General features: G+C 73.3%; 49 protein-coding genes and 1 riboswitch (1 of these 50 cut by a window edge). Of the genes, 16 read left to right on the top strand and 33 right to left on the bottom strand.

The features are described from left to right. The 6 genes from CCN29_RS02225 to CCN29_RS02205 form a co-directional block, all read right to left on the bottom strand. Positions 1-1,028, bottom strand: the 5' portion of a protein-coding gene (locus CCN29_RS02225) for a hypothetical protein (protein WP_086679833.1). Its footprint begins 46 nt before the window's first position; only the first 1,028 of its 1,074 coding nucleotides appear in the window; the start codon lies at positions 1,026-1,028; its stop codon lies off the left edge, out of view. A 141-nt stretch (positions 1,029-1,169) separates the two neighbouring features. Continuing rightward, entirely contained in the window at positions 1,170-1,610 is a 441-nt protein-coding gene (locus CCN29_RS35520) for a phytoene desaturase family protein (RefSeq protein ID WP_442538214.1), read from the bottom strand. A gap of 23 nt (positions 1,611-1,633) precedes the next feature. Further along, a complete protein-coding gene (locus CCN29_RS02220; RefSeq protein ID WP_442538213.1) occupies positions 1,634-2,620 on the bottom strand; it encodes a phytoene desaturase family protein in 987 nt (328 codons plus the stop codon). A gap of 16 nt (positions 2,621-2,636) precedes the next feature. Next, the gene (locus CCN29_RS02215; protein ID WP_031022200.1) at positions 2,637-2,843 is read right to left on the bottom strand and encodes a hypothetical protein; all 207 of its coding nucleotides are present in this window, start codon (positions 2,841-2,843) and stop codon (positions 2,637-2,639) included. Between the two features lie 37 nt (positions 2,844-2,880). After that, the gene (locus CCN29_RS34720) at positions 2,881-3,273 is read right to left on the bottom strand and encodes a hypothetical protein (protein WP_442538211.1); all 393 of its coding nucleotides are present in this window, start codon (positions 3,271-3,273) and stop codon (positions 2,881-2,883) included. Positions 3,274-3,309: 36 nt separating this feature from the next. Next, a complete protein-coding gene (locus tag CCN29_RS02205; protein WP_189404841.1) occupies positions 3,310-3,759 on the bottom strand; it encodes an HTTM domain-containing protein in 450 nt (149 codons plus the stop codon). A 296-nt stretch (positions 3,760-4,055) separates the two neighbouring features. Here CCN29_RS02205 and CCN29_RS02200 point away from each other — a divergent pair, with 296 nt between their 5' ends. Next, positions 4,056-4,502 (top strand): ATP-binding protein, encoded by a 447-nt coding sequence (locus tag CCN29_RS02200; RefSeq protein WP_086679822.1) that lies wholly within the window; start codon positions 4,056-4,058, stop codon positions 4,500-4,502. Between the two features lie 53 nt (positions 4,503-4,555). On the opposite strand, the gene CCN29_RS02195 is transcribed toward CCN29_RS02200, so the two are convergent. The 5 genes from CCN29_RS02195 to CCN29_RS02175 form a co-directional block, all read right to left on the bottom strand. Continuing rightward, positions 4,556-5,716 carry a restriction endonuclease gene (locus CCN29_RS02195; protein ID WP_143661265.1) on the bottom strand — a complete coding sequence of 387 codons (1,161 nt, stop codon included), beginning with the start codon at positions 5,714-5,716 and terminating at the stop codon, positions 4,556-4,558. A 27-nt stretch (positions 5,717-5,743) separates the two neighbouring features. Continuing rightward, entirely contained in the window at positions 5,744-7,066 is a 1,323-nt protein-coding gene (locus tag CCN29_RS02190) for a hypothetical protein (protein WP_086679818.1), read from the bottom strand. Between the two features lie 132 nt (positions 7,067-7,198). Continuing rightward, the gene (locus tag CCN29_RS02185; RefSeq protein ID WP_143661264.1) at positions 7,199-7,843 is read right to left on the bottom strand and encodes a competence protein CoiA family protein; all 645 of its coding nucleotides are present in this window, start codon (positions 7,841-7,843) and stop codon (positions 7,199-7,201) included. 237 nt (positions 7,844-8,080) lie between these two features. Next, positions 8,081-8,635, bottom strand: a complete 555-nt coding sequence (locus CCN29_RS02180; protein WP_228731383.1) for a PIN domain-containing protein — start codon at positions 8,633-8,635, stop codon at positions 8,081-8,083. 8 nt (positions 8,636-8,643) lie between these two features. After that, positions 8,644-9,834, bottom strand: a complete 1,191-nt coding sequence (locus tag CCN29_RS02175) for a helix-turn-helix domain-containing protein (RefSeq protein WP_086679814.1) — start codon at positions 9,832-9,834, stop codon at positions 8,644-8,646. A 159-nt stretch (positions 9,835-9,993) separates the two neighbouring features. Here CCN29_RS02175 and CCN29_RS02170 point away from each other — a divergent pair, with 159 nt between their 5' ends. Genes CCN29_RS02170 through CCN29_RS02160 form a run of 3 tightly spaced genes read left to right on the top strand, consistent with a single transcriptional unit; the run spans position 9,994 to position 15,253 of the window. Continuing rightward, a complete protein-coding gene (locus CCN29_RS02170; RefSeq protein ID WP_086679812.1) occupies positions 9,994-11,808 on the top strand; it encodes a DUF4357 domain-containing protein in 1,815 nt (604 codons plus the stop codon). Further along, positions 11,805-13,058: an McrC family protein gene (locus tag CCN29_RS02165; protein ID WP_086679810.1), complete on the top strand. Its 1,254-nt coding sequence runs from the start codon at positions 11,805-11,807 to the stop codon at positions 13,056-13,058. Before CCN29_RS02170 ends, CCN29_RS02165 begins: the two co-directional genes overlap by 4 nt. 59 nt (positions 13,059-13,117) lie before the next feature. Then, the gene (locus CCN29_RS02160; RefSeq protein WP_086679808.1) at positions 13,118-15,253 is read left to right on the top strand and encodes a UvrD-helicase domain-containing protein; all 2,136 of its coding nucleotides are present in this window, start codon (positions 13,118-13,120) and stop codon (positions 15,251-15,253) included. Positions 15,254-15,274: 21 nt separating this feature from the next. Here CCN29_RS02160 and CCN29_RS02155 read toward each other — a convergent pair whose 3' ends face one another. Further along, on the bottom strand, positions 15,275-16,930 hold the full coding sequence (locus tag CCN29_RS02155) for an N-6 DNA methylase (RefSeq protein ID WP_031022172.1): 1,656 nt from the start codon (positions 16,928-16,930) through the stop codon (positions 15,275-15,277). 192 nt (positions 16,931-17,122) lie between these two features. On the opposite strand from CCN29_RS02155, the gene CCN29_RS02150 reads away from it, so the two are divergent. Then, positions 17,123-19,090, top strand: coding sequence for an SMI1/KNR4 family protein (locus CCN29_RS02150; RefSeq protein WP_086679806.1), 1,968 nt, complete (start codon positions 17,123-17,125; stop codon positions 19,088-19,090). A gap of 29 nt (positions 19,091-19,119) precedes the next feature. Here CCN29_RS02150 and CCN29_RS02145 read toward each other — a convergent pair whose 3' ends face one another. Beyond that, positions 19,120-19,629, bottom strand: a complete 510-nt coding sequence (locus CCN29_RS02145) for a hypothetical protein (protein WP_006135909.1) — start codon at positions 19,627-19,629, stop codon at positions 19,120-19,122. Between the two features lie 199 nt (positions 19,630-19,828). Here CCN29_RS02145 and CCN29_RS02140 point away from each other — a divergent pair, with 199 nt between their 5' ends. Further along, positions 19,829-20,908, top strand: a complete 1,080-nt coding sequence (locus CCN29_RS02140; RefSeq protein WP_086679829.1) for a hypothetical protein — start codon at positions 19,829-19,831, stop codon at positions 20,906-20,908. A 39-nt stretch (positions 20,909-20,947) separates the two neighbouring features. Here CCN29_RS02140 and CCN29_RS02135 read toward each other — a convergent pair whose 3' ends face one another. Then, entirely contained in the window at positions 20,948-21,607 is a 660-nt protein-coding gene (locus tag CCN29_RS02135; protein WP_086679804.1) for an ABC transporter ATP-binding protein, read from the bottom strand. Further along, positions 21,600-22,619, bottom strand: a complete 1,020-nt coding sequence (locus CCN29_RS02130) for an ABC transporter ATP-binding protein (RefSeq protein WP_086679827.1) — start codon at positions 22,617-22,619, stop codon at positions 21,600-21,602. Before CCN29_RS02130 ends, CCN29_RS02135 begins: the two co-directional genes overlap by 8 nt. On the opposite strand from CCN29_RS02130, the gene CCN29_RS35515 reads away from it, so the two are divergent. Next, on the top strand, positions 22,618-22,890 hold the full coding sequence (locus CCN29_RS35515; protein ID WP_369153465.1) for a hypothetical protein: 273 nt from the start codon (positions 22,618-22,620) through the stop codon (positions 22,888-22,890). The genes CCN29_RS02130 and CCN29_RS35515 overlap by 2 nt on opposite strands. A gap of 85 nt (positions 22,891-22,975) precedes the next feature. Here CCN29_RS35515 and CCN29_RS02125 read toward each other — a convergent pair whose 3' ends face one another. Genes CCN29_RS02125 through CCN29_RS02115 form a run of 3 tightly spaced genes read right to left on the bottom strand, consistent with a single transcriptional unit; the run spans position 22,976 to position 26,453 of the window. Continuing rightward, complete coding sequence (locus tag CCN29_RS02125) at positions 22,976-23,875, bottom strand: ABC transporter permease (RefSeq protein ID WP_086679802.1); 900 nt, start codon at positions 23,873-23,875, stop codon at positions 22,976-22,978. Further along, entirely contained in the window at positions 23,872-24,864 is a 993-nt protein-coding gene (locus CCN29_RS02120; protein ID WP_374193709.1) for an ABC transporter permease, read from the bottom strand. The genes CCN29_RS02125 and CCN29_RS02120 overlap by 4 nt, the downstream gene beginning before the upstream one ends. Beyond that, a complete protein-coding gene (locus CCN29_RS02115; protein WP_086679798.1) occupies positions 24,861-26,453 on the bottom strand; it encodes an ABC transporter substrate-binding protein in 1,593 nt (530 codons plus the stop codon). Before CCN29_RS02115 ends, CCN29_RS02120 begins: the two co-directional genes overlap by 4 nt. Positions 26,454-26,655: 202 nt before the next feature. Continuing rightward, a riboswitch (cobalamin riboswitch) is annotated at positions 26,656-26,838 on the top strand. A 30-nt stretch (positions 26,839-26,868) separates the two neighbouring features. On the opposite strand from CCN29_RS02115, the gene CCN29_RS02110 reads away from it, so the two are divergent. Genes CCN29_RS02110 through CCN29_RS02095 form a run of 4 tightly spaced genes read left to right on the top strand, consistent with a single transcriptional unit; the run spans position 26,869 to position 29,606 of the window. Then, on the top strand, positions 26,869-27,588 hold the full coding sequence (locus CCN29_RS02110; protein ID WP_006136286.1) for an energy-coupling factor ABC transporter permease: 720 nt from the start codon (positions 26,869-26,871) through the stop codon (positions 27,586-27,588). Further along, positions 27,585-28,001 carry an energy-coupling factor ABC transporter substrate-binding protein gene (locus CCN29_RS02105; protein ID WP_086679797.1) on the top strand — a complete coding sequence of 139 codons (417 nt, stop codon included), beginning with the start codon at positions 27,585-27,587 and terminating at the stop codon, positions 27,999-28,001. Before CCN29_RS02110 ends, CCN29_RS02105 begins: the two co-directional genes overlap by 4 nt. Before the next feature lie 7 nt (positions 28,002-28,008). After that, positions 28,009-28,758: a cobalt ECF transporter T component CbiQ gene (gene cbiQ / locus CCN29_RS02100; protein ID WP_086679795.1), complete on the top strand. Its 750-nt coding sequence runs from the start codon at positions 28,009-28,011 to the stop codon at positions 28,756-28,758. After that, positions 28,755-29,606, top strand: a complete 852-nt coding sequence (locus CCN29_RS02095; RefSeq protein ID WP_086679793.1) for an energy-coupling factor ABC transporter ATP-binding protein — start codon at positions 28,755-28,757, stop codon at positions 29,604-29,606. The genes cbiQ and CCN29_RS02095 overlap by 4 nt, the downstream gene beginning before the upstream one ends. On the opposite strand, the gene CCN29_RS02090 is transcribed toward CCN29_RS02095, so the two are convergent. From CCN29_RS02090 to CCN29_RS35510, 4 genes are all read right to left on the bottom strand, one after another. Continuing rightward, the gene (locus CCN29_RS02090) at positions 29,585-30,100 is read right to left on the bottom strand and encodes a hypothetical protein (RefSeq protein WP_086679791.1); all 516 of its coding nucleotides are present in this window, start codon (positions 30,098-30,100) and stop codon (positions 29,585-29,587) included. The two genes, CCN29_RS02095 and CCN29_RS02090, sit on opposite strands and share 22 nt — an antisense overlap. 138 nt (positions 30,101-30,238) lie before the next feature. Continuing rightward, positions 30,239-35,212 carry a DNA repair ATPase gene (locus CCN29_RS02085; protein WP_107481663.1) on the bottom strand — a complete coding sequence of 1,658 codons (4,974 nt, stop codon included), beginning with the start codon at positions 35,210-35,212 and terminating at the stop codon, positions 30,239-30,241. A gap of 70 nt (positions 35,213-35,282) precedes the next feature. Then, positions 35,283-37,328 carry an SPFH domain-containing protein gene (locus CCN29_RS02080; protein WP_031022145.1) on the bottom strand — a complete coding sequence of 682 codons (2,046 nt, stop codon included), beginning with the start codon at positions 37,326-37,328 and terminating at the stop codon, positions 35,283-35,285. Between the two features lie 179 nt (positions 37,329-37,507). Then, entirely contained in the window at positions 37,508-37,657 is a 150-nt protein-coding gene (locus CCN29_RS35510) for a hypothetical protein (protein ID WP_442538210.1), read from the bottom strand. A gap of 208 nt (positions 37,658-37,865) precedes the next feature. Here CCN29_RS35510 and CCN29_RS02075 point away from each other — a divergent pair, with 208 nt between their 5' ends. Continuing rightward, positions 37,866-38,930 carry a PucR family transcriptional regulator gene (locus CCN29_RS02075; RefSeq protein ID WP_031022143.1) on the top strand — a complete coding sequence of 355 codons (1,065 nt, stop codon included), beginning with the start codon at positions 37,866-37,868 and terminating at the stop codon, positions 38,928-38,930. Positions 38,931-38,935: 5 nt separating this feature from the next. Here the strand turns inward: CCN29_RS02075 and CCN29_RS02070 are convergent, their stop codons facing one another. From CCN29_RS02070 to CCN29_RS02055, 4 genes are all read right to left on the bottom strand, one after another. Next, positions 38,936-39,373: a DUF6299 family protein gene (locus CCN29_RS02070; protein WP_031064740.1), complete on the bottom strand. Its 438-nt coding sequence runs from the start codon at positions 39,371-39,373 to the stop codon at positions 38,936-38,938. A 139-nt stretch (positions 39,374-39,512) separates the two neighbouring features. Beyond that, positions 39,513-40,337 carry an alpha/beta fold hydrolase gene (locus tag CCN29_RS02065; RefSeq protein ID WP_031022139.1) on the bottom strand — a complete coding sequence of 275 codons (825 nt, stop codon included), beginning with the start codon at positions 40,335-40,337 and terminating at the stop codon, positions 39,513-39,515. A gap of 41 nt (positions 40,338-40,378) precedes the next feature. After that, positions 40,379-40,777 carry a RidA family protein gene (locus CCN29_RS02060; protein WP_031022138.1) on the bottom strand — a complete coding sequence of 133 codons (399 nt, stop codon included), beginning with the start codon at positions 40,775-40,777 and terminating at the stop codon, positions 40,379-40,381. Beyond that, the gene (locus CCN29_RS02055; protein ID WP_086679789.1) at positions 40,774-41,901 is read right to left on the bottom strand and encodes an acyl-CoA dehydrogenase family protein; all 1,128 of its coding nucleotides are present in this window, start codon (positions 41,899-41,901) and stop codon (positions 40,774-40,776) included. The genes CCN29_RS02060 and CCN29_RS02055 overlap by 4 nt, the downstream gene beginning before the upstream one ends. Before the next feature lie 117 nt (positions 41,902-42,018). Between CCN29_RS02055 and CCN29_RS02050 the strand changes: the two genes are divergently transcribed. Continuing rightward, entirely contained in the window at positions 42,019-43,635 is a 1,617-nt protein-coding gene (locus tag CCN29_RS02050) for an AMP-binding protein (protein WP_086679787.1), read from the top strand. Positions 43,636-43,669: 34 nt separating this feature from the next. Next, positions 43,670-44,503, top strand: coding sequence for a PaaX family transcriptional regulator (locus CCN29_RS02045; RefSeq protein WP_031022131.1), 834 nt, complete (start codon positions 43,670-43,672; stop codon positions 44,501-44,503). Positions 44,504-44,518: 15 nt separating this feature from the next. On the opposite strand, the gene CCN29_RS02040 is transcribed toward CCN29_RS02045, so the two are convergent. Then, a complete protein-coding gene (locus CCN29_RS02040) occupies positions 44,519-46,867 on the bottom strand; it encodes a bifunctional salicylyl-CoA 5-hydroxylase/oxidoreductase (RefSeq protein WP_086679785.1) in 2,349 nt (782 codons plus the stop codon). After that, positions 46,864-47,691: an enoyl-CoA hydratase family protein gene (locus CCN29_RS02035; RefSeq protein ID WP_031022127.1), complete on the bottom strand. Its 828-nt coding sequence runs from the start codon at positions 47,689-47,691 to the stop codon at positions 46,864-46,866. Before CCN29_RS02035 ends, CCN29_RS02040 begins: the two co-directional genes overlap by 4 nt. Before the next feature lie 358 nt (positions 47,692-48,049). On the opposite strand from CCN29_RS02035, the gene CCN29_RS02030 reads away from it, so the two are divergent. Next, positions 48,050-48,493, top strand: coding sequence for an ATP-binding protein (locus CCN29_RS02030; RefSeq protein WP_031022125.1), 444 nt, complete (start codon positions 48,050-48,052; stop codon positions 48,491-48,493). 32 nt (positions 48,494-48,525) lie between these two features. Here the strand turns inward: CCN29_RS02030 and argF are convergent, their stop codons facing one another. The 5 genes from argF to CCN29_RS02005 all read right to left on the bottom strand — a co-directional run bounded on the left by argF (position 48,526) and on the right by CCN29_RS02005 (position 56,148). Further along, positions 48,526-49,533, bottom strand: coding sequence for an ornithine carbamoyltransferase (gene argF / locus CCN29_RS02025; RefSeq protein WP_086679783.1), 1,008 nt, complete (start codon positions 49,531-49,533; stop codon positions 48,526-48,528). A gap of 87 nt (positions 49,534-49,620) precedes the next feature. Then, positions 49,621-50,844, bottom strand: coding sequence for an arginine deiminase (locus CCN29_RS02020; RefSeq protein WP_031064724.1), 1,224 nt, complete (start codon positions 50,842-50,844; stop codon positions 49,621-49,623). Between the two features lie 152 nt (positions 50,845-50,996). Beyond that, positions 50,997-53,555 (bottom strand): polynucleotide kinase-phosphatase, encoded by a 2,559-nt coding sequence (locus tag CCN29_RS02015; RefSeq protein ID WP_086679781.1) that lies wholly within the window; start codon positions 53,553-53,555, stop codon positions 50,997-50,999. Beyond that, complete coding sequence (locus tag CCN29_RS02010) at positions 53,552-55,060, bottom strand: 3' terminal RNA ribose 2'-O-methyltransferase Hen1 (protein ID WP_086679780.1); 1,509 nt, start codon at positions 55,058-55,060, stop codon at positions 53,552-53,554. Before CCN29_RS02010 ends, CCN29_RS02015 begins: the two co-directional genes overlap by 4 nt. 164 nt (positions 55,061-55,224) lie before the next feature. Continuing rightward, entirely contained in the window at positions 55,225-56,148 is a 924-nt protein-coding gene (locus CCN29_RS02005) for an LLM class F420-dependent oxidoreductase (protein WP_031064714.1), read from the bottom strand. 211 nt (positions 56,149-56,359) lie between these two features. On the opposite strand from CCN29_RS02005, the gene CCN29_RS34715 reads away from it, so the two are divergent. Next, a partial coding sequence (locus CCN29_RS34715) for a hypothetical protein (protein ID WP_143661263.1) occupies positions 56,360-56,551 on the top strand: 192 nt, incomplete at its 3' end.

The following is a 56,551-nucleotide window of genomic DNA, read 5'->3' as shown; positions in this document are numbered from 1 at the left end:
ACGTAGAGCTGCATGTTGTCGGCGCTGCCCACTACCACCCGCGTCGGCTGTGCGGGGTTCAGGCCGGCGAGGTGACCGTGGGCGTAGGCGGCGGCCCGCTCCTCCTGCGGCGCCCAACCGTACGTTTCGCCGTCCCACTCGAAGGAGGCGATGGTCAGCAGCGGGACCATCCGGGCCTTGCAGACGGCGCAGTACCGGGGGTTCGGGTCGGTGCGGCCCCAGGGCGGCCAGCCGCCGACTTTCCAGCCGGGAGCGTCGGCCAGGTGGGCGTCGTAGTACTCCGCCGGGTACTCCTCGTACGAGCCGTGCACCACCGCACGAGCCGCCTGCCATCGGCTCCAGTCCTGCACCACCTGCCTCACCTCGGGGCTCAGATCGAGGCTGCAGGGATACTCGGTGATCGCTTCCGGGGCCAGCACACACGGCTCCGGCACATAGCCGTCGTAGTTGGCCTCGTACGGTTCCGGTGGCGTGGCCAGGACGTCGGTGACCGAGGCGGCCGAGCGCCAGAACACCCTGGTCGCGGGCTTCCAGTCCGGCTCGTGGTCGTAGGGGCACCAGAGGATCTGGAGCAGATCGGCCTCTCCGGGCGGCCGCAGCAAGGGCACGTCGCGCAGATACAGCTGGGCCACGGGCAGCAGCGGGACCGGGCAGTCCGCGGGCAACGGAGGGCCCGCGTCGAGCCGCTCCTCGAGCCTCGCGGCCTTCTGCTCCAGGGCCGCCACCTCCTCGGGCGTGAACGACGGGCCATAGGGGTCGTCATGCCGCTGGGCCCGCCGGTACCTGTCGAGCCGTATCGCTGCCGGTGACTCGCGGAAGCCGCTGTCACCGTGCAGGTGCGCGTCCTCGCAGTGCGGCCAGGGTTCGTCGGCCGGCCACAGCAACGGTCCCCCGACGGAACTGTCCCTGACCGACGGCGATCCCGGGCGGGGGTGCAGCCGGATCGCGGGACGCGCCAGTGGGGCCAGTTCAGGGAACAGCTCGGTCACCTCGACCGGCCGCGGTGGAGTCGTACGTACGAGAACCATGCCGGTGATGCTGTCACCCGCCACCGACAGTCCCCCGCCTCCGCGAAGGCTCCGGGACATCGGGGACTCCGTTCCGGCTTCCTCGCGTTGCTTACGGCCCGGCCGCCGGGCGCCTCCGGTGTCCGGGCGTCGCGGACGGCGTCAGCCTTCGAGCAGGTGCGCGCTCGCTGGCCGGTCCGCCTTCGGCCACGTTTCCAGTGCCGCCCGCGCCGCGTAGTACCCGCACATCCCGTGGACCGAGGGACCCGGCGGGGTCGCCGAGGAGCACAGCCATGTGCCGGGCAGGGGCGTCCGGTAGGGGTTCCGGCGCGGGACGGGGCGGGCCAGCGTCTGCCACAGGGTCATCGCTCCGGAGGCGATGTCGCCGCCGACGTAGTTCGCGTTGTATGCGCCCAACTGGGCGGCCGACATGCCGCGTTCGGCGATCACCGTGTCGGTGAAGCCCGGCGCGTGGGCTTCCAGGGCCGCGCGGATCGTCGGCAGGGGGTCTCGGGGATCGCCGTGGGGGACGTGCGCGTAGGCCCAGACCGGTCGTCGGCCCCGGACGGCCCGTGCCGGGTCCGCGGCGGCCGGGTCGACCACGATGATGTACGGGTGCCGGACGCTCAGGCCCCGGGCCGTGGCGGTCTCGGCGTGGGCCAGTTCTGGGCCGTGCCGCGGGTACCGCCCGGGTGGATCGTGGCGGCGTGGGAGAGGCAGGGGTCGGTCCAGGGGATCGCGCCCTCGACGAGGAAGTCGGCCTTGGCCGCGCCCGGTCCGTACCGGTAGCGGGACAGCGCGCGGAGGTATCCGGCGGGCAGCGGGGCGATGGGGGCCAGTTCGCGGGGCGAGACGTCGAGGAGGGTGAGCCTGCGGGTGGGCAGGTCGTTCAGGCTGTTCACCCGGACGCCGGTGTGGATCCGGCCGCCGAGCCGTTCGATCTGCCGGTCCACGACGGCGGCGACGGCCCCCGAACCGCCCCGGGGAACGGGCCAGCCGGTGGTGTGGGCGAGGTGCCCGAGCAGCAGGGCGACAGCGGCGGACGCCGGTGAGGGGAGCCGGCCGATGCCGTGCGCGGCCACACCGGTGAGGAGCGCCCGCGCCACCTCCGTGCGCAGGTCCCCGCCGGCGCGCAGGGCGTGGGCCGGCAGGCGGGTGGCGAGGAGGGCCAGGGCCGTCGGGTTCGGCGGGGTGCGCTGGGTGGAGAGCATCAGGTCCACCACGTCCGCGGAACGCTGCATCAGCGGGAGCATCAGCCGCCGCCATCGCCGCCCGTCCGGGCCGAGTTCGGCGCAGGTGGCGTCGAGGTCACGCCAGGCCAGGGCGGCCGGGCGGCCCTGGAGGGGGTGGCCGTAGGCGGCCGGGGAGTGCAGCAGGGCGACGCCGTGCGCCTCCAGGCCGAGTGACCGCATGAACGGGGACACCGGGGTCATGGGGTGGACGGCCGCGCAGATGTCGTGGAGCACCTCCGAGTCCAACAGGGCCTCCGTGCGCAGCCCTCCGCCGACGCGCTCGTGTGCTTCGAACACCTCGACCCGGAGTCCGGCGCGGGCCAGGGTGAGCGCGGCGGCGAGCCCGTTCGGCCCGGACCCGACGACGACGGCGTCCGTCATGGGTGTCGTCGTCCTCTCAGTGGAAGGCCAGCCAGGCGATGCCCAGGGCGCAGGTGAGGCTCGCGGCGGCGATGGCGGCGGGCCGGTTGCGGTGCAGGGCGAGCCCGAGCAGCGCCGCGGTGAGCAGCACGGCGCCCGTGCCGATCGAGGCGCGCAACGGCCCGTCGTCGTAGCCGAATTCGTCAACATGCTGGACCAGCCAGGCGAACCAGGCGATTCTCACGACGCTTCCCGTGACCCTCTCGGTGTGGTGGTGGTGTTCACGCCCCGCCGCGCGGCGCGGGTGCCGCGAGCAGGGTCTTCGTGGCGAGATCGTCGGTGGCGTCCCCGGCGCCCAGGCGGTGCAGGACGATCCAGCGGCCGTCGTCGTGCGCGGCGGCGATGACGGACGAGCCGCGTGTGGCGCCGTTGTGCCAGGTGATCGAGGAGCCGCGCTGCCAGGTGGGCGCGGGCGGGCCAAGCCGGCGGTCGACCAGCAGTCCCGTTACAACCTGGGACAGCGTCCGGCAAGTGGACCACAGGCCGCCGGCCGGCAGGATCGGCCCGGTCAGCGTCCACAGGGGGCGGGGCCGGCCGGACAGGTTCCGTGGCACGAGACGCCGTTCCCGCGGCGGCAGCGCGGTCACCGCGCCCGCCTCCAGTCCCAGCGGCATCAGGACGTGGTCGTCGACGAGTTGCTGGTACGAGCGTCACGCGGTGCCGTCCTGCCACTCCTCACCCATGACCTTGTAGAGGCCGGAGACGACGTAGACCAGGCAGATCTGCGCCGCCACCATGAGGACGCCCAGGTTGTGGAACGGCACGGACACCGCCCGCAGGTGGCCGGGAACGTGCCGGGCGAGGCGGCTCGCGAGGCCGGTGGGCAGGGCGAACCGGTCGTAGCAGTGGGTCAGCAGCAGGAACGGGATGACGACGTACGCGAGGTTGTCGCCGCCGTCCAGGAGACCCGGCTGCCGCTGGTAGACCGACCACAACAGGGCCCAGTGCAGGGCCAGTCCGGGCCGGCCGCCGACTCCGAGCATCACCGCGAGCGCGGCGGCGATGCCCAGGTGGTAGACGAGCTCGAAGTACCAGGGCGACGCCGACAGCGTGAAATCTCCCCCTGCGAACGTACCCCTGGCGAGCCGAAAACGGCACAACAGGTAAAACGGTCACGCATGGCAACAGCGGTGGTCAATCGCCGCGCCGACGCGTCACCCGGATCATTTCTTTACCCGCAGTTTAGTAGCGGAACGGGAGCAGAAAGCTACACAGGTGACTTGAATCACAGGCAAGTTCCGTCAAGTTCCGTCTAGGGCACGGAAGGGCTGGTATTGGTACAGACCTGTCGTCCGCGCGGCTGTGGCGTACCGCCCGACTCCCCCGTCCGTACGCGTGCCCCGCGTACGAGGCGTGGCGCTCCCCTCCGCCCGCGCGCAGCCGCCACTCTGACGCCATGAACCACGCAACACCTGGCGTCGGGACGCCCGTTCACACCTACACGCAGTTGTTGTCGTCCACGCGGCGCGGCGCCCGTCTCGCCCGGCTGCTCGCGGTGACCGAGCTGCGCTCGCGGGGCGTCTCGCAAGACCTCACCGAGCGCGCAGAACTCGTCGTCGCCGAGCTGGCCGCCAACGCCGTCCTGCACGGCCGCGTGCCCGGCCGCTGCTTCCGGCTCACCCTCGTCCTCGACCCGGCCGCCGGCCGCCTCCGCGTCGAGGTCAGCGACGCCCGCGGAGACCTCCGCCCGCTCCCCTGCCTCACGGACCCCGCGTGCGACCCGCTCGCCACCACGGGACGCGGCCTGACCCTCGTCACCGCCCTCGCCGACCAGTGGGACTGCGTCCCCTACCCGCCGAGCGGCAAGACGGTGCGGGCGGAACTGCTCGACGCGGGGGCGTGAGAGCGTCGGGCCGCCGGGGCCGTCGGCGGCGGGGGCCACACCGTGCCGGGGCGTCAGACACGCAACGCCAGCTTGAGGGCCGCTTCTCGGGCCTTCTCGTCGGCCAGGGCGATGAGTTGCTTCCGCCCGCCGTGCGTCTGGAAGTCCGCCCGCGACGTGGCCAGCAGGGACTCCGCCCGCTCGGTCATTTTGTGGGCCGCCTTCAGCGCCTTGATGCGGTCCTTGGTGTACCGGTTGGACGGCAGGGCGTGGACCTCGCTCGTGTGCGCGCGGACACGGGCGATCAGACGGAGCACGGTCTGCCGCTGCGCGTCCAGCTCGGCGGCACGCCGGCTCGCACGCTCGGCCGCCGCCCCTCTCCCCCACGCGGACGCCTGGGTCCAGCCCGAGGCCGGGGCCGGGGCGGAGCGGGCGGACAGACGGGTCGCCGTCTCGTTCAGCGGAGTGACGTGGCCGGACTCCGCGAGGGAGTACAGCGCGACCTCTCTCTCGTCGGCGAACTGGCGCGCGGCGGCCGTGTAGCCGCCGGACGCGTAGAACAGCAGATGCTGGTGCGCATCGGCCACTCCCCGCAGTTCACGGACGGGACCGACGCCGATCGGCTGGCTGTGGTGCTTCACCTGCGCCACGGCGTCCCGCGCGAACACGTCGATGCCCCCGTCCGCACCGGCGCCCGTCACGCGCGCGTCGGCGAATCCGAGACCGCGCATGTGGTCGACGGCGGCCAGCTCGGCGTCCTGCCACGTACGGATGACTCTCGGGTGGTACGACCCGGCCGCGCCGGGGCTTCCCTCCGCGCGCGGGGTCCCTGACACGCGGCCGGCCGCCGCCGCGTGGTGGGCGGTCGGGGTGGCGGCGACCGATCGGCCGGCGGCGGCCAAGGCACTCGCCACGCGCCGGGTGAGCAGCTTCAGCTCCATGGCGCCTTCAGGCGCGTCCAGCACGAGGATCTCACCGAAAGCCGACCGGCTCCCACTGCCCGACAAGGGCAACGGACGGCGGAGTTCGGTGCACCGCACCCGGAAGATGCCGCGCCACAGAAGCAGACGCCGAGCCGTCAGCGCGCCCTGGTAACCGGGGGTCACGAACAGCAGCTCGACCCGCTCACCGGCTCCCAGACGCGACAACAGCTGTTCGGCCTGGGGTGAGCCGCTGGTCCAGCCGCTGCCGCGGACGGCGTCGGAGGTGCGCGGGTCGCTGCGAAGATTCGACACGGTCACTCGCTATCGGCGTCCGCGTGCCTACGCGTGGGCGGGCAGGGCGGGGAACACGACGAGCGAGCCGTCCCGCTCACGGGCCATCTCGATCGCCACGTCCGCCGGGCGGCCGTTCAGCGCCACGCCGTCGCCCAGGCTGCGAATCTGGTACGTCGCGCGCAGCAGCCGGTCGACCTCACCGTTCGTCAGGACGGGCCGCTTGCTGCTCGGCCGCGCCAGCTCCAGCGTCGACAGGCGCACCAGCACCTGGGCCATGCCCGACTCCAGCTCGTCGAGACGCCGCTCGTCGTCCTTGAGCGCGCGGGCGAAGTTCTCGAACAGGTTGTCCGGCTCGCTCTGGGCCCGCTCCACCGCCTGGAGCACGTTGACGCGCCGCTTCAACGCGATGGCCAGCGCGGCCATTTCGATGTGCGTGCGGAACGTACCGCCCTGCTCGTCCACGCCCGGGAACGCCTCGGTCAGCGTGGCGATCTCGACGGGCTCGCCGGCGGGCAGCTTGTCGAGTGCGCTGCGCCAGCGCGCCAGCCGGATGTCGGCCTTGCTCAGCGCCGTGTCGATGGTGTGCACCGCCGAGTCGAGGCCCAGCGAGACACCGAGCTTGCCCTGGTCGAGCAGGATCGCCGTGGCCTTGTCGATGGCGGGACGGCAGCCGTTGAGCGCACTGTGCTCGTCGTCCAGCTTGTCGGCCTGAAGCTGCTCCAGCAGGTCCGTGATGTGGGCGATGGCCTCCTGCCGCTTGCGGTCGGCGTGCGCGCTGACCCCCACGGCCACGGCCATGAGCACGAGCGGAGCGGCCACGGTGAGCACCGCACCCCCCGCGGCGGCGGCCCCGGCGGTCGCGCCCGCACCACCGACGGTGCCGGCGGCCGCGGCTCCGCTGACCGGCACCAGTGTCGCCTTGCCGACGGCCTGGCGCGTCACCGAGTGCACGAGGTCGCCGTAGAACGCGCCCTTCGCCCCCTTCGGCTCCATCCAGGTGACCAGGCCCTGCCCGAACTCGGCGGCGACCTTCGCCGGGACGACCACGCGGCACAGCATCTCGCCGGAGGCCGTCGCCGTGGCGGCCGCGGTGGACGTCTTCGCCGACTCGGTGATGAGCTGCGACAGGTGCTGCGCCAGAGGGCTGGCGGCGCCGAGCGCGATGCCCTTGCTGCGGTCCACCCTCTCGGGCAGCGGGTGCGCCTCGAGCGTGGCGATCGGCTGGTCGGCCAACGCGGCCAGTACACCCCGCAGCTCGTCCAGCCGCTCGGCCGTCATCGGCCCGTCCCCGAACACCTTCGGCACCTGGACATCCCGCGTCGCCAGCGTCCAGACCGGAACGTTCGCCGGCTTGCGATAGTCGATCATCGTCCCCCCACATCAATCCATGCCAGCCTACGGCTGACACCCAACGAAAAGCGCCGGCTCCACTTGGAGCCGCATCTCACTGCCCGGACACCACTCGCCCCACACGTCGGCCTGTGTCGGTGCGTGCCCCTGTCACCGTCGTACCACTCCGCCGGCGCGAAGCGTCCCAAGCGTGGGGGTGACCAAACCCTTGTCGGTCATCCGGCACTGGTCCACCAGAGGTTCCCAGGCCGTTTCTCTCCCGTCGGTCAACGTGCCGATGTACACACGGCGGTCGTTGCCCTCGGTCTCGCACCGCACCAGCAGCGCGTAGCCCCTCCGAGCCAGCATGTCGCGCGCGAGATGGTCGCCCTGCCCACATACCCACTCGATCCGGCCTTCCTTCGCACCCAGGCTGTCGGCCGCTTTACGCCAGGTCCTGTAGTCCTCGGAGTGGAGCTCGAAGCGGAGAAACATGTCCGTCCGAGGCAGCCGGAAGTCCACGGCGTCACCGTGGCAGTGTCCGAGGGTGCGCAGTTCTCCGCGCACCTCATGTCCATGGGCGGCCAGCCAGCGAGTGGCGTGCGCCTTGATGAACAAGTGGTCGGCGCTGTCCGCGCTGTGGGTAGTCCGGTGGCATTCGTCACGGCCAGGGTTTGCCTCGTGCGCGAAGTGGCAGACCCGCGTCACGTACCGCTTGGGTCGCAGTGGCCGGCCGCAGCCGCCGAGCAGGGTTCCGCACCAGAAGTCGTCCCACCCGAATTGCCGCAAGAATAGGCGGGTGTCGATCTGTCCCACTCCTTGCCCCCCCCGGCGCACCCTTGCGACAACCCCCGCGACAACGCCCATCCGTTGACACCGCTAACAACCTTATTCGGGGTGGCTGTCGTTACGCAAGAGGCGCAAGTAGGGCGCAGCCGACGGCGACAGCAACCGCTCGGCGGGGGGAGCCTTGTCATCACACAGCCGACGCGCGGAACTTTGACGCATCCTTCCGCTCCACGCCGCCGCGCTTCTCACGCGCGCCTCCCGGGCTCAGTCGAGCAACCGCTCCGCGCGCTCCGGGACGTCGCGGAGGTGTCGGCCCTGAGCGACCATGTCAACGAGGAGACGATGCCCTTCGACGTGGTGGACAAGCCCGGACACGGCGGCCTCGCGCATGAGGGCGACGGTGTTCTTGACCGGGATGCCGCGCGCGGAGGCGTACTCGCCGGCGTCGCGGTCGTCCGTGATCCAGACAGCCCCGGTGAACTCCCTTCGCGTCTGGATGAGCGCGAGGGTTTCGGCTTCACCGAGGTGGCGTAAAGGTTCGGTCGGCAGGCCACCGAAGACCGCGCGGCGCAACCGGTCCGCGAGAGCGATCTCGGCGTCGGTGCAAAGCTCGATCGGCTCGCCCAGCCAGCCTTCCGCTTCGAGCCGGGCAAGGTCGCGCACGTAGGCGGCCGATCGTCGGGCCTCCTCCGCCACCGCCTCGGTCCAGCGGCCGCATCCGTCGAGCACCTTGCGGAGCAGGTCCAGACGGCCCACGGTGCCGAAGTTGCACAGGACGGTGTTGTCGGGGAACAGGCTGACGCGGCCCCTGGAGTGCAAGAGATCTGTCATGGCTGGAATACGGGATCGCCCTTCTCGTCCTCCGGCAAGGGGCGTGGGGGGCGCGCGGGCTCGAGTATGGCCCTCAGGTCGTCGACGTCGCGGTCCAGGTAGGCGGCCAGCGGGCGGAGAGTCGTCTCACCGGCCTCGTACGCGGCGAGCAGCTCCGCCATCGGGGCGAGCGGCGGGCGGGCCACCGCAGACTCCGCGCGGTGACGGTAGTGGTCGTCGAGCCGCCCCGCCAGAACGTGGCAGATCTCCGTGGTGAAACCGCGGAACCTGTCCCGACGACTACTGTCGAGGAGTCCCAGCCGGTTGAGCCTGGCCGCCAGGGCGCTGGGTGAGACCTTGAACGTGACGACGAGTTCGCTGAGTTCGGCGTCGGTGGGCGCCTTCGGGTCGGCGACCGTGCGCTCCCAGGCTGCTCGCACCTCTGCCGCCGGCATCAGGAAATGGGCAGCGAAGACGTTGGCCCTGACCTCTGTGTAGTCCTTCTGCTTGCCGGGCTGGGGTGTCGCGTCGGCGCGCAGGTCCTGGGCGTCACGGGCGAGGAGGTGTCCGACCTCGTGAGCAAGGGTGAAGCGTGCTCGGGTCCACTCCTGGGTGGTGGCGAGCAGCACGATCCGGAATCCTTCGGACTGCCATGTCGCCCCGGACAGCGCCGCGCGGGAGGGAAACTCGACGAGTGCCACGTCGATTCCGCAGTGGTCCGCGAGAAGCCGCGTGAGGGAGGGAAGGTCCATGCCCGCGGGGGACCCCGCGCCTCGCCCGGCAAGATGTTCCGCGAGGTCGGAGGCGAGACGCTCCCCTTGGTCGACGTACCGTTCCAGATCCGCGCGAGGCGCGGGCAGATCGGGGACGAAGCGAGGTCGGTCGAGCAGCCTCAGGACCTCGTAGGCGTTCTGGAAGCGGGAGGCGATCGCCTCGATCTCGGCCCATCCGGCTCCTTCCGCGACCGCTCCAGTGGAGCGGGCGGCAGCACGGGGACGTACCGGCTCGCGTCCGCTGATCAGATAGTCCACCGTCGTGCCGGTGGCCTCCGCGATACGGGCCAGGTCGAGCGAGCTGAAACGGCGTACGCCGCCGAGCGACTTGGAGAGCTTGTCCGGGGACAGGCCGATTCGATCGGCGAACGCGGCCTGGGAAAGGGAGGCTGCGTCCATGACCTTGCGTACACGCTCGATCACAGTCTCAGTCATTCCAGCACCGTACCGGCGAGTTGCGAAAATCGCAATCCACCTTCTGACGTGTCACCCGTGGATGTAATCTCTCTCTACCAGGGGGGACGGGTCAATTGACAGTGTCAACACTTAGGGTGTGCAGTGTTCATGTCGACCTCGTCTCCCGGAAGGTCACCCATGCCCCAGCCCGACCGTCTCCCCGGCACGCCCGAGTTCCGCATCAGGCTGCCGCAGGACGGGGCCGAGGCGCGGGGGTGGCTGTTGACGCGGTTCGGGGGCAACGGGACGAACCGGTTCCTGCTGCGCGAGGGGTCCCTCGTGACCGCCGAGGAGTGGCCCGGGCTCGGCCGTCATGCCCGCCGGTCGCGGGCGGAACTCCGCGCGGAGGGCGCCCTCGTGGACGCCCCGTCCGTTCCCGGCCGGCCCGAGGGCGCGCCCGCGCGGTGGGTGGCGACCCGGGACATCGAGTGCAACTCCTCGTCCGCCGCCGCAGCGCTGGTGTGCGGCTACGACGCCTCCGGCCCCGAGTCCTGGCGCACCGACGAGGGGCACCCGCTCTCCGACTACCTGTCCACCGGCTGGCGTCCCCCGCACAAGGCGTGGCTGGTGCGCGGGTCGAACGTCTCGGGGCACAACCTGGTGCGGCAGCTGTGGCTGGCGGAAGGGTTCGTGTCGCTGTCGGGCGCGCACCTGCCGCCGCTGGAGGAGTCCGACCCGACGAAGAGCGCGCTGCGGCGCTTCGTCGAGGAGGGCTACGAAGGAGCGGCCTCGTACCACCAGAAGCAGGGCCTCGTCGACGAGTTGCACGCGTTCCTGACGCAGATGCGGGTCGGCGACACCGTGGCGACCTACGACGACGACCGGATGTACCTCGGCCGGATCACCGGAGACGCCGTGCAGACCACGTCGCCGGGAGGGCTGTCCAACCTGCGCCGGTCGGTCACCTGGCGGGCCGACGGTCACCCGTACGACGAACTGCCCGGCGAGCTGCGGCAGAAGCTGTCCGTGCAGCACGACGTGGTCGATCTGACCGGCGTCCTCGACGCCCTGGACGGGCTCGCCGGCGAGGCGGACGGGACCGACCGGGCGGAGGCCGCGGACACCCTGGAGCGCGCGGCGCCCAAGGAGCTGACGCTGCCCGGGATCAGCGAGGCCCTCGCCGAGGAGCTGCTCGTCCACGACCGGGCGTGGCTGGAGGAGCTGCGCGAGCTGCTGCTCGACGAGAAGCAGCTGGTGTTCTACGGCCCGCCGGGCACCGGCAAGACGTACCTCGCCATGAAGCTCGCCGAGCACTTCGGCGGCGGCCCGGAGCAGGTCAAGATCGTGCAGTTCCACCCGTCGTACGCCTACGAGGACTTCTTCGAGGGCTTCCGTCCGGTGGAGGACCCCGAGACGCGGGAGGTGGCGTTCCGGCTCACCGCCGGCCCGCTGCGGGAGCTCGCCGACCTCGCCTCCCGCGACGGCAACCGGCACGTCCCGCACTTCCTGATCATCGACGAGATCAACCGCGCCAACCTGGCCAAGGTCTTCGGGGAGCTGTACTTCCTGCTGGAGTACCGGGACCGGTCCGTGCGGCTCACCTACTCCGGGGACGACTTCCCGCTGCCGCCCAACCTCTTCGTGATCGGCACGATGAACACCGCCGACCGCTCCATCGCGCTGGTCGACGCGGCGATGCGGCGCCGTTTCGCGTTCGTGGAGCTGTCCCCGCGCACCGAGCCGACCGCCGGCCTGCTCGCCCGCTGGCTAGCGCGCGAAGGGCGCGACGCGGAGCCGGCCCGCCTCCTCGACGCCCTCAACTCCCGCGTCGACGACGCCGACTTCGCCATCGGCCCCTCGTACCTGATGAAGCCGGGCGTGTACCGCGACGGCGGCCTCGAACGGACCTGGCGCACGAAGATCCTGCCGCTGCTGGAGGAGCACCACTACGGCGAGGGCGTCGACATCGCCGCCCGCTACGGCCTCGACGCGCTGCGCGAGCGGCCGGCATGACCGAGCCCGTGCCGGACGTGGTGCTGCGCGAGTACGGACCCGCCGTCTCCGTGCCGCTCGGCGCCGCGGCCGGCCGGGCCCTCGCCGCCTCAGGGATACTCCGGAGCGTCACGCCGGACCCGGCCCGTGACGGGCACTGGCTGCTGCGGGCGGGCAGCCGGGTCGGCGCGCTGCGCACGCCCGGCGGGCCGATCGTGCGGATCATGCCCAAGACCCCGGTGAGCCGGATCTTCTTCCTTCTCGGGTTCAGCCTCGCCCCGGAACGGGCCTGGCACGACGACCGGGAGGGCACCGTCGACACCGGCGCGTACGACGACGTGGTGCCCGCGCTCGCCCACGCCGTGGAGCGGCGGATCGACGCGGCGCTGCGCCAAGGGGTCCTCCAGGGCTACCGGGAGGTGGAGGAGTCCTCGCTGGTGGTGCGCGGGCGCATCCTCGAGGCCGAGCAGATCAGACGGCACTTCGGCCGCACGCCGCCCGTGGAGATCGCGTACGACGACTACACCGCGGACACCGCCGAGAACCGCATCCTGCGGGCCGCCGTCGAGCGGCTGCTGCGCCTGCCCGGCGTTCCCGGCCCCGTGCGGCGGCGCCTGGCCCACCAGCGGGTCCGGCTCGCCGACGCGCTGCCCCTGGTCCGGGGGCAGGAACTGCCGCGCTGGCAGCCCTCCCGGCTCAACTCCCGCTACCAGCCAACCCTGCGGCTCTGTGAGGCCGTCCTGCGCGGCTCCTCGCCCGAGCACACGCCGCCGGGCGCCGATCCGCTCGCCGTGGACGGCTTCCTGATCGACATGAACCAGCTGTTCGAGGACTTCGTCACCGTCGCCCTGAGCGAGGCGCTGAAGGAGCACGGCCTGACCGCCCGGCTCCAGGACACGCACCACCTCGACACCGCGGGACTCGTACGGATCCGTCCCGACCTCGTGGTGCGCACCCGTGACGGCCGGACGCCGGTCGCCGTCGTCGACGCCAAGTACAAGGTGGAGAAGGGCGACGGCCGCCTCAACGCCGACCTGTACCAGGCGCTGGCGTACGCCACGGTGCTCGGCCTGCGCGAGGCGCACCTGGTGTACGCGGCGGGGCGGCTGCCCACGCGCTTCCACGAGGTGCGCGGGACGGCGGCGGGCGCGGACGGGCGCGGCGTGCTGCTGCACCAGCACAGCGTCGACCTGTCCCGAGAGCCGGGGCAACTGCTGTCGGCGCTGCGCGACATCGCCGTACGCCTGGCCCGCGCCCGCACCCCCGCGTGACCCACGCCCATCAAGCCGACGGAAGCCCGACTGAAGTCCGACGGAAAGGAACACACCGTATGCCCCGGCTCGCCTTCGCCCAGAGTTTCTGGGACGGCTACGACACCCTGGAAAAGCCCGTCCGGGCCGGAGTGCGCAAGGCCATGGCGAAGTTCCAGGCCATGAGCGCCGCCGAGCTCAACGCCGACAAGGGACTGCATCTGGAGTCCGTCGAGAACGCCCGTGACAAGCGCATGCGCACCATCCGCGTCACGGACTTCTGGCGCGGTGTCGTCCTGGCGCCCGACGACGGCAGCGACGTCTTCCTGCTCGTCAACGTGCTGCCGCACGACGACGCCTACACCTGGGCCGCGAAACGCCTCTACAGCGCCAACTCCGCGACCCGGGCCCTGGAGGTGCGCGACGCCGTCGCCCTGGACGAGCTGACACCGCTGTACGAGAACGCGGCCCGCTCCGCCCCCCGGCTGCTCTTCGAGCACGTCTCCGACGGCGCGCTGCGCGAACTCGGCATCGACGACCAGGTGCTGCGCGCCGCCCGCTCCCTGGCGGACAAGGCCCAGCTGGAGGCGTTCTCCACGCTCCTGCCGGAGGACCAGCTGGAGGTGCTCCAGTACCTCGCCGAGGGGTTCGGCCCGGAAGAGGTGTACCGGGACGTCGTGGCCGTCCGCCGGCCCGCCGACGCGCCCGCCGAGCCGGTCGAGGACCTGGCCACGGTGATCGCCAACACGCCCGCGCGCATCCGTCTGGTCACCGGCCCGCGGGAGCTGGAGGAGGCGCTGGAGAAGCCGTTCGCCGCGTGGCGGATCTTCCTCCACCCCTCCCAGCGACGCGTGGCCTACCGCACCTCGTACGGGGGCCCCGTGCAGGTCACCGGCGGCCCCGGTACGGGCAAGACGGTGGCGGCCCTGCACCGCGTCAAGCATCTGCTGGGCCGCTCCGACGACAGCCGCGTCCTGCTCACCACGTACACGAACGCGCTCGCCGCCGGCCTGCGCGACATGCTCGGCCTGCTCCTCGACGAGGACGAGACGCTGCTGGCCCGGGTCGACGTGACCACGGTGGACGCGTACGCCAACGGTGTGGTGCGGGCCGCGTCCGCGACCGCGCCCAAGCCGGTCGGGGACCGGGAGCAGCGGCAGTTGTGGGAGAAGGTCGTCAAGCAGCTGGATCTGCCGTTCACCGCCCGGTTCCTGGCGCAGGAGTACCGGCACGTCGTCCTCGCCCAGGACCTCCGCGACCTCGACGCCTACCTCGCCGCGAGCCGCCGGGGACGCGGCACCGGGCTCGGACCCGCGCGGCGCCGGGAGGTGTGGGGCGGGGTGGAGCGGTTCGAGCGGCTGCTGCGGGACCGCGGTGAGACCACGCACCTGGCGGTCTGCGCGCGCGCCGCCGGTCTGCTCGCCGACGGCCCGGCCCCGTACGCCCATGTGGTGGTCGACGAGGCGCAGGACCTGCACCCCGCGCAGTGGCGTGTGCTGCGCGCCGCCGCGGCTCCGGGCCCCGACGACCTGTTCCTCACCGGCGACCCGCACCAGCGGATCTACGACTCGCGGGTGTCCCTCGGCTCCCTGGGCATCGCCACGGCCGGCCGCAGCTTCCGGTTGCGGGTCAACTACCGCTCGACCGAGGAGATTCTCGCCTGGTCGGCGCGGCTCCTGGCGCCCGTCACGGTCGACGCGCTCGACGGCGAGGGCACGGATTCGCTCGCCGGGTACCGCTCACTGCTGCACGGGGGCCGGCCCCAGGCCCGGGGTTACGCCACCCGGCAGGAGGAGACCGAGGCCCTGGTGGACCGGGTGCGGCAACTGCTGGATGAGGGCCTGGCCCCGCACGAGATCGGCGTGTGCGCGCGCTTCAACCTCTCCCTGGACAGCGCGGAGGACAAGCTGAAGGCCGCCGGGATACCGGTGCTCCGCGTCAAGGGCCAGACGGCGCAGCACGCCGAAGGGGTACGGCTCGCGACGATGCACGCGATGAAGGGCCTGGAGTTCCGGGCCGTGTCCGTCCTGGGTGTCGGCGAGGGAACGGTGCCGTTCGCCCGGGAGATCACCCCGCTCGAGGCGGACGCCCTCCAGCACGAGGCCGACCTGCTCCGGGAACGCTGTCTCCTCTTCGTCGCCTGCACGCGGGCGCGGGAGGCGCTGAGTGTGACGTGGAGCGGAGCGGCGAGCCCGTTCCTGGCGCACGTCGCGTGAGGTCCGGCCGGCGCCCTGCTCCTAGTTCTCCGGGGTCAGGGCGCCGGTGGTCAGGCCCTCGCGGGCGATGTCGGCGAGGCGGCGGCTCAGCTCGTGGACCTTGCGGATCCCCTCCTCGAACTCGGACAGGGCCCGGAAGGCCGATCCGTAGCGGCGCTGGTCGTCGATCCCCATGCGGGGAACGCGCGCGCCCTTGCCGTCGAGACGGTAGGTGCCGCTGGCGCTGGTGGACCTGCGCGCGTTGACCGAACTGCGCAGGAAGCCCCGCAGATAGTCCGTGTCGAGCTGATCGCTGGTCGACACCGGCTCGGTCCCCTCGAAGGCGACCAGCCCGGCGCGGGCGAGCTCCGCGACGCCGGCCGTGGCCGCGTCCAGGGCGCCCGGTCCGTCACCGGGCGCGAGCTGGGGCAGCAGAGCGGCGAGCCGGCCCAGCTCCCGCGCCAGATCCTCGCGCAGCGCGGCGTACTCACCGGGGTAGTCGCGGTGCAGCGCCCGCATGTGGTTGCCGGGCGTCAGGTCGACGACGTCGTCCAGCAGTTCGATCAGCGGGACGTCCGCGACCTGGTCGGGGCGCGGTTCCAGGCTCGCCTCGGGGTCGTTGTCGGTCAGGTCGACCATGCGCACGGTGTGGTTCGTGTCGCCGGCGCCGGTGTTCATGGGACGCCGCAGGCACCACAGGTGCACGGAGAGGGCGTGGGACGTCGCCGTACCGGGCGGCAGGGCGATCACCTGGCGCACGATGCCTCGGCGCACGAGTTCGGCCCTGATGCGCCGGCCCGCCTTGCGGTAGGCGACCGACGCGGGCATGACCATGAGGACCTGGCCGCCGGGCGCGGTGTGGGCGTAGGCGTGCTGGAGCCAGGCCAGCTCCCCCTCGGCCTTGGACGGGGTGCCCAGTTCCCAGCGCGAGTCGAGCAGCAGCTCCTCCCGTCCCCACTCGGTCACACCGGCCGGGGGGTCGCAGACCACCAGGTCCGCCTTGAGGTCCGGCCACTGGTCCGCGCGCAGGGAGTCGCCCGCGACGACGCGCACCCCCGACCGGCCCACGAGGTCGGCCCGGAGCTGGGCGAACCGGGCGCTGTCCGTGTCGATCTCCTGGCCGCGGCGGCTCGCCTTCTCGTCGGCGGCGACCGACAGCAGCAGCGATCCGATGCCGCAGGCCGGGTCGAACACCGTCCCGCCGGTGGGCACTTCGGGTGCGAAGTGGCACACCGCCCGCACCACGCGTTCCGAGGTCACCTGGTCCGACCCCGAGCGCCGGGCCGAATCCATGAAACGTTCCGCCAGTCCGGTCACGACGTCGGCGGGTGACGCCGTACGGCTCAGCTCGCGCACGCGCCCGGCCACGTCGTCCGGCGGCTCCGGCGCGTCCTCACCGGCCAGCAGTCCCGCCACCTCGGCGAGGCCCGTCTGCATCTGCTCCCCGTAGGCGGCGCGCATCGTCTGCCACAGCTCGACCTCCGGCGACACCTCCTGGCCCTTGCGCTGCTTCGCGAGCCAGGCCTGGACCTCGGCAAGGGCGTAGAGCGGGCTGTTCGCCGATCCTCCGGCGGGCGCGGGGAAGTCCTCGTACCGCCGACGCCAATTGGAGACGGCGGCCCGGGTGACTCCGGCCAGCCGAGCGATGTCGGAGCCGGTGACAAGGGAGCCGGCCGGTGGAGCGGCGTTGTCCGTCATACAGCCAGCGTACACGGCACCCCCGTGGACACCCCCGGGACAGACGCGTTGACACGCTACACATGCCACGGGACGTCCCTTATGCACTCACCTCCGGGTGGACCGCCACGGCATTCCTTCACGCGCCCGGCACCAATTCCCCGAAATGCCCGCAGCGGCAGCGTTGTCAGTGGCGCCTGCCACGATCACCGCATGGACGACAACGGGTTCGACTGGCCGGCGTTCCTGCGGCGTTGGCGGGACGAGTGGGTGCCGAGCGAGGAAGACGCCGTCGAGCTGGCGGAGGGGGACGTGACCCCCGACGAACTGCGGCCGGTGGTGTCGCCGGCGTCCGAGGCGGAGGTGGCCGACGCCGAGCGGCGGCTGGGGGTCCGGCTGCCCCCGTCCTACCGGGAGTTCCTGCTGGCCGGCAACGGCTGGAGGCTGCGCGACGACTCCATATACCAGCTCGGGGCCGTTCATGAGATCGGCTGGTTCGGGGATCCGTTCGGCTTGACGCCGATGTACCGGGAGAGCCTGGACGAGCGGTCGACCGAGCAGGAGGTGCTGCTCGCCGGGATGTGGGAGCGCGCGCTTCAGCTGGAGACCGGCTCCGACATGTCCTACGTGCTGCTGGACCCCGGCGACACCGACGAGGACGGCGAGTGGGCGCTGTACGTCCACAAGGGCTGGAGCGGTGAGTACCCGACCCGGTATCCGTCGTTCCGGGCCTACATGCAGCGCCGGTACGAGTCCTTCCACGCCGAGCGGGCGCAGTTGCCGGACTTCGTCAACGAGACCACCCGCGCCCGGGACGCCGACGTCGAGCGGGCGCAGGAGGAGGCGCTCAGCGGGCGGTGGGAGGCCGCACGGGAGCTGCTCGCCGTCGCGCAGCGCTACGGGCGGCCGGGAGCCTGGGGCATGCTGGGCCAGCTCGACGTCCTGGCGCAAGGCGTCAGGAGCGGCAGTTACTTCGGCGGGCTCGTCGCCGATCCGCGCTGCGCGGACGAACTGGTGCCCGTGCTGGCTCTCGCTCATGCGCTGCGATGCCTTCCCGGCCGGCCCGAGCGGCCGTTCGCGCTGGGTGCCGAGACCGGCGACGCCATCCGGGCGGCCGCCGACGAGATCCTCGCCCGGGTGCGCGACGGCTCCTACCGCTACGCGCCGGACGGTGACTTCGGGCAGGCCGTCGCCGAGGCGCGGGAGGCGGCCCGGTGGGGTGACACGGACGGCGCGTGGCGGGTGATCCGCGCCGCCCTGCCCTCCTGGACGCCGCCCGCGCCGGCCCTGCTGGCACCGCTCGGGCTGCTGGCCGACCCGGTGCTCGGGCCGGTGGTGACGCGGGAGCGGGGGCGGGAGCTGCTGGCGACGCCCCGGGCCGGACGGCCGGGCGCGGTGCCCGAGCCGGTGCCGGACCTGGACCCGCCAGGACTGAGCTGGATGGCCGAGCCCGGGCGGTGGAACGCCCCGTACGGGTCCTGGCGGTGTCTGTGGGTGGAGGGGGTCGAGCCGGAGGAACTGCCCGGCCTGGTGGGACAGGGACAGGGACAGGGACAGGGACAGGGACAGGGACAGGGCGAGGTTGCGGGGCTCACCGCCCCGCCCCTCCGTCCCGACGGCTGGTTCCCCCACGACGTCAGACGGCCCGACGACGATGCGGCGCCGTGGGAGGACCGGGCCGTGGTGGCGGTGGGCCGGACCGGGACGGCGGGGGACGGGACGGGCTCCGGGTGGGCGTTCGGGTTCGACCCGGCCGCCCGGACGCACGGACCCGGGCGCCTGTTCGTCTCCCCGGCCGCCGAGGCCTCCCGCGGCGGCGGACGCGCCGTGGTGCTGTGGATACGCCGCGGTCGCGACGACGCCTCCGCGATGTTCCACCTCTCCGTCGCCGAGCGGGGCGCGGAGCTGTTCGCGTACACGCTGCGCGGCACGGACGTCGAGCGCTCGGGGACGGTGCCCGAGGGCCTCGACCCGGAGCGGGTGCTGAGCGGTGCCGACGACGGCGAGCGCGAGCGGCGTCTGCTGGTCGCCGTGCAGGACGCCTACGGCCTCTCCCTGCCCCGGCACGCCCTGGTCGAAGGCATCCTGCCGGAGCTGACCACCCGGTCCTGGAACCGGGCGCCCCGGGAGGGTGAGGTCTTCTCCTACGCAACGGTCACCGGCGGCAGGCCGCGAACGTGACCCCGGGGCGTGCCGCCGGGGTCACCTGCTCACGCCGCCTCGTGGATCACCAGCTTGAACTCCGCGAGGACGATGTCCCGGGCCACGCTGTCGTCGTGCGTGGCGCGGACCGCGAGGGGGACGGCCGGGTCGACGAAGATGCCCCAGCTCTTCGTCCAGCACTGCATGCCGGGGCTGGGCGGGCGGTGTTCCGTGGCCGTGGTGTCGTTGGGGCTGGGGGTGAGGCCGAGGGGGTCGCGGACGAACTGGTCGCGGAGTTCGTCGTAGTTGCCGGCCTCCCACTGGATCATCGCGTACAGGGTTCCCCAGCCGGCCACGCTGGGCCATATCAGGCCGGAGCGCGGGTCGTTGTCCCAGTCGGTGATCACGTAGCCGTCGGGCTGGTTGACCTGGTGCATGGTGAAGCGGTCGCTGGACTCGGCGGACCCGAAGGGGAACCGGATGACCGTGTAGGGGCTGTTCGCCGGGACGGTCTGCGGGGTGTCCCGCTTGAGGGAGCAGACCTGGACTCCCGCGGCGGCCGTGGTGTGAGTGGACATGGTCCGGTTCTTCCCGGTGTGCGGGCCGGTGAGTCGGGGGCGGGCCGCTTCCGTGCGTGATTTCTCCGGTGAACTCGCTTTTGCCATACAACCGTTCGAGTTGGTCGATCGTCTGATGTGACGACCGGACCGGTCGCTTGACAAGGAGATCGTCATTTTCGCGTTGCGCAAGACCCTGACCACCACCGCCGTCGCCGGCATGGTTCTCGCCGGCACCGCCGCCTGCGGCACCGTGGAGAACCTGTCCGCCGGACAGAAGCTGGACAGCGCCTTCGACAAGCTCGGTAAGGAGCGTTCGCTCGCCTTCGAGCTGGACCTCGACACCGACGTGGACTCGCTGCTGGCGCTGGACGCCGAGCAGTCGGAGCCGGGCGAGGAGATGACGCCCGAGATCGCCGAGCTGCTCAGCGAGGCGACGATCAGCGTGTCCATGCACTCGAAGAAGCCGATCGCGACGTCCGAGGAGAAGGACTTCACGGCGATGGCGATGAAGGTCGGCGGCCCGGACGGCGCCCTCCTCGAGTACCGGCTGGTCGGCGACTCCTTCTACGTCCGGATCGACGCCGCGACGCTCGGGGAGATGACGGGCAACCCCATGCCTCCGGCCAGTGAACTGCCGGACGAGGCCGGGGCGTTCAAGAAGCTCCTCGAGGGTGGCTGGATCAAGCTCTCCAAGAAGGAGCTGGAGCAGACCGGCAAGGGCATGAGCGGGGCGCCGGGCTTCGGCGGCAAGGCGCCCTCCGACGAGCCCAGCCTCGACGCCGGGACGCAGAAGAAGCTGACGGACGCACTGAAGAAGGCCGTCGCCGAGAACGTCGACCTCACCACCTCCGGCGGTTCGGACGGCACCGAGCACATCACGGCGACCGCGCCGTTCCGCACGCTGGTGACCGAGCTGTTCGGCGCGCTGAAGCCGCTGCAGAACGAGCTGCCGGGCGGCGAGGAGCTGCCCACCGCCAAGGACTTCGCGGACGCCCCGAACAAGAAGGTCAGCGCCGACTTCACGCTGAAGAACGGCGAGCTGACCGAGGTGTCCGTCGACCTCGCGAAGCTGGCGGAGAAGGCGAAGCCGAAGAAGCTCGCGCTGGTGCTGCGCGTCAGCGAGGGCGGGAAGCCGGAGGCGCCCGCCGGGGCGACCGAGGTGAACATCGAGGAGCTGATGAGCGGGCTCCTCACCGGCACCCTCGGCGGGGGCCTCGGGGAGGATCCGTTCGCGGACGCCCCGCTCACCGACGTCCCGTTCGAGGAGGGGGACCTCGTCGGGGACGCCGCCGTATAAGGCGCCCTGAGGCGCCCTGAGGGGGCGGGGGCCGTGGGCTCAGCTCGCGGCCACCGCCTCCCACGGGACCGTACGGTCGCACCAGCGGTTCAGCAGGGTGCGGTCGTGGCCGACCGACAGCAGGCCCGCGCCCGTCGACGCGCGGTAGTCCTCCACGACCCGCACCAGCGCGGCCGTGGTCGACGCGTCGAGCATCGCCGTCATCTCGTCGCACACCAGCCAGCGCGGGTGCAGTGCCAACGCCCGTGCCAGGCAAGCGCGTTGCAGCTGGCCGTCGCTCACCTCGTGGGGGCGGCGGCCGAGCAGGTCCGGGGTGAGGCCCACGGTGTCGGCCAGTCCCGCCACGCGGTCGGCGGCCGAGGCGCGCCGGCCCGTCGCCCGCAGGGGTTCCGCGATCAGGTCGGCGAGGCGCAGCCGGGGGTCGGCGGCGAGGCGCGGCTGCTGGAAGACCACGCCGATCGCGGTGCGCTGCTCCCTCGGGGCGCGGTGCCGGAAGCCGCGGACGGGTGTGCCGTCGAGGACGATCTCGCCGGCGTCGGGGCGGTGCAGCAGGGCCGCGACCCGGGCGAGAGTGGACTTTCCGCAGCCGCTCGGACCGAGCAGGCCGACCGCCTCGCCCGGCGCGACGGTGAGGTTCGCGTCGCGGACCACGGGGGCGCGGCGGTCGTAGCCGGCGGTGACGGCGCGCAGCTCAAGCACGGGTGTCCTCCGGGGTGCGGGCCGCAGTCGGGGTGTCGGCGGGGGTCGCCGTCACCGGGTGGTGGCAGGCGACGGTGTGCTCGAACGGCGGGAGGGCCGCGCAGGCGTCCGTGGCGCGGTCGCAGCGGGGGGCGAAGGCGCAGCCCTCGGGGAGGCTGCCCAGTTCGGGGGGCAGGCCGGGGACGGGTGTGAAGGACCGCTCGGGGAGGGCCTCCAGCAGGCCCCGGCTGTACGGGTGCCGGGGGCCCGGGGTGCCGAAGAAGCGGGCCGCGTCGGTGAGTTCGACGATGCGGCCCGCGTACATGACCGCGACGCGGTCGGCGATGCGTTCGGCGGCGGTCAGATCGTGCGTGATCATCAGCAGGGCGTGGCCGTCGTCCACGTGCCGGCGCAGTTCGTCGACCGTGCGGTCCACCAGGTCCCGGTCCAGGCCGGTGGTCGGCTCGTCCGCGAGCAGCAGCGGGGCGTCACCGACCAGCGCGAGGGCGGTCGCGGCGCGCTGGGCCAGCCCGCCGGACAGCTCGTGCGGGTGCCGGTCGAGGTGGTCCAGGGGGAACTCGGTGCGGTGCGCCGCCTGTTCGGCGGCCGCGCGGCGGGCGGCACGGCCGCGTACGCCGGTGAGGTGGGCGACCGTCTCCTCGAGGTGCGAGCGGATCGTCCGCACCGGGGTGAGATGGGCCGCAGGGGACTGCGGGACCAGACCCACGCGGCGGCCGCGTACGGTGCGGGCGAGGGTGCGTTCACCGGCGGTGAGCAGGTCGAGACCGCCCAGGTGGGCGTGGCCGGCGGTCCGCGCGTTGGCCGGGAGCAGCCCGAGCAGGGCGGACGCCAGCACGGACTTGCCGCACCCGCTCTCCCCGATGAGCGCGAGACACTCCCCCGGCGCGACATCGAACGACGCCCCCGACACGGCGGCGATCCGACGCCCTCCGGGAAGCAGGAAACGGACGGAGAGGTCACGCACGGAGAGGACGGGCGCGGGGCGGGTCGAATCGACGCCGGGCGCCGATATGTCGGAGGCGCCAGGCGCCTCGGCTGTAGGCGCGAGCGGCCCGGTCGGCGCGGGTCGGGAGCGCTCGGCTCCGGGCGCCGACACGGCGGAGGCGCCGGGCGCCTCGGCTGCCGACGCGGGCGCGGGCAACCCAGGCGTCCCGGTCGACACAGCCGTCCCGCTCGGCGCAGGCGCAGCCGCCCCGCTCGGCGCAGCCGCAGGCGCCCCGGCCGCCGAGGCCGTCCCCGTCCCCGCCGGCTCGCTGTCGCCCCTCGCCGCCGACACCGGCTGACCCCCCGGCGGGGCGGAAGCGGCGTCGCCCCCGCCCGCCGGAGAGGGCGCCGGCGACGCCGGCCTCCACGTCGCGTCCTTCGCGGTCACAGCATCAGCTCCGATCGGCGGCGGGGATTGATCCGTTCGCGCCAGGCGCCCGCCAGGCCGGCGACCGCGAGGGTGGGGACGATGAGGAACAGGCCGGGGAACAGGGTGGGCCACCACTGGCCGGCCAGGAGGGAGCCGCGGGCGCTCTGGATGAGGGTGCCGAGGCTCGCGGTGTGGGTGGGCAGGCCCAGGCCCAGGAAGGACAGGGCCGACTCGTGCCACATGGCGTGCGGCACCATCAGCACGGCGGCGAGGCCCGCCTGCGGCAGCACGCCCGGCAGCAGGTGCCGTACGGTCACCCGCCACCGGCTGGAACCGCCGGACACGGCCGCGTCGACGAACGGCCGGGACCGCAGCGACAGCACCTCCGCGCGGACGATGCGCGCGGTGGACAGCCAGTGCGTGAGGGCGACGGAGATCACCACCGGCCAGACGCCCGGCCGGAACATGGCCACGATGAAGATGCCGAGCAGCAGGTGCGGCACCGACGACAGGGTGTCGACCAACCGCATCACCAGGCGGTCGGCCCGGCCGCCGAGGGCGCCGGCGGCAGCCCCCACGGCGGTGCCGATCACCGTGGCGGTGAGCGCGGCCACCACGCCCACCAGCAGCGACACCCGCAGCCCGTAGACGCAGCGCAGCAGCAGGTCGCGGCCGACGTCGTCGGTGCCGAACGGGTGCGCCCAGCTGGGCGGTTCGAGCTTGGCGGCCAGGTCGACGGCCTGCTGGTCGAGCTGGACCAGCGGCGGGACGAGCAGGACGGCGAGCACGGTCACGGCGACCAGGGCGGCGGACACGCGCAGCCGCAGGGCGTGCGTGGAGCGGCGCGCGCCCCCGTGCGCCCGCCACACGGGGGCGGCCGGCTTCACGGCCGCCGCGTCGACGTCGGACGTCACATCTCCTCCAGCTTCACCCTCGGGTCGACCAGCCCGTAGAGCAGGTCGGCGAGCAGGTTGCCGGCGAGGACGGCGGCGGTGGCGAGGGTGGTCAGCGCGGCCAGCAGCGGGAAGTCGACCGCCGTGGCGGCCTCCACCGTGGCCGAGGCGATGCCGGGCCAGCTGAAGACGGTCTCCACGAGCAGCGCCCCGGTGATGAGTTCCGGCACCCGGGAGCCGATGAGCGTGAGCACCGGCAGCAGCCCGGAGCGCAGGGCGTGGCCGAGCAGCACGGTGCGTTCGCCGACGCCGCGCGCCCTCGCCCCGCGTACGGGGTCCTCCATGAGGGCGTCCCCGACGCCCTGGCGGACGTACAGGGTGAACCAGGGCAGCTGGGAGACGGCGAGGACGCCGGCAGGGAGGACCAGGTGCTGGACCAGGCCGCCGAACGTGACGCGGTCGCTGCCCGTGTCGGTGAGGCCGCCCGCCGGGAGGACGTCCAGCCGGAGCGCGAACAGCCAGACGGCGAGCAGCGCGATCCAGAAGACCGGGGCGGCCTCCAGGACGTACGCGGCGGAGGTGACCGCGCGGTCCGTGAACGAGCCGGGTCGGCGGGCCGCGAGCACGCCGAGCACCGTCCCGAGCAGCACGGCCGCGGCGAACGCGACGGCGCACAGCAGCGTGGACCACAGCAGGCGTTCGCCGATGACCTCGGCGACCGGCTGGCGCATCACCGTGGAGTGGCCGAGGTCGCCGCCGAGGGCGGAGGTGAGCCAGTCCCACCAGCGGGCGGTGAACGGCCGGTCCACGCCGAGGTTCTCCCGCAGCCGGTCCAGGGTGTCCTGGTCGGCGCCGAGGGCGGCGGTGCCCGCGTACGCCTTCACCGGGTCGAAGGGGGACGCGGCGGCGACGGCGAACACGCCGAAGGTGACGACGAGGAGCACCGGCACGGCGTACAGCGCGCGGCGCGCCGTGAGCCGTGCCATCGCTCGCCAGGGGGCGTGGGTCATGCCGCGGGCTGCCAGTCCTCGACGTTCCACCAGGGCCCTGCGGCGAAGCCGTGCTCGTGGGGCTCCACCTGGGTGGTGAGGCCCTTCCAGCGGTCGGCAAGCACGTACAGGTGGTCGATGTGGGTGAGGAAGGTGTAGCCGGGGTCCTTGACGAGGGCGCGCTGGAGGGCGTCGTAGGCGGCCTCGCGGCCGGCGGGGTCCTGGGTGCGGCGGCCGGTCTCCAGGGCCCGGTCGACGGCCGGGTTGTCGTAGTGGGCCATGTTGTTGAAGCCGTCGCCGGCGAGGGAGGAGTGCAGGAGCGTGTAGAGGCCGAAGTCGGGGTCGCCGGTGCTGCCGAAGCCGGCGAGGACGGCGTCGTGCTTCATGCGCGGCTCGATGACCTCCCAGGTGGCGCTTTCCACGCGCACGTCGATGCCGGCCTTCTTGGCGTCGGACGCGTAGGCGAGGGCGTGGTCCTGGCGGACCTTGTCGCCGGAGGGGTAGTACAGGGTGAAGCGGGCGGGGCGGCCGTCCTTGGCGCGGATGCCGTCCTCGCCCTTCGTCCAGCCGGCGGCGTCGAGAACGCGGCCGGCCTCGGCGAGGTCCTGTTTCCGCTCGACGTCCTTCGCGAACCAGGGGTCGTCGACGGGCAGCGGCCCGTAGGCCGGGCGGCCGGCGCCGTCGAGGATCTTGTCGACCATGGCCTGCCGGTCGACGGCGAGGTCGAGGGCGCGGCGGATCGCGGTGTCGCCGGTGACGGGGTTGCCGCTGGGGAGGGTGACGGCCCGGAAGTCGTAGGAGGTGGCCCGGTACGTCTTCTTGTCGTCGTCGCTCTTGAAGGTGGCGGCGAGGTTGGGCGGGAGGACGGCGCCGTCGAGGTCGCCCGAGCGGAGCCGGGTGGCGCGGACGTCGTCGTCGGCGACGATCGCCATGGTGAGTTTCTTCACCTTCGGGGCGCCGCCCCAGTAGTGCGGGTTGGCCTTGAAGGTGAGCTTCTCGCCCTTGCGCCAGTCGGTGAGGACGTACGGTCCGGTGCCGACGGGCTCGGTGTTGAAGGGGCCGGTGTTGGGGTCCTGCTTGCCTGCGACGTGCTCGGGGACGATCGGCAGCACCGTGCGGGCGGCGAACGGCGCGTAGGGGTGGTGGAGGGTGAAGACCACCGTGTCGTCGCCCACCGCCCGGACGTCCTTGACGGCCGCGAGTTCGCTCTTGGCGGTGTTGTTGGTGTCGTCGTCGAGGATCGTGCGGTACGTGAAGACGACGTCCCGCGCGGTCAGCGGCTTGCCGTCGCTGAACTTCACGCCCTCGCGCAGGGTGTACGTGTAGGTGCGTCCGCCGTCCGTGATCCGCGGAAGTGCCGTGGCCAGGGCGGGTTTCAGGGTCATGTCGGCGGTGCGGGCGAGGAGGCCGTCGAACAGCTTGGAGTTGCCGTCCTTGCCGTAGCCGAGGAGCGGGCTGAGGGTGTCGGGCTCGGAGGAGACGCCGATCACGACGGACTCGGCCGCGGCCGCGCCGTCCGTGGTGCCGGAGCCGCCCGGCGCGGAGCAGGCGGAGACCGCCGCGGCCGTCGCCAGCGCGGCGGCGGCGCCGCGTATCAGTCGGGTCGTCATTGAACCTCACATCCCTCTTGCCTGAAAATCGCTGTTGCATATTAATTGCAGCAGGACACTGCCCAGGACGGCGGCCCCTCAGTCACCCGTTCGAGCACGACTGGGCCCACCGACCCGAAGGCGCAGGTGTGCGCCGGGTCGCGAGCTGCCGGGCGCCCTCCGCGCGCCCCCGTCGGCGCTTGTCACCGGGCCGCCACGGGGACTACTGTCACCACGCCTTGGTGACGGGAAATCGGTGCGATACCGGTGCGGCCCTCGCCACTGTGATCGGGAAGTCCGGCTCCAGTCCTCACGGACGGCCACTGGGTCCCTCGGGACCCGGGAAGGCGGAGCACGGGCGGTGGTACCCGTCAGCCAGGAGACCGGCCAAGGCGCGTCAACCATCCACGAGGTGCTGGAGAGGGTCTGCTGAGCCATGCACATAGCCGAGGGTTTCCTGCCTCCGGCGCACGCGGTCGCCTGGGGCGTCGCATCGGCGCCGTTCGTCGTCCACGGAGCCCGGTCGCTCGTCCGCGACGTGAGAGAACATCCCGAGAGCACACTCCTGCTGGGCGCGTCCGGCGCGTTCACGTTCGTCCTGTCCGCGCTGAAACTCCCCTCGGTGACAGGAAGTTGTTCCCACCCCACCGGCACCGGGCTGGGCGCGATCCTGTTCCGGCCGCCGGTCATGGCGGTGCTCGGGACCATCACCCTGCTGTTCCAGGCGCTGCTGCTCGCCCACGGCGGGCTCACCACGCTCGGCGCGAACGTCTTCTCCATGGCGATCGTCGGCCCCTGGGCCGGATACGCCGTCTACCGGCTGCTGCGCCGGTACGACCTGCCGCTGATGGGCGCGGTGTTCTGCGCCGCGTTCGTCGCCGACCTGTCGACGTACTGCGTGACGAGCGTGCAGCTGGCGCTGGCGTTCCCCGACCCGGGCAGCGGATTCCTGGGCGCGCTCGGCAAGTTCGGCTCCATCTTCGCCGTCACGCAGATCCCGCTCGCCGTCAGCGAGGGGCTGCTGACCGTGCTGGTGATGCGGCTGCTGGTGCAGTCCAGCAAGGGCGAGCTGACCCGGCTCGGGGTGCTGGTCGCCTCGGCGGCCGGGAAGAAGCGGGCCGAGTCGGCCGAGTCGGCCCAGGCGGTGGCCCGATGAGCCGCAACGCGAAGATCAACTCGCTGCTCCTGCTGCTCGTCGCCGCCCTCGCCGTGGTCCCGCTGGCGTTCGGGCTCGGCGACCACAAGGAGGAGCCGTTCGCCGGGGCGGACGGCGAGGCGGAGACCGCGATCACCGAGATCGACCCGGACTACGAGCCGTGGTTCTCGCCGCTGTACGAACCCCCCTCAGGGGAGATCGAGTCGGCGCTGTTCGCCCTCCAGGCCGCGATCGGGGCGGGCGTCCTCGCGTACTACTTCGGGCTGCGACGCGGACGCCGGCAGGGCGAGGCGCGGACCCGGGAGCGGGCGGCGGAGGACGCGTGCGCGGCGGATGCGGTGGACACCGCCGACGCGGGCGACGCGGGCATGGACGCGGGCGCGTCCGCCGGCACGGGCGACGGACGGGACTGACGGGTCCGTGCTGCCGATCGACGCGGCGGCGCACAGCAGCCGCTGGCGCCGCCGTCATCCGGTGGACAAGGCCGCCCTCGGCCTCGGTCTCACCGTCCTCGCGATCTCGCTGCCCGCGTGGCCGGGCGCGGCCCTGGTGCTGGTCACCGCGGTGGTGCTGCTGCTCGGCCCGGCGGGGGTGCCGGCCCGGCGGCTGTGGCGGGCCTACCGGGTGCCGCTGGGCTTCTGCGTCACCGGCGCGCTGACGCTGCTGGTGCGGGTGGGCGGTCCGGGCGGGTTCGTGTCCTGGGCCGAGGACGGGCCGCCGCGCGCCGGGGAGTTGCTGCTGCGCACCTCGGCGGCGTCGCTGGGCGTGCTGCTGTTCGCCTTCACCACCCCGATGTCGGACCTGCTGCCACGCCTGGTGCGCGCCGGGGTGCCCGCGCCTCTGGTGGACGTGGCGCTCGTGACGTACCGGATGAGCTTCCTGCTGCTGGACTCGGTGCGCCGGGTGCACCGGGCGCAGGCGGCGCGGCTCGGGCACACCACCCGGGCGGCGACCTGGCGTTCGCTCGGCGGGCTCGGCGCGACCGCGTTCGTCCGGTCCTTCGACCGGGCGGCGCGGCTCCAGACCGGGCTCGCGGGCCGCGGCTACGACGGCACCCTGCGCGTGCTGGTGCCCGAGGCCCGGGTGTCCGCCCGGTTCACGGCGGCGAGCGGGGCGCTTCTGGCGGCGCTGGCCGCCCTCACCTTCGTCCTGGAAAGGCCCCTGTCGTGAGCGAGTCCGTGCTGGTCGCCCTGCGGGGTGTGTCGTTCGCGTACGAGGACGGGCCGCCGGTGTTCACCGGGCTCGACTTCGAGGTGCGCGAGGGGCGGGCGCTGGCCCTGCTGGGGCGCAACGGCAGCGGCAAGACGACGCTGATGCGGCTGCTGAGCGGCGGACTGCGGCCGCAGAGCGGGGAGTTGCTGCTGTCGGGCCGTGCGGTGCGGCACGACCGGAAGGGGCTGACGGCGCTGCGGACCACCGTGCAGTTGGTGGTGCAGGACCCCGACGACCAGCTGTTCGCCGCGTCCGTGGAGCAGGACGTGTCGTTCGGGCCGCTGAACCTCGGGCTGCCCGACACGGAGGTGCGCGCGCGGGTCGCGGAGGCGCTGGAGGCGCTGGACATCGCCGCGCTCGCCGACCGGCCCACGCATCTGCTGTCGTACGGGCAGCGCAAGCGGACGGCGATCGCGGGAGCGGTCGCGATGCGGCCGCGGGTGCTGATCCTGGACGAGCCGACGGCGGGTCTCGACCCGGACGGACAGGAGCGGCTGCTTGCCACCCTCGACGGTCTGCGGGCCGCCGGCACGACGGTGGTGATGGCCACGCACGACGTGGACCTCGCCCTGCGCTGGGCGGACGACGCGGCACTCCTGACCCCCTTGGGCGCCCATACGGGACCGGCGGAGGAGACGCTGTCCCGCCGGGACCTCCTCACGGCGGCGGGCCTCAGACTCCCGTGGGGCGTGGCGGCGAGCCTGTTCCTGCGGGCGCGGGGCCCGGCCGCCGACGACACGGCCCCGGCTCCCCGCACCCCGGAGGAACTGGTCGCGCTGCTGGGTCAGCAGCCGCCGCAGTTGTAGTACGTGACGTCCCAGTGGTTGCCCTCGTCGGCGTAGACGTTGCCGGAGCCGGAGCGCCACTGGAGGGCTCCGTCGCCGCGGACGCCGATGTAGGCGAAGGTGTTCTTGACGTAGTTCGTCACGCAGGTGTTCTTGCCGAAGTCGAGCTTGTAGCCGTTCCAGTGCGAGTACGTGCCGGAGGCGTGCCCGGTCTCGGTGCCGCCGGTGATGTTCAGGGCGCAGCCGCTGGCCCGCTTCAGGGTCTGGGCGCCCTGGGCCGTGGCCAGGTTGAGCTGGTCGAAGGACGTACAGGTGGAGACGTTGCGGTCGGAGCAGCCGCCGGACGACGACCAGGTGATGCCGACCTCGCGGAACATGGAGGTCGCGGTGGCGTGACTGATCTTGGTGACGGCGAACGCCTCGCCGGCGGTGCCCATGACGGCGACGCCGGGGGCGGCGACGAGGGCGAGAGCGGTCAGGACGGAACGGAGCTTGGGCGCCTTGGCGGTCTTCATGGGGGGACCTTCCTGCTGGGTGCCAGGGTGTGTGGGGCGGCTGGTGCAGGCGGAGCAGACAGATGATGCCCGTGGTCTACGCGCGTCCGCCAGAGGACAAAACGGAATGCCGGCGCCGGTTCTTGTGCGTCGGCCCGTTCAGCCGTCACCCTCCTGTCGCGGCGGCGGTGCCGGAACGTGCCGAGGGGCCGCCGTCGCCCGTGTGATCGCCGATTCGACCGCCGCGATGCGGTCGCCCAGCAGGGCGAGGGCGGAGACCGCGCGGGTGAGGGCCTCGTCGTCGGGCCCGCCCAGGGTGAGCGTGCGGACGTGTGCCGTCTTCACCTCCGCCCAGCGGGTGGCCTGTTCGGCCGTGAGCGTGCCCCGCAGCTCGGCCAGTTTCAGCAGGTTCGCCTCGGCGCCGGTGGTGAGGGTCTGGGCCTCCGCCGTGTAGTGGTCCTCGACGACGGCGGACAGTTCCGCGTCGTTCATCACGGGCTGGATCCGCTGGGCGATCTTGTTCATGTTGCGGTAGGAGCCCTGGAGCAGGAAGGGCGGCTCGGTGCGGGCGTCGTCGGAGCGGGCCGCGGAGGCGATGTACGCCGCGTTCACCGCCAGCACCGTACGGCGGGCCGTGAGCAGGTGGCGCAACACCGCGAGCACGCGGTCGAGTTCGGTCGGCGCGTACGGGTGGCGCAGGCGGTCCGGACGGGCCGTCGGGTCGTCGGAGGCGAGCCGGATCAGCAGGTCCAGGTCGGCGCGGTCGCGTCCGGCGAGCGGCGCGAGCACCGGGTTCGCGGTGAGCGCGTTCTCCACGAAGCTGAGCGCGAAGACGTCCTCCTTGCCGGTGAGGACGTCGCCCAGGTTCCACACGTCGGCCCGGTTGGCCAGCATGTCGGGCACCCGGAAGACCTCGCCGGACTCGGTGTACGGGTTGCCGGCCATGCACACCGCGAACCGCTTGCCGCGCAGGTCGTAGGTGCGCGGCTCGCCCTGCCAGACGCCCTCCACCCGGCGGGTGGCGTCGCACAACGGGATGAACTTCTGGAGCAGTTCCGGCGAGGTGTGCTGGATGTCGTCCAGGTGCAGCAGTGTGTTGCCGCCGGCCGCCAGCGCGAAGTTGATCTTCTCCACCTCCTGGCGGGCGGTGGCGTTCGGCGCCTCGGCCGGGTCGAGCGAGGTGACGCCGTGGCCGAGCGCGGGGCCGCTGACCCGCACCAGGACCAGGCCAAGGCGGTGGGCGACGTACTCCATCAGGGTCGTCTTGCCGTAGCCGGGCGGGGACAGGAGCAGCAGCAGTCCGCCGGCGCCGGTGCGGGCGGACTCGCCGGTGGTGCCGAGCTGCTTGGCCAGGCTGTCCCCGATCAGCGGCAGGTACACCTCGTCGACCAGGCGGTTGCGGACGAACGCCGCCGTCACGCGCGGACGGTGGTCGTCGAGGCGCAGCCGGGCGCGCTCGGCGGTGACGAGGGCGGCGCGGCGGCGCTGGAAGGCGCGGAAGGCGGGCACCTCGCGCGCCCGGAAGGCGTCGGTGCGGGCGAGGAACTCGTCCAGGCGGAGGGCGAGCCGGCGGTCGGTGATGCGCGGGTGGGCGGAGACCAGGCCCTCGACGGTGACGGTGAGGGGCGCGTCCGACTCGTAGCGCGGCACGTCCGGGCACAGTTCGGCGGCCACGGCCTCCGCGAGGTCCCCGGCGTCCGCCTCTTCGCCGGCCGCCCGCGCGTACGCGGTCAGCCACGCCTCGACCAGCTGCCGGCGGGCGCCGAGGTCCGCGAGGGCGGTGAGATCCTCGTCGTAGGCCTCCCCGGCGACGGTGCGGCGGAACTTGTCGAGCAGGGTGCGGGCGCGGGCGCTGATCACGAACCCGTCGGGTCCGGTGGTGAGTTCGTCGAGGAGGTACGCGGCGCACGCCTGCGGGCGGGCGGCGGCGTCCGGGTCCCGCTCCCCCACCGCGCGGGCGAGTTCGTCCCGCAGCGCGTCCAGCGCGGGCGGCGCCCCGAAGGCGTCCCGGACCCGGGCGAGGGAGCGGGCGCGGCGGGTGAGGTCGGTGCGCTCCGGCTCCGTGGTGCCGTGCGCCCAGAACAGCAGGGCGTGGGCGCGCACCGCGGCGGCGTGGCGCAGGGCGCCGGCGCCGTCGTGCAGGGGCAGCAGGGCGGTGAGGATCGCGGTGGCGTCGTGGTCGTGGACGCCCCGCTCGTACCCCTCGTCGTACGCCTCCTCGGCGGCCGTGCGGACCAGGGCGGCGAGGTCGTCGGCGCCGGCGAGGGCGTCCGGGCCGTGCTCGTGGAGCAGCCGGGCGGCGAGGTGTTCGGCGCGGCTGACGCCGGGCGACTCGGACGGCAGATGCCGGTCCCACAGGGGGCGGTCGGCGAGGAGGGCGGGGTCGGTGACGGGGGCACGGTAGTCGGTGCCGGTGAGGGCGAGGGCGAGGCCGTCCTGGTGCGGGACGACGGTGAGGTCGAAGGGCTGGGTGGAGACGGCGAAGCGGTGCGCGCCCAGGCGGAGCGTGCGGCCGCCGTCGGCGTACAGGTCCGCGCGGTCGCGCAGGGCGCGGGCGGCCTCCTCGCGGGCGGAGCGCAGCCTGCCGTCGAGTTCCTCGGCGCGCACCCGGTCGCCGAGGGCGCGCAGGTCGTCGGCGCTGCGGCGGACCTTGGAGACCAGCGGGTCGGAGGCGAAGTAGGTGCTCACCGCGTCGGCGTCGGCGAGGGCGGCGCTGCGGCGGGTGATCGTCTCCAGGACCCGTTCGGCGGCGGAGGCGAGCTGGGCTGCACGGCGGGCGCGGGCGTCGGTGAGGGCCTGCTTGCGGGCGGAGAACGCGTCGTACATCTCGGCCCGTCGGTCGGCGAGTTCGCCGAGGACGTCGTCGAACTCGGCGAACCGGGACTCCAGTTCCTCGAGCTGGGCGAGGACCCGCGCCATCTGGTCGTCGCAGGCGTCCGGGTCCCCGGCGGCGGCGAGGGCGCCGGTGACGGTCTGGCCGAGCAGGGTCAGCTCGGCGGCGAACCCGGCGCGCGCCTCCCGGTCGAGGAGGCTCCGGCGGCGGGTGTCGAGGCTCGCGCGGGCGCGGTTGACGCCGCCCAGGGCGTCGGCGACGCGCTCCAGGACGCCGGTGCGGACGGTGGCGTCGGCGATGTCGAGCCCGGCGACCACCTCGGTCACCGTGCGCAGTCCGTCGGCGAGTTCGTCGAGGCGGGCGGCGAGCGGTGCGGCCCCCGCGGTGGTGGCGACCGCCTCGATGTCGGCGTGCAGCCGCTCCAGGGCGGCGTGGTGGGCGGCGAAGGCGTCCTCGCGGGCCAGGAAGGCGACGGCGCGGTGCCCGAAGGAGGCGAGGTCGTCGTCGGCGTCGGCGGCGAGCGCGTCGATCCGCCCGTGGTCGGCGTACCGCATCTCCTTCAGGGTCAGCAGATGGCCCTGCGCCTGACGGAGTTCGGTGAGTCCGCGCACCCAGGCGGCGGCCTCGCGGGGCTGTTCGCCGCGCAGCCGGCGCACCACGGCGGTGATCCGCTCGGCGGCCTCGTCGAGGGCTTCCGCGGCCCGGCGGGTGAGGTCGGTGACCGTCTCGAACTCGGCGAGCACCTGCTCGGCGGTGGCGCGGACCTCCTCCAGCGGGGTACGCAGGTCGCCGACCTCGGGGTCGCCCAGCCAGTGGTGGGTGTCCAGCGCGCGCACGCAGGCGGCGGCGAGGGTCGCGTAGATCTCGGCGGTGGGGGTGGTCTCGGCGGCGGCGCGGGCCAGCGACAGGCAGTCGGAGACGCCGCGCACCAGGTCGGCGTTGCCCACCCGGGCCAGCGGCCCCTCCCCCACCGGCTGCGCGGCGGCGCGGGCGTCGGACAGGTAGGGCGTGTCCCACAGCTGCACGGGGTGCACGCGCGCGGGTTCGTCGCCCTCGGGACGCAGCAGGGTGAGGCGCCCGTCGTCGAACAGGGCCCAGCCGTGGCAGGCCATCGGGGTGGCGACGGCCTCGCTGATCTGGTTGTAGGAGAGCAGCAGGGAGCGTCCGCGGGCGGGCGCGTGGAAGGCGTACAGCACGTCCTCGCCGTACGGGGAGCGCACCTCCCGCTCGAACTCCATGCCCTCGGTGTCGAGGTCGTACGTCTTGTGGCCGCCGGCGGCGAGGCAGTGGCCGCCGGCGAAGACGATGCCCTGGTCCTCGGGCAGGCGGCGGCAGCCCTGGCCGATGCCGTCGAGGCGGACGACGGTGCGGGTGAGGGTGTTGAAGACGAGGTGGCGGTGGGCGGTCTCCTTGTAGGGGAGGATCCGCAGCAGGATCAGCGGGCCGACGCGGGCGTGGGCGATGTCGGCGTCGGCGAGGGACTGCAGGGGCTCGTCGACGGGTTCGCTGTGGATGCCGTCGGGTGTGCCGGTGTCGTTCTCCGTCTTGACGGTGAGGGTGCCGCCGAGGGTGTCGACGAACACCTCGCCCTGGACGGAGACGTGCGGGTGGCGGCCGAGGACGTGGTCCTCGCGGGTGGCGGGCGTCCATTCGATGTCGTCGGGCGGGCGCTGCGCGTGGTCGCGGTCGCCGCGGGCGTCGAGGAACGTCACGTGGCCGTCGTCGGTGACGGACCAGCGCAGGACGCGGATGTCGCCGGGCTTCTCGCCGGTCTGGAAGACGGCGAGCAGCTTGCCTTCGACGCGGCGCAGCCGCAGCAGGCGGGCCTGCCGGTAGTAGCGGTGCAGGGCGGCGAACTCGCGGAGGAAGGCGGGGTCGTCGAGGAGGCCGGGCACGGCGTCGTCGGGCAGCCGGTTCAGGTCGCGGTCGTGGGCGGCGAGGACGTCGCCGACGGCGATGTCCCGGTCCGGGCGGGGCCGGGGCTCGTAGCCGAGGAGCAGCACGTCGCCGACGGCGACGACGTCGCGGGGCGCGGCGGTGCGTTCGGTGCGCAGCCGCCCGGTGGCGGTGAGGCGCAGCTCGGGCGCGCCGAACTCCTCGGCCCGGCGCCGGTTCAACGCCTCGGCGCGGCGGGCGAGTTCGGCGGCGCGGGCGGTGAGGCGGTCGCGCAGCACCTGGTAGGCGCCGCCGTCGGCCGCGGCGGCGTCCGCCGCGGCGGCGGGCCGCCCGGTGACAGCGGCCGGGGCGGCGCCGGCCGGGCGGGCGCCGTGGTGGATGGGCTCGTGGGTGCCGGTGGTCATGGCTGCCTCTCGGGAAGGAGCCGTCCGGGAGCCGCCGTCCCCTGTGCGGCGGCTCCCGGACGGGTGGTGGTCAGGCCCCGGTACGGCCGTTCAGGTCGGCCAGCGGAGTGTCCGCCAGACCCAACTCACCTGCCTTGTCGAGCAGTTGCCGGAACTGCCCGCTGCTGTCACCGCCCTGCTTCATCAGCTTCGTCAGCAGGGCGGCCACCGTGAGGTCGCGCACGCCGGAGGTGGAGACGGAGCCGAGCATCCGGCTCAGGTCGTCGGCGAAGCTCGCGGAGCCGTCCAGCCAGGGCCCGGCGAGGGCCTGCACGGCCTGGGAGTTCTGGACGAAGCCGTCCACGCCCTTGCCGAGCGAGATGGACGACACCAGGCGGTCGAAGAACACCGAGTCGCCGCCGACGATGTTGATGTCCGCGTTCTCCAGGCCGGTGGCGAGCACGGTGGCCTGGGCCTCCGCGACCTGCCGCTGCACGTCGAGCCCGGCGAGCCGGACGTCCTTCTCGGCCTCGAGCCGCAGGCGGTACTCCTCGTGGCCGCGGGACGCCTCGTCGAGCGCGGCCATCGCCGCCGCCTTCTCGGTGAGACCGGCCGCCTCGGCGCGCAACTTGCCGGAGATGGCCTCCGCCTCCGCGACCGCCTTGGCGCGGGCGCCCTCGGCCTCCGCGCGCAGCCGGGCCTCGGTGGCCCCGGCCTCGGCACGGCCGGCCTTCTCGATGACCTCGGCCTCCTTGTCGCGCACCTGGACGGCGGCGAGTCCCTCGGCGGCGGACTCGGCCCGGACGCCCTCCGCGAGCCGCACCTTGGCCTTGGCGTCGAGGTCGGCGGTCTTCAACCGGGCCTCGGCGAGGGTGAGTTCCTCGGCGGCGCGGTGCGCCGCGGCCTGTTCGGCGGCCTCGGCGGCCTTGATGTCCTTGACCAGCTTCTCCTGCGCCTCGGCCTCCGCCGCGATGATCACGGCCTGCCGCCGGCGCTCCGCCTCCTCGACCGCCCGCAGCTTCTTGATGGACTCCTCCTGCTCGGCGACCGTACGGTCCACCGCGACACGCTCGCGGATGACCTCGGCGATCTCCCGCTTCTCCGCCTCGACCTCCTTGTCGGCGGCGATCCTGGTCAGCGAGGTCTCCCGCTCGCGGGCGATGACCTCCAGCAGGCGGTCCTTCTCGATGCGCTCGCTCTCCACGGCGATGACCCGCTCGCGGTTCTTCGCGGCGACGGCGACCTCACGCGCCTGGTTCTCCCGCTGCACGCCGAGCTGTTCCTCGGTGCGCAGGAAGGCGCTCTGCGCCCGCAGCCGCTCCTCCTCGACCACCCGCGCGGTCTCCGCCTCCTCGCGGGCGCGCACGGTCTCGATCTCCCGCTTCTGCTTGATCTCGGCGTCGGCCTGCCGCCGCTGGAGCTCCAGGATCGCCTCGCGCGCGTCGACGTCCTGCCGGGTGATCTCCTTCTCCTCGTTGCGCTGCGCCTCGTTGGTGCGCACGTGCTCCACCGCGGTCAGCTCGGTGATCTTGCGGATGCCCTGCGCGTCGAGGACGTTGCCCGGGTCGAGCTGGGTGAGCGGCGTCTGCTCCAGGTAGTCGATCGCGGCGTCCTCGAGGTGGTAGCCGTTCAGGTCGACGCCGATGACCTCGATGATGCGGTACCGCAGTTCCTCGCGCTTGGTGTAGAGGTCGGTGAAGTCCATCTGCTTGCCGACGGTCTTCAGCGCCTCGGAGAACTTCGCGTGGAACAGCTCCTGGAGGGTGTCGCGGTCGCTGGCGCGGGCGGTCCCGACGGCCTGCGCGACCTTCACGACGTCCTCGACGGTCTTGTTGACCTTGACGAAGAACGTGATGCGGATGTCCGCGCGGATGTTGTCCCGGCAGATCAGTCCTTCCTTGCCGGCGCGGGTGATCTCGATGGTCTTCACCGAGATGTCCATCACCTCGGCCTTGTGCAGCACGGGCAGCACGACCGAGCCGGTGAAGGTCACGTCGACCTTGCGGAGCTTGGAGACGATCAGGGCCTTGCCCTGCTCCACCTTGCGGAACAGTTTGGTGAGTGTGAGCAGGCCGATGAGCACGAGCAACAGGGCGACGCCGGCGAGTACGGCGATGCCCACGGTGGCGGCATCCATGGGACACGTCCTTCTGGGCTGACTTACGGGCAGAAGTCGGAAGCGTGCGGCGCCTCGCGGGCGAGGGCCTCAAGGGTGCGGGGCCTCGCGTCGGGGCGAGGCGGTGACATCGGATGGTGAGGGAGACGGCTCAGCCGTCGATGCGGTTTCGCGCCGGGCACGGAGGATTGCCCTCCGGGTCAGCGGCGCGCCGCACCGTCCCCGTCCGCACCGCGCGTGCGCGGGGACCGGGACGGCCAGGGTTCGTCGGGGGCGGTGCGGTGCAGCGGCCCCGTGCGACGGGGGGCGGCCGGGACGAAGCGGGCGGCGCGGTTCTCAAAGCTGTGCACGCCCGCCCTCCTCTCCGTCCACCGATTCCGGTGCCGCACCCCTGCCGGTGTCCGGCACCGGAACCTCCGCAGTGCTCCCCGCGCCCCATGCTGCACGGTCCGGCCCGCCTCGCGCATTGCCGGTTTCCGGCAATGTTCACTAGGGTCTCCATGCCGGTGAGCGGCCATGAACGCATCAGGATGGCGTGCGGAGGCAGAGGGGGACGACGTGCCGGATCGAGAGATTCCGGAGCAGTATCTGGAGGGGTACGCCGGGATACTGGCCGAGGTCGCGGCCACGGGCAGGCGTCTCACCCGCGACGAGCTCGCCTCCCGCCGCGCCCTCGGGGAACAGGCCGCGGAGGCCGGCTTCGGTCTGCGCTCCCTGGTCATCGCCCATCTCGCCGCCGCGCGCGACGCCTGGCCGGCCCGCGGCACCGGCACGGCCGACGGCGCGCTCGCGGCCGTGCAGCAGGCGGTGGACGCGTTCGCCGAAGGGTACGAGCGGGCGCAGCGGATGGCGGTCCGTCAGGAGGAGGCGGCGCGACGGGAGTTCATCGACGACCTGCTCCACGGACGCAGCGACCTGGGCCGGCTGGCCGAGCGCGCCGAACGGTTCGGGCTGCGGCTGTCCCACGAGCACGCGGTCGCCGTCGCCCGGGGCCCCGTCGCCTACGAGGACGGGGACCCGGTGCCGCGCCAGGTGGAGCGCGCCCTGATCACCCGGTTCGGCGACCGCAGCATCCTGCTCACCACCAAGGACGGGCGGCTGCTGTGCATCGCGCCCGGCCACCAGCAGGACGTGCTCACCCACTTCGCCAAGCAGGCGCACGCCGCCACCGACGGCGGCCAGGTGGCGATCGGACGCCCGCAGCCGGGGCCGGGCGGGGTGGTCCAGTCGTACGAGGAGGCGCTGAACGCGCTGGAGATCGCCGAGCGCCTGGACCTGGACGACCCGGTGCTGCGCGCCGCCGACCTGCTGGTCTACCCGGTGCTGGCCCGCGACCGGCAGGCCATGGCCGACCTGGTGCACAACACCCTGGGCCCGCTGACCGAGGCGCGCGGCGGGGCCGGGCCGCTTCTGGACACGCTCACCGCCTACTTCGACTCCGGTTGCGTTGCCGCCGAGGCGGCCCGGCGGCTGTCGCTGAGCGTGCGGGCGCTGACGTACCGGCTGGAGCGGATCCACCGGCTGACCGGCGCCGATCCCGGCGATCCGGCGCACCGGTACATGCTCCAGACGGCCGTCATCGGGGCGCGGCTGCTGAACTGGCCGGAGACGGCGGTGGCGTAGGCGGTTCAGGCCGCGGCGGCGAGGGTGACGTCGTGGTGGCTGACGGCGTGCGGGACGGGGATGACCAGGATGCCGCTGCCGCGCAGCTCCATCAGGGTGGCCTCGACCTTGGCCGCGCCCGCCTTCAGGGCGTCCTGCGGGGCCTTGCCGCTGTTCTCCCAGCGGTGCTCGGCGCCGTCGCACACGGCGGCGGTGCCGCCGATGCCGTAGCTGACATGGGGCGTGCTCTGGTTGACGGAGGAGCTCACGAAGACCGGTCCGGTGCCGCCGACGCAGCGGTAGGTGCCGGTGAGGGTGACGGTGCCGTCGGCGGCGATCCGGCCCTTCGCGTCGACGGTGACGTACTCCGCGGGGGCGGCCACGGCGGAGGGGGCCGCCGCGGCGGCGCCGAGCAGCAGCAGCGCGGCGCAGGACGCGGCGCCGAGGAGGGGGCGCAGGGGCATGAGGAGTACCTCCGAGGTAAGCGGAAGGGGCTCCTCCACCAGTACCGGCCCCACGGGGGCGCGGCCACTCATGGTCACCCTTCAGGGGCGCGGGGAACTGAGCGAGCAACCCCCACCGGCCCGCACCCGGGCGCCCCGCTCAACCGTGCGCGACGAACCACCGCAGCAGCGACGCCAACCGCCGAGGCCGGTCCTCGGCGATCAGCGTCCTGGTGTTCCGCAACTCCACCAACCGCCCCCGCGGCAACAGCTCCGCCAGCATGCGCCCGTGTTCCCGCGGCATCATCAGATCCTCCGTCGCCCACACCACCAGCGCCGGGCGCTCGAAGCACCGCAACCCCCGCGCCGCTTCGAGCAGCTCCGTACGCCGCACGTGCGCGACATAGTGCCGGAAGTCCCGGCGGATCGCCGGATCCGTCCGCAGGGGGCGCAGCCACCGCTCGACCACGTGATCCGGCACCGGCCGTTTCGTCAGGGCGCCGAACCCCACGGGAAGCCGGCGCAGAGGCTTCCAGCCGAGGGTGCGGACCATCAGCGAGATCCCGCCGGGCACCCTGCACGCGACCCCGATCATCTTGCCGGGCAGGCCCGGCGGATAGTTGTCGAACGCCTCGCAGGAGATCAGCACCAACCGCGCCAGCCGCTCGGGGTGCCGGACGGCGACCGTCTGCGCACGCCCGCAGTCGCTCTCGACGAGGGTGACGTCCCTCAGGTCCAGCCGGTCGAGGAACTCGGCGATCAGTTCGTTGACCAGGTCCGGTGTGGGCAGCCGCCTCATCGGCCTGCGGTGCGCGCCGTACGGGAGGGTCGGCGCGACGAGGCGGTGGTCGGTGCGCAGTTCGGCGACGACATGGCGCCAGACGGCGGCGTCGTGCAGCAGGCCGTGCAGCAGCACGACCACCGGTCCGTCACCGCCGGTGTCCTCGTACTCGACGATCCCGGCGCTCAGCTCGATCTCCGGCATCGCTCCAGGCTAGGAGCACGGGCACGACCGCGCCCGCCGGCTCACGGCAGCACGGCGAACCCGTCGAGTTCGACCATCGCCTCCTCGTCCCACAGCCGGACCACCTCCACCACCGCCATCGCCGGATAGTCGCGGCCCGCCAGGTCGCGCCAGACGCGGCCGAGTTCGCGGGCGTGGGCGCGGTACGCGGCGACGTCGGTGGCGTAGACGGTGACGCGGGCCAGGTCGGCGGGGGTGCCGCCGGCGGCGCGCAGGGCGGTGAGGAGGTTGGTGAGGGCGCGGGTGAACTGTTCGGGGAGGGTGCCGCCGACGACCTTGCCGTCGCCGTCGAGGGCGGTCTGGCCGGCGAGGAACACCACGCGGGAGCCGGTGGTGACGACGGCGTGGGAGAAGCCGGCGGGCGGGGACAGGTCGGGCGGGTTGACGCGCTCGGCGGTCACCGGGCCTCCAGGGTCTTGTACAGCTCCTTGGCGATGATGCCGCGCTGGACCTCGCTCGCCCCCTCGTAGATGCGGGGCGCGCGGACCTCGCGGTAGAGGTGTTCGAGCAGATGGCCCCGGCACAGGGCGCGCGCGCCGTGCAGCTGGACGGCGGTGTCGACGACGTACTGGGCGGTCTCGGTGGCCAGCAGTTTCGCCATGGCGGAGCGCCGTGGCACGTCCGGCGCGCCCTCGTCGTACGCGGTGGCCGCCGCGTAGACCATCAGGCGGGCCGCCTCGGTGCGGACGGACATCTCGGCGACCTGGTGGGCGACGGCCTGGAGGTCCTGGAGCCGGCCGCCGAACGCGCCGCGCCGCGCGGTGTGGGCGACGGTCGCGTCGAGCGCGGCCTGCGCCATGCCGACGGCGAAGGCGCCGACGCTGGGCCGGAACAGGTTGAGGGTGTCCATGGCCACCCGGAAGCCCGCGTCGGGCTCGCCGAGGACGTCGGCGGCGGTGACGGGGACGCCGTCGAAGCTGAGGGACCCGATGGCGTGCGGGGCGAGCATGTCGAGGCGGCTGCCGGTGAGGCCGGGCCGGTCGGCGGGCACCAGGAAGGCGGTGACGCCGCGCGCGCCGGCGCCGGGGGTGGTGCGGGCGAAGACGGTGTAGAGGTCGGCGTCGGGGGCGTTGGAGATCCAGCACTTCTCGCCGGTGAGGCGCCACCCGTCCGGGCCGTCGCGCTCCGCGCCCAGGGAGAGCGCCGCCGCGTCGGAGCCGGCGCCCGGTTCGGACAGGGCGAAGGCGGCGACCGCCGTGCCGTCACTCACCCGGGGGAGCCAGCGGTCCCGCTGTTCCGGTGTGCCGTGGGCGTGCACGGGGTGGGCGCCGAGGCCCTGGAGGGCGAGGGCGGTCTCCGCCTCGGTGCACTCCCGGGCGAGCGACTCGCGCATCAGGCACAGCTCCAGGGCACCCACGGTGAACAGCCGGGACAGCAGGCCGAGGGCGCCCAGCTCGGCGACGAGGGCCCGGTTGACGCGGCCCGGCTCGCCCTTCCCGGCGAGGGGCCGGAGCCGTCCGGCGGCCAGGGTGCGCAGCTCGGCGCACCGGGCGAGCTGTGCCTCGTCGAGCGAGAATGCGGTCATCGCCGGTCCCTTCCCTCGCCGCTGGGCCACCGCCGAGGTTATCGCGAACCGTTGACTGCCGTCACCAACACGATACGCTCCAGGTGCGAGCCCACCACGCCAAGGGGGCGAACCGCCATGCATCACCGGCCCACCGCGCACGTCGACACCTTCGCCCGCGACCATCTCCCGCCACCGGACGAGTGGCCCGAGCTCCGCTTCGACCTGCCGGAGCTGCGCTACCCCGAGCGGCTGAACTGCGCCGCCGAACTGCTCCACGGCCAGGACGACGGCCGCCCGGCGTTCCGCACGCCCGACGGCGGCGTCTGGACGTACGGCGAGCTGCGCGCCCGCGTGGACCGGCTGGCCCATCTGCTCACCGGCGACCTCGGGGTGGTGCCCGGCAACCGGGTGCTGCTGCGCGGACCCACCACGCCCTGGCTGGCCGCCTGCTGGCTGGCGGTGCTGAAGGCGGGCGCGGTCGCCGTCACCGTGCTGGCGCAGCAGCGGCCGCACGAGCTGGCCACCATCTGCGCGCTCGCCGAGGTGCGGCACGCCCTGTGCGACGTGCGCTCCCTCGACGACCTCGTCAAGGCCGAGGTGCCGGACCTGCGCATCGCCGCGTACGGCGGCGACTCCCGCGACGACCTGCTGCGCCGCCCGGCGCCCGACGGCCCGTACAAGGCGGTGCCGACCGCCGCCGACGACGTCGCGCTGATCGCCTTCACCTCCGGCACCACCGGGAAGCCCAAGGGCTGCATGCACTTCCACCGGGACGTCCTCGCCATCGCAGACACCTTCTCCCGGCACGTCCTCGAGCCGGTCGCCGACGACGTGTTCGCCGGCAGTCCCCCGCTGGGCTTCACCTTCGGGCTGGGCGGCCTGGTGGTGTTCCCGCTGCGCGCGGGCGCGAGCGCGCTGCTGCTCGAACAGGCGCACCCCTCCCAGCTGCTGCCGGCGATCGCCGAGCACCGGGTGTCGGTGCTGTTCACCGCGCCCACCGCCTACCGGGCGATGCACGCGCAGGCGGACGGCCACGACCTGAGCAGCCTGCGCCGCTGCGTCTCGGCCGGCGAGAACCTGCCGGCCGCGACCTGGCAGGCCTGGCACGACCTCACCGGCCTGCGCATCATCAACGGCATCGGCGCCACCGAGCTGCTGCACATCTTCATCTCCGCCGCCGACGACGCCGTCCGCCCCGGCGCCACCGGCGTCCCGGTGCCCGGCTGGCAGGCGCGCGTGCAGGACGCGGACGGCGTGCCGGTGCCCGACGGGCGGCCCGGACTGCTGGCGGTGCGCGGCCCCGTCGGCTGCCGCTACCTGGCCGACCCGCGCCAGCGGGCGTACGTGCGGGACGGCTGGAACGTCACCGGCGACACCTACGTCCGCGACCCCGACGGGTACTTCCGGTACGTGGCCCGCGCCGACGACATGATCATCTCGGCGGGGTACAACATCGCCGGGCCCGAGGTCGAGGACGCCCTGCTGCGCCATCCGGACGTGGTGGAGGCGGCGGTGGTCGGCCGGCCCGACGAGGCGCGGGGTCAGGTCGTGGTGGCGTACGCAGTCCTCAAGGAGGGCGCGGAGCGGGACGCGGAGGCGCTGCGGGCCTTCGTGAAGACGGAGCTGGCGCCCTACAAGTGCCCGCGGGAGATCGTCTTCCTGGACGCGCTGCCGCGCACGGCCACCGGCAAGCTCCAGCGGTTCCGGCTGCGCACCGTCCCCGGCACCGACTCCGGGAACGACCAGGGATGACGCCGGGGATACGGGCCCGCTGACACGACCTAAGATGATCAACGTGTCCGACCAGCATGCTCCACGGTCTCTCATCGTCACGCTCTACGGCGCCTACGGCCGGTTCGTGCCGGGCCCGGTGCCCGTCGCGGAGTTGATCCGGCTGCTGGCCGCCGTCGGCGTGGACGCGCCGTCCGTGCGTTCCTCGGTGTCCCGGCTCAAGCGCCGCGGACTGCTGCTCCCGGCCCGCACCGCCCAAGGCGCGGCCGGCTACGAACTGTCCGCCGAGGCACGCCAGTTGCTGGAGGACGGCGACCGGCGCATCTACGCCGGCGCGCCGCCCGCCGACGAGGGCTGGGTGCTCGCGGTGTTCTCGGTGCCGGAGTCCGAGCGGCAGAAGCGGCACGTGCTGCGCAGCCGGCTGGCCGGTCTGGGCTTCGGCACGGCGGCGCCCGGCGTGTGGATCGCCCCGGCCCGGCTGTACGAGGAGACCCGGCACAGCCTGGAGCGGCTGCGGCTCGACCGGTACGTCGACCTGTTCCGCGGCGAGCACCTCGGGTTCGCGCCCACGGCGGAGGCGGTGGCCCGCTGGTGGGACCTGAAGGCGATCGCGGAGCGGCACGAGGCGTTCCTGGAGCGGCACGCGCCGGTGCTGCGGGCCTGGGAGCAACGCACGGACGCGCCACCCGAGGAGGCCTACCGCGACTACCTCCTCGCCCTGGACTCCTGGCGCCACCTGCCGTACACCGACCCGGGCCTGCCCGCCGGTCTGCTGCCGGCGGACTGGCCCGGCACCCGCTCGGCGTCCGTCTTCCTGGCGCTGCACGAGCGACTGCGCGACGCGGGGGCCGCGTTCGCGAACCCGGCTTCCGATTCCGCGACGGACTGACGCGGTCCTACGGCCTCACACGCCGGGCGCCTGTGCGAGCGGCGGGTCGGACAGGGTGAGCCGGGGCCTGGGTGCGTCGGTGCGGCCGGTGCGGGGCGGACGGCTGCCCGCGCGGTACTGCGGCGGCCAGACGACGCCCGGTCCCTCGTAGCCCTGCTCGGCGGCGGCGTGCAGCGTCCAGTGCGGGTCGTACAGATGCGGGCGGGCCAGCGCGCAGAGGTCCGTACGCCCGGCGAGGATCAGGGAGTTGACGTCGTCCCAGGAGGAGATGGCGCCGACCGCGATCACCGGGACGCGGGCCTCGTTGCGCACCCGGTCGGCGAACGGCGTCTGGTAGGAGCGGCCGAACTCCGGTTCCTCGTCGGACACGACCTGACCGGTGGACACGTCGATCGCGTCGGCCCCGTGGTCGGCGAAGGCGCGGGCGATCGCCACCGCGTCCTCGGCCGTGGTGCCGCCCTCCGCCCAGTCGGTCGCGGAGATCCGCACGGTCATGGGCCGGTCCTCCGGCCACACCGCCCGCACCGCGTCGAACACCTCCAGCGGGAAGCGCAGCCGCTTCTCCGGCGAGCCGCCGTAGGCGTCGGTGCGGTGGTTGGTCAGCGGCGACAGGAAGCCGGAGAGCAGATAACCGTGCGCGCAGTGCAGTTCGAGCAGGTCGAACCCGGCCCGCGCGGCCCGCACCGCGGCGGCCGTGAACTGCTCCCGCAGGTCGGTCAGTTGCGCGCGGGACAGCTCGCGGGGCGTCTGGGATCCCGGCTTGTACGGCAGCGAGGACGCGGCGACCAGGGGCCAGTTGCCCTCGTCGAGCGGCTCGTCCATGCCCTCCCACATCAGCCGGGTCGAGCCCTTGCGCCCGCTGTGGCCGAGCTGCACGCCGATGGCCGTGCCCGGCGCGCGGGTGTGCACGAAGTCGGTGATCCGCCGCCACGCCTCCGCCTGCCGTCCGCTCCACAGGCCCGCGCAGCCCGGGGTGATCCGGCCCTCCGGGCTGACGCACACCATCTCCGTCATCACCAGGCCCGCGCCGCCCAGCGCGCGGGCGCCGAGGTGGACCAGGTGGAAGTCGCCGGGCAGACCGTCGGCCGCCGAGTACATGTCCATCGGCGAGACGACGACCCGGTTGCGCAGGGTGAGTCCGCGCAGCCGGAACGGGGTGAACATCGGGGGCGTGCCGGGCGGGCAGCCGAAGCCGCGCTCCACCGCCTCGGTGAACCGGGCGTCGCGCAGCCGCAGGTTGTCGTGGGTGACCCGGCGGCTGCGGGTGAGCAGGTTGAACGCGAACTGGCGCGGCGGCTGACGCAGATACAGGGCGAGGTTCTCGAACCACTCCAGGCTGGCGCGGGCGGCGCGCTGGGTGGAGGCGACGACGGGCCGCCGCTCCGCCTCGTAGGCGCGCAGGGCGTCGGTGAGGGTGGGCCGCTCGCTCAGGCAGGCGGCGAGGGCGAGGGCGTCCTCCACGGCGAGCTTGGTGCCGGAGCCGATGGAGAAGTGGGCGGTGTGGGCGGCGTCGCCGAGCAGCACGACGTTGCCGTGAGACCAGCGCTCGTTGACGACCGTACGGAAGGTGGTCCAGGCGGAGTTGTTGGAGCGCAGCGGGCGGCCGCCGAGTGCGTCGGCGAAGATCTTGGCGCAGCGCTCGACGGACTCGGTCTCGTCGGCCTCGTCGAAACCGGCGGCCCGCCACACCTCTTCGCGCATCTCCACGATGACGGTGGAGGCGTCGGCGGAGAAGGGGTAGCCGTGCAGCTGCATCACGCAGTGCTCGGTCTCGGCGATCTCGAAGCGGAACGCGTCGAAGGGGAAGTCGGCGGCCAGCCAGATGTAGCGGCAGCGGTGCGCGGTGATGTGCGGGCGGAACACGTCCGCGAAGGCGGCGCGGGTGGTGCTGTGGACGCCGTCGGCGGCGATCACGAGGTCGTGGGTCTCCGCCAGGCGGGCGGGGTCCGGGACCTCCGTGCGGAAGCGGAGGTCCACGCCCAGGGAGCGGCAGCGCTGGTGGAGGATCTCCAGGAGACGGCGGCGGCCGAGGGCGGCGAAGCCGTGCCCTCCGGAGGTGTGGCGGGTGCCTCGGTGGACGATGTCGATGTCGTCCCAGCGGACGAACTCCGTGGTGAGGGCGGAGTGGACCTCCGGGTCCGCGTGTTCGATGCCGCCGAGGGTTTCGTCGCTGAGGACGACGCCGAAGCCGAAGGTGTCGTGGGGGGCGTTGCGTTCGTGGACCGTGATGTCCCTGGTCGGGTCGAGGCGTTTGAGGAGGGCGGCGGCGTAGAGGCCGCCGGGGCCTCCGCCGATGACCGCCACGCGCAGGTGCGGCGGGGCGGGGGCTGGGCGCGCGGTTCCCCGCGCCCCTGGCCGGGTCATCGTCCCCTCCATTTCGGGGCGCGCTTCTCCGTGAAGGCCGCGTGGAACTCCGCGTAGTCCTCGCCGGTCATCAGGAGGGCCTGGGTGGCGGCGTCCAGTTCGACCGCTGCCGCGAGGGGCATGTCGAGTTCGGCCGTGAGCAGGGCCTTCGTCTGGGCGTGGGCCAGGGCGGGTCCGTCGGCGAGGCGGCGGGCCAGCTCGCGGGCCGCCGTGTCCGCGCCGCCCTCGTCGGCGAGCGCGCTGATCAGCCCGATCCGCTCGGCCTCCGGGGCGTGCACCGGCTCGCCCAGCATCAGCAGCCGGGTGGCGTGGCCGAGGCCGACGACCCGGGGCAGCAGGTAGGCGGCGCCCATGTCCCCGCCGGACAGGCCGACCCGGGTGAACAGGAAGGCGAACCGGGCGGTGGGGTCGGCGACCCGGAAGTCCGCGGCCAGCGCCAGGACCGCGCCGGCGCCGGCCGCGACCCCGTGCACCGCGGCGATCACCGGGAACGGGCACTCGCGTACCGCGCGGACGACCTGTCCCGTCATCCGGTTGAAGTCGAGGAGCTGGGCGGTGTCCAGGGAGAGGGTGGCGCCGATGATCTCGTCGACGTCGCCGCCGGAGCAGAAGCCGCGGCCCTCGCCGCCCAGCACCAGGGCGCGCACGGCCCGCTCCCGGGACAGTTCGGCGAGCAGGTCGCGCAGGTCGGCGTAGGCGCCGAAGGTGAGCGCGTTCAGCTTCTCGGGGCGGGCGAGGGTGACGTGGGCGACGCCGTCGGCGAGCTCGACGCGCAGATGCTCCCAGCGCGCGGTGCGGGCGGCGGAGCCGGTGAAGGGACTCATGAGGGCGGCCTCCTCGGACGGGCACTGCGCGGCTCAGCGAGGTCTGCCCCTCGAAGTTATCACCGGTTGGTGACTGTCGTCACGAGTACGCGATACGCCGTTCGGGCGCCGTCATGCGCGCGCTCGACGCCGTCACGCATGCTCGGGCACGGTCACGCGCGTCACGGATCATCGACCGCCCGGTAACGGTGCGGGCGTGCGTGCGAGGCGGGGTCGCGGGACGGGTAGGCCGCGGTTGCCGGGGCGCAGCGCTCCGGACGGCGCGCCCGGCAGGGCTCCGGTGCCACCCGATCCCGGGGACGGATCCGGGTGAGGCGGGCCGTACCATGGGCACCCGAAAACGGGAGCGCCCCGCTCCATGAACGGAAACGCTGTGTACGAACCCCCCGCCATTCCCACCTCCTGGCGCGTCGCGCTGCCGCACACGACCGCGGCCGTGCCCGTGGCGCGCGCCCTGGTGCGCACGGCGCTCGCCGAGCGGGAGCACTCCGCCGACTGCGACACGGCGGAGCTGCTGACGGCGGAACTGGTGGCGAACGCCGTGGAGCACACCTCCGGCGCCACCCCGATCGAGCTGGTGCTGCGGCTGCTGCCGGCCGGTTTCCAGGTGGAGGTGCACGACGCCGATCCGGAGCCGCCCCGCGACCTCACCCGGCCCAACCTCGACCTGCCCGACCCGTGGCAGGAGCACGGGCGCGGGCTGCTGCTGATCCGCTCGCTCAGCTCGTCGTGCGGACACCGCCCCACCGAGTCCGGCAAGGCGGTGTGGTTCCGGCTGCCGGGTCAGCGGCGTCCGGTCTGACGCGGCTCCCCGGCCGAAAGGGGCGAGGCCCCTCAGCCGAGGGTGGCGACCAGCACCGCCTTGATGGTGTGCATGCGGTTCTCCGCCTCGTCGAAGACCAGCGAGTGCGCCGACTCGAACACCTCGTCGGTGACCTCCAGCGACGTGAGACCGTGCGCCTCGTACACGTCCCGTCCGACCGCGGTGCCCAGGTCGTGGAAGGCCGGCAGGCAGTGCAGGAACCCGACGTCCGGGTTGCCGGTGGCGCGCAGGACGTCCATGGTGACCGCGTACGACGCGAGGGCGGCGATCCGCTCCCCCCAGACCTCCTTGGGCTCCCCCATGGACACCCAGACGTCGGTGGCGACGAAGTCGGCGCCCGCCACGCCCTCGGCGATCTCCTCGGTGAGCGTGATCCGGGCGCCGCTCTCCGTGGCCAGCTCGCGGGCGCGGTCGATCACCTCCTGCGCCGGCCAGTACGTCTTCGGGGCGACGATGCGGACGTCCATGCCCAGCAGGGCGGCGGTGACCAGGTAGGAGTTGCCCATGTTGAAGCGGGCGTCGCCGAGGTAGGCGAAGGCGATCCCGCCGAGCGGCTTGGCCGTGTGCTCGGTCATGGTGAGCACGTCGGCGAGCATCTGGGTGGGGTGCCAGTCGTCGGTGAGCCCGTTGTAGACGGGGACGCCCGCGAAGGCGGCCAGCTCCTCGACCTTCGCCTGGCTGTCGCCCCGGTACTCGATCCCGTCGTACATCCGGCCCAGCACCCGCGCGGTGTCCTTCACGGACTCCTTGTGGCCGATCTGCGAGCCGGAAGGGTCGAGGTAGGTCGTGGAGGCGCCCTGGTCGGCGGCGGCGACCTCGAAGGCGCAGCGGGTGCGCGTCGAGGTCTTCTCGAAGATCAGCGCGATGTTCTTCCCGCGCAGGTACTGCGTCTCGGTCCCGGCCCGCTTGGCGGCCTTCAGCTCCGCGGCCAGCTCCAGCAGGCCGCGGAACTCCTCCGCGGTGAAGTCGGCCTCCTTGAGGAAGTGACGGCCGGCGAGGGGGGTCGGGACTGTCGCCATGGGGGCGCTCCAGGACTGGGGGACACGAACCCGTGGAAGTATATACGACAATCCGCAATTCTATACAGTACGTCCGTGCGGGGCGCGCTACACCGGGTCGCGCTCGACCGGGCAGCTCATGCAGCGCGGCCCGCCCCGGCCCCGGCCCAGCTCGCTGCCCGGGATCTCTATCACCTCGATGCCCTGCTTCCGCAGATGGGTGTTGGTGGTGACGTTGCGTTCGTAGGCGACGACCACGCCCGGTTCGACGGCCAGCACGTTGCAGCCGTCGTCCCACTGCTCCCTTTCTGCCGCGTGCACGTCCTGGGTGGCGGTCAGCACCCGGATCTCGCTCAGGCCGAGCGCGGCGGCGATCGCCCGGTGCATGTGCTCCGGCGGATGGTCGGTGACCTTCAGCTCCGCCTCGTCCGCGCCCGGCTCGATCGTGTACGAGCGGAGCATGGGCAGGCCCGCGTACTGGGTGAAGGTGTCGCCGTCGACCATGGTCATCACGGTGTCGAGATGCATCAGCGCGCGGCTCTTCGGCATGTCGAGGGCGACGATGGTGCGCGCCGAGCCGGCCGCGAACAGCTTGTGCGCGAGCATCTCCACGGCCTGCGGGGTGGTGCGCTCGCTCATCCCGATCAGCACCGCGCCGTTGCCGATCACCAGGACGTCCCCGCCCTCGATGGTGGACGGGTAGTCGGCCTGCCCCTCGGACCACAGGTGGAAGGACGCGTCCCGGAACATCGGGTGGTGCCGGTAGATCGCCTCGAAGTGCACGGTCTCGCGCTGCCGGGCCGGCCACCGCATGGCGTTGATGGCGACGCCGTCGTAGATCCAGGCGGAGGTGTCACGGGTGAAGAGGTGGTTGGGCAGCGGGCGGAGCAGGAAGTCGTCCAGCTCCATCACATGGAAGCGCACGGAGACCGGCTCGTGGTGGGAGTCGAGGAACTCCCGCTTCGTCATGCCGCCGATCAGCGCCTCGGCCAGCTCCCACGCGGGCAGCGTCTCGAACGCGGCGCGCAGATGGCCGGTGGCCAGCGGACCGTACTCCTTCTCGTCGAAGACCCGGTCGAGGACGAGCGCGCGCGCCTCGGGCAGCTCCAGCGTCTCCGTCAGCAGGTCGCCGAACAGGTGGACGGTGACGCCGCGGTCGCGCAGCACGTCCGCGAACCCGTCGTGCTCCGCGCGCGCCCGGCGCACCCAGAGCACGTCGTCGAAGAGCAGCGCGTCCTTGTTGCTCGGGGTGAGCCTTTTGAGCTCGAGATCGGGCCGGTGCAGGATGACGCGGCGCAGCCGCCCGGCCTCGGAGTCGACGTGGTAGGTCATGCCTCCATCCTGACCGCCCGGACCCGGGTTCACCCCTGCCCTCGCCGAATCCCGTCCGCCACACGCGGGAGGCGGACGGGAACGGGAAAACGCGGCGCGGCGGACGGGGCACGGAGGGAACGGGTCCTCCGCACCCCCCACCCCCGCGCGCGTCACAGGCGCGGGTCGACCGGCTCCGACTCCAGGGCGAGCACCGCGAACACCGGCTCGTGGACCCGCCACAGCGGCTCCCCGTCGGCGAGCCGGTCCAGGGCCTCCAGGCCGAGGGCGTACTCGCGCAGGGCGAGGGACTGCTTGTGGCCGAGGAAGCGGGACCGCAGCCGCGCCAGGTTCTCCGGCCGGGTGTACTCGGGGCCGTAGACGATCCGCAGGTACTCCCGGCCGCGGCACTTGATGCCCGGCTGCACCAGGCGTCCGGCGCCGTCCCGGGCCAGGGCGTCGACCGGCTTGACGACCATGCCCTCGCCGCCGCGCCCGGTCATCTCCAGCCACCAGTCCACACCGGCCCGCACCGACTCGGGGTCGGCGGTGTCGACGAAGAGCCGGCGGGTGGTCCGCAGCAGGCCGGTGGCGTCGTGCTCGACCATGCGGTCGATCAGGGCGAGCTGCCGGTCGTGTGGCAGCGCGGCCAGGCTGCGGCCCTGGACGGCGAGGATCTGGAACGGAGCGAGACGCACGCCGTCCAGCCCGTCGGTGGTCCAGCAGTAGCGGCGGTACGCGTCGGTGAACCCGGCCGCCGCGCCGGCCCGCTCGCGCTGGCGGGTCAGCAGCTCCCCCACGTCGACGCCGCGGGCCGCGGCCCCCTCCAGGGCCGCGAGGGCGGACGGGAAGACCGCGCCGGCCGCGGCGCCGACCGCCGCGTACTGGGAGCGCAGCAGCCCGGACGCCTTCAGCGACCACGGCATCAGCTCGGCGTCCAGCAGCAGCCAGTCGGTGGCCAGTTCCTCCCACAGCCCGGCCTCGGTGACCGCCGTGCGCAGCCGCCCGAGGACCTCCTCGGTCATCTCCGCGTCGTCGAAGAACGGCCGGCCGGTACGGGTGTACAGCGACCCGGTCTCACCCCCCGCCGCGCCGAACCGGCGGACCGCCACGCTTGCGTCACGGCACACCAGGGCCACCGCGCGCGACCCCATGTGCTTCTCCTCGCACACCACCCGGGCCACGCCGTCCTGCGCGTAGCGGGCGAACGCCTCCTCGGGGTGCTCCAGGTAGCCGTCGCGCTGCGAGGTGGCGGTGGGCGCCATGGTCGGCGGCAGGTACGGCAGCAGCCGCGGGTCGAGCGCGAACCGGCTCATCACCTCCAGCGCGGCCGCCGCGTTCTCCTCCCGTACGCCCACCCGGCCCATGTGCCGGGTCTCCACCACGCGCCGGCCGTGCACGTCCGCCAGGTCCAGCGGGCGCCCCTCGTGCCCGCCGGGGGCTTCCGTGCGCAGCGGGCGCACCGGCTCGTACCAGACCCGCTCGGCCGGTACGTCGACCAGCTCGCGCTCCGGCCAGCGCAGCGCGGTGAGCTTGCCGCCGAACACCGCGCCGGTGTCCAGGCAGATGGTGTTGTTCAGCCAGGTCGCCTCGGGGACGGGGGTGTGGCCGTAGACGACGGCGGCCCGGCCGCGGTAGTCCTCCGCCCACGGGTAGCGCACGGGCAGCCCGAACTCGTCGGTCTCGCCGGTGGTGTCGCCGTAGAGGGCGTGGCTGCGGACCCGGCCGGAGGTGCGGCCGTGGTACTTCTCGGGCAGGCCGGCGTGGCAGACCACGAGCTTGCCGCCGTCGAGGACGTAGTGGCTGACCAGACCCTCGACGAACTCCCGCACCTCGGCGCGGAACTCCTCGCTCTCGCCCTCCATCTGCGCGATCGTCTCGGCGAGTCCGTGGGTGTGCTGGACCTTGCGGCCCTTGAGGTGACGGCCGAACTTGTTCTCGTGGTTGCCGGGCACGCAGAGGGCGTTGCCCGACTTCACCATCGCCATCACGCGGCGCAGCACGCCGGGGCTGTCGGGGCCGCGGTCGACCAGGTCGCCGACGAACACGGCGGTGCGGCCCTCGGGGTGGACGCCGTCGACGTAGCCGAGCTTGCCGAGCAGCGCCTCCAGCTCCGAGGCGCAGCCGTGGACGTCGCCGACGATGTCGAACGGGCCGGTCAGGTGGGTGAGGTCGTTGAACCGCTTCTCCGTGACGACGGTGGCGTGCTCGACCTCCTCCACGCCGCGCAGCACGTGCACCTTGCGGAACCCCTCGCGCTCCAGGTGGCGCAGGGAGCGGCGGAGTTCACGGGTATGGCGCTGGAGGACGCGGCGGGGCATGCCGGCGCGGTCGGTGCGGGCGGCGTTGCGCTCGGCGCACACCTGCTCGGGCACGTCGAGGACGATGGCGATCGGCAGCACGTCGTGCTGCCTGGCCAGGTCGATCAGCTGCCGCCGGGCCTCCTGCTGGACGCTTGTGGCGTCGACGACGGTGCGGCGGCCGGCCGCGAGGCGCTTGCCCGCGATGTAGTGCAGCACGTCGAAGGCGTCACGGGAGGCGCTCTGGTCGTTCTCGTCGTCGGCGACCAGACCCCGGCAGAAGTCGGAGGAGATGACCTCCGTGGGCTTGAAGTGACGGCGCGCGAAGGTGGACTTGCCCGAGCCGGAGGCGCCGATCAGCACGACCAGCGACAGGTCGGTGACCGGCAGGGCACGGCCGCGCGCGGCGGCGGTGGTGTCGGTGGTGGTCATGCGGCCTTCGCCTCCTTCGGGGTGACGGGCTTCGAGGTGACGGAGTTCGTGGTGCCGGGCTTCGGGGTGTCGAGCCGGAACACGGCCATCTGCGTAGGCGGGCCGACCTCGGGGTCGTCCGGCCCGACGGGCAGGAACTCGACTTCGTAGCGGTGCCGTTCGGCGACGGTCCGGGCCCAGTCGCGGAACTCCTCACGGGTCCACTCGAAGCGGTGGTCGCCGTGCCGCACCTTCCCGGCCGGCAGGCTTTCCCAGCGCACGTTGTACTCGACGTTGGGCGTGGTGACGCACACCGTCCGGGGGCGGGCGGAGCCGAACACCGCGTACTCCAGCGCGGGCAGCCGCGGCAGGTCCAGGTGCTCGATCACCTCGCAGAGCACGGCCGCGTCGTAGCCCTTGAGGCGCTTGTCGGTGTAGGCGAGGGAGCCCTGGAGGAGCGTGACGCGGGACGCCTGCCGCTCCCCCATGCGGTCCAGTTTCAGCCGCCGGGAGGCGATGGTGAGCGCCCGCATCGACACGTCCACGCCGACGATCTCGGTGAACGCCGGCTCCTTCAGCAGCGCCTGCACCAACTGGCCCTGCCCGCAGCCGAGGTCGAGCACCCGGGCCGCCCCGGACGCGCGCAGCACGGCCAGGATCGCCTCCCGCCGCTGCACGCCGAGCGGGGTCGGCTTCTCCTCGTCCTCGGTCTCCGGTTCGACGGCGTTGTCGAGGTCCTCGACCTCGCTGTCGTCCGCCTCGGCCAGCCGGACCAGCTCGAGCCGCTCCTGCGCCCGCCGGGTCAGCGACCAGCGGTGGGAGAGGTAGCGCCGGGTGATCAGCTCGCGCTCGGGGTGACCGGCCAGCCAGCCGTCGCCGACCCGCAGCAGCTTGTCGACCTCGTCCGGGGCGACCCAGTAGTGCTTGGCGTCGTCCAGGACGGGGAGCAGTACGTAGAGGTGGCGCAGCGCCTCGGCGAGGGTGAGGGCGGTGGACCTCAGGGTCAAACGTATGTGGCGCGAGTCGCCCCAGTCGGGGAACTCGGTGTCCAGCGGCACCGGTTCGGCGGTCACCTCCCAGCCGAGCGGCTCGAAGAGGCGGCGGACCAGGGCGGCGCCGCCGCGCGCGGGCAGCGCGGGCACCTCGACACGCAGCGGCAGCGGGACGCCCGGCAGCTCCGGACGGGCCGCGCACACGCCGCGCATGGCGGTGGAGAAGACGGAGCCGAGGGCGACCGCGAGCAGCGAGGAGGCCGCGTACGGGCGGTCGTTGACGTACTGCGCGAGGGCCGCGTCGGGCGCGCCGCCGCGGCCCTTGCCCTTGGAGCGCCGGACCAGTGCCACCGCGTCCACCTCCAGCAGCAGCGCCGCCGTGCAGCGTTCGGCGTCCGCCTCGGGGTAGAGGACGTGCGCCGTGCCGTACGACGTGGAGAACGCCTGCGCCTTCTCGGGATGCTTGTGGAGCAGAAAACCGAGATCGGTCGCCGGGCGCTGCGCGGAGCCGGTGGTACTGATCGTCAGGAACACGGAGTCACACCTCGAGACACCTTCTGAGCTGCGGGAACACACCGGGATTCCGGTGTCCGCCCAACGTACAGCGAAGGGGTCGCGGGGGTCCGGGCATTTTTCGCCCGGTACGTGAGCGGGGGCCGCCCCCGGTGGGGACGGCCCCCGCTGTGGTGCCGTGCGGGTCAGGACAGCTGGGACTGGACCTGGGAGGAGATCAGCTCCAGGTGGTCCAGGTCGGACAGGTCGAGCACCTGGAGGTAGACGCGCCGGGAGCCGGTCTCGGCGTAGCGGCCGATCTTGTCGACCACCTCGGCCGGGGAGCCCGCCAGGCCGTTCGCCTTCAGCTCGTCCACCTCGCGGCCGATGGCGGCGGCGCGGCGCGCCACCTCCTGGTCGTCGCGGCCGACGCAGACGACGAGGGCGTTGGAGCAGACGATCTCGCCGGGGTCGCGGCCGATCTCACGGGCCGCGTCCCGGACCCGCTCGAACTGGGCGGCGGTGTCCTCGACGGACGCGAAGGGGATGTTGAACTCGTCCGCGAACCGGGCTGCCAGGCGCGGGGTCCGCTTGGCGCCGTGGCCGCCGATCAGCACGGGCACCTTGGACTGGGCCGGCTTGGGCAGCGCGGGCGACTTGGTGAGGTCGTAGTAGGTGCCGTGGAAGTCGAAGGTCTGGCCGGCTTCGGTGGCCCACAGACCGGTGACGATCTCCAGCTGCTCCTCGAGACGGGCGAACTTCTCCTTGGGGAAGGGGATGCCGTACGCCTTGTGCTCCTCCTCGAACCAGCCCGCGCCCAGGCCGAGTTCGACGCGGCCGCCGGACATCTGGTCGACCTGCGCGACCTGGATGGCGAGCACGCCGGGAAGGCGGAAGGTGCCGGCCGTCATCAGCGTGCCGAGGCGGATGCGCCTGGTCTCGCGGGCGAGTCCGGCGAGCGTGATCCAGGCGTCGGTGGGACCGGGCAGGCCGTCCCCGGAGCCCATGCTCAGGTAGTGGTCGGAGCGGAAGAAGGCGTCGAAGCCGAGATCCTCGGTCGCCTTGGCGACGGTGAGCAAGGTGTCGTAGGTGGCCCCCTGCTGGGGCTCGGTGAAGATGCGAAGATCCATGGCTCCATCCTGCACGTTCCCGGGCGTGGGGGCGCGCGAGGGCCCTCGGCGTGCCTCGTCGCACGCCGGTGGTGCGACGGGGAGTGACCGGGGGTGGGGAAGATCGTTGGGCTCGTTCGGAGCCGGAGCGTCCGGCGCCCGCGCCGGCCCTGTGGACGCCGGGGTGTCACCGTGTCGGCCCCGGGTGGGGCCAGGGGCCGAGGGGGCCGTCATGTCGGAGGAGCAGAGCAGTGTGCCGCGGGTGGCGCAGGCGCGGCAGGTACCGCGAGGACAGCGGGAACCGCAGGTGCCGCAGGGGGGCTGGGTGGCCGGAGGGCCGCCGGTGGGGCTGCTGGCGCAGATGGACCTGCTGATGGCGGCACTGAACGCGGACCTGTCCGCGTTGGACGCGGAACTTCAGGGG

The organism is Streptomyces pseudogriseolus (assembly GCA_002154585.1).
GTDB classification, from domain to species: Bacteria; Actinomycetota; Actinomycetes; order Streptomycetales; family Streptomycetaceae; genus Streptomyces; species Streptomyces pseudogriseolus.
This window is presented reverse-complemented; position numbering and strand designations above follow the sequence as displayed.

Bases quoted from the DNA above. Each gene is read 5' to 3' on its own strand.
- CCN29_RS02220 (WP_442538213.1), bottom strand. From the start codon at position 2,620: ATGACGGACGCCGTCGTCGTCGGGTCCGGGCCGAACGGGCTCGCCGCC.
- CCN29_RS34720 (WP_442538211.1), bottom strand. From the start codon at position 3,273: ATGCCGCTGGGACTGGAGGCGGGCGCGGTGACCGCGCTGCCGCCGCGG.
- CCN29_RS02200 (WP_086679822.1), top strand. From the start codon at position 4,056: ATGAACCACGCAACACCTGGCGTCGGGACGCCCGTTCACACCTACACG.
- CCN29_RS02190 (WP_086679818.1), bottom strand. From the start codon at position 7,066: ATGATCGACTATCGCAAGCCGGCGAACGTTCCGGTCTGGACGCTGGCG.
- CCN29_RS02175 (WP_086679814.1), bottom strand. From the start codon at position 9,834: ATGACTGAGACTGTGATCGAGCGTGTACGCAAGGTCATGGACGCAGCC.
- CCN29_RS02170 (WP_086679812.1), top strand. From the start codon at position 9,994: ATGCCCCAGCCCGACCGTCTCCCCGGCACGCCCGAGTTCCGCATCAGG.
- CCN29_RS02165 (WP_086679810.1), top strand. From the start codon at position 11,805: ATGACCGAGCCCGTGCCGGACGTGGTGCTGCGCGAGTACGGACCCGCC.
- CCN29_RS02160 (WP_086679808.1), top strand. From the start codon at position 13,118: ATGCCCCGGCTCGCCTTCGCCCAGAGTTTCTGGGACGGCTACGACACC.
- CCN29_RS02155 (WP_031022172.1), bottom strand. From the start codon at position 16,930: ATGACGGACAACGCCGCTCCACCGGCCGGCTCCCTTGTCACCGGCTCC.
- CCN29_RS02150 (WP_086679806.1), top strand. From the start codon at position 17,123: ATGGACGACAACGGGTTCGACTGGCCGGCGTTCCTGCGGCGTTGGCGG.
- CCN29_RS02145 (WP_006135909.1), bottom strand. From the start codon at position 19,629: ATGTCCACTCACACCACGGCCGCCGCGGGAGTCCAGGTCTGCTCCCTC.
- CCN29_RS02140 (WP_086679829.1), top strand. From the start codon at position 19,829: ATGGTTCTCGCCGGCACCGCCGCCTGCGGCACCGTGGAGAACCTGTCC.
- CCN29_RS35515 (WP_369153465.1), top strand. From the start codon at position 22,618: ATGTCGGAGGCGCCAGGCGCCTCGGCTGTAGGCGCGAGCGGCCCGGTC.
- CCN29_RS02120 (WP_374193709.1), bottom strand. From the start codon at position 24,864: ATGACCCACGCCCCCTGGCGAGCGATGGCACGGCTCACGGCGCGCCGC.
- CCN29_RS02115 (WP_086679798.1), bottom strand. From the start codon at position 26,453: ATGACGACCCGACTGATACGCGGCGCCGCCGCCGCGCTGGCGACGGCC.
- CCN29_RS02110 (WP_006136286.1), top strand. From the start codon at position 26,869: ATGCACATAGCCGAGGGTTTCCTGCCTCCGGCGCACGCGGTCGCCTGG.
- CCN29_RS02105 (WP_086679797.1), top strand. From the start codon at position 27,585: ATGAGCCGCAACGCGAAGATCAACTCGCTGCTCCTGCTGCTCGTCGCC.
- CCN29_RS02090 (WP_086679791.1), bottom strand. From the start codon at position 30,100: ATGAAGACCGCCAAGGCGCCCAAGCTCCGTTCCGTCCTGACCGCTCTC.
- CCN29_RS02085 (WP_107481663.1), bottom strand. From the start codon at position 35,212: ATGACCACCGGCACCCACGAGCCCATCCACCACGGCGCCCGCCCGGCC.
- CCN29_RS02080 (WP_031022145.1), bottom strand. From the start codon at position 37,328: ATGGATGCCGCCACCGTGGGCATCGCCGTACTCGCCGGCGTCGCCCTG.
- CCN29_RS02070 (WP_031064740.1), bottom strand. From the start codon at position 39,373: ATGCCCCTGCGCCCCCTCCTCGGCGCCGCGTCCTGCGCCGCGCTGCTG.
- CCN29_RS02065 (WP_031022139.1), bottom strand. From the start codon at position 40,337: ATGCCGGAGATCGAGCTGAGCGCCGGGATCGTCGAGTACGAGGACACC.
- CCN29_RS02055 (WP_086679789.1), bottom strand. From the start codon at position 41,901: ATGACCGCATTCTCGCTCGACGAGGCACAGCTCGCCCGGTGCGCCGAG.
- CCN29_RS02050 (WP_086679787.1), top strand. From the start codon at position 42,019: ATGCATCACCGGCCCACCGCGCACGTCGACACCTTCGCCCGCGACCAT.
- CCN29_RS02045 (WP_031022131.1), top strand. From the start codon at position 43,670: ATGATCAACGTGTCCGACCAGCATGCTCCACGGTCTCTCATCGTCACG.
- CCN29_RS02040 (WP_086679785.1), bottom strand. From the start codon at position 46,867: ATGACCCGGCCAGGGGCGCGGGGAACCGCGCGCCCAGCCCCCGCCCCG.
- CCN29_RS02035 (WP_031022127.1), bottom strand. From the start codon at position 47,691: ATGAGTCCCTTCACCGGCTCCGCCGCCCGCACCGCGCGCTGGGAGCAT.
- CCN29_RS02030 (WP_031022125.1), top strand. From the start codon at position 48,050: ATGAACGGAAACGCTGTGTACGAACCCCCCGCCATTCCCACCTCCTGG.
- argF (WP_086679783.1), bottom strand. From the start codon at position 49,533: ATGGCGACAGTCCCGACCCCCCTCGCCGGCCGTCACTTCCTCAAGGAG.
- CCN29_RS02020 (WP_031064724.1), bottom strand. From the start codon at position 50,844: ATGACCTACCACGTCGACTCCGAGGCCGGGCGGCTGCGCCGCGTCATC.
- CCN29_RS02015 (WP_086679781.1), bottom strand. From the start codon at position 53,555: ATGACCACCACCGACACCACCGCCGCCGCGCGCGGCCGTGCCCTGCCG.
- CCN29_RS02005 (WP_031064714.1), bottom strand. From the start codon at position 56,148: ATGGATCTTCGCATCTTCACCGAGCCCCAGCAGGGGGCCACCTACGAC.